Here is a 57,123-nt window from a genome sequence, read left to right as displayed (position 1 = left end):
ACCAGCAACCGATAGGCTGGATGCGCCGCCAGTGCAGAAAGAATCGGCCCGACGACCTGAGTATCGAACCGCTCAATGGCCCGCACCTTCTCCTGGACATCCGTCGCATGCAACACGTCGTCGGAAAGCCCGGCATGCAGATAGACGAAATCCTTCCTGCCCAATTCCTGCACCGCCGTTTGGACGCAACCCGTGAACTCATTCGCATCGTTTCCGTCGGCAAGCGGAAGCTCGACCGCATCCAACCCGGCGCACACCCCAACTCCACGATGGACATCACTGGATGACACCACCACACCGGCGATCTGGTATCGCTCCGGCAAGGGCGGCCACACGGCGGCACGGCCCTGGCCCCACAACCACAGGCAATTGGCGGGCTTCAACCCCTCCTGCTCACGTTCCTCATTCACCGGATGGTCGCGCAGGATGAAAAACGCCGCATCCATGATCTTGCGCAGCACGTCGGCGCCGTCACCGCTCGGTAACGCATCGGCGATCGACCGGCCGACCAACGGTTGCGGATCGAGACACGTCGCGCGGGATTTCCCTCCGACCCAGACCATAAGGTGCCGATGCCCGGAACCGGGGTAAAACTGAATCGACTCCGAGCCAAGCTGTTCATTCACCGCTTCGAGCAACTCACGAGCCTGCTCCGTGTCAATGAGACCGGCGGTCGCGTCCTCCATGAGGACATGCGGCCCGAGTTTCTTGATGTCGGTTGCTCGATCTTTGCTACCGGAGGCAGACTCCCCCCGCACCGTCACCATGGTGCACCGGAACACCACGTCCTGCTCACCCACCGTGACGCCGAGACCGGCCGCCTCCAGTGGGCCTGGGCCCGGATAATACTTTTTCGGATCATATCCCAGCACAGCCACACTGGTGACATCACTTCCAGCGGCTCCGGCTTCCGAGGGAAGGCTCAACAACCCCACCTCGCCACGCTGGGCGATCTGGTCAAGGTTCGGAGTTGCGGCCGCTTGAAGCGGGGTTTTTCCACCGAGTTCCGGACACGCGAGATCTGCCATCCCGTCGGCATGCAGGATCAAATATTTCATGCAATGTTCCTGAGGTAATCAGACATGAAGGAGGCGGGCCACATCATCGCGGGTGGCTCTCACTGTTTGAGGCTGTCGTGAAATGCCGATCGCCGTATCGGCATCCTTCAAACCATGCCCGGTCAACGTACACACAACCGTGGTACCTTCTTTTAATTGTCCGGCCTGACTCAACTTAATGACACCGGCCACGGACGTAGCGGATGCTGGTTCACAAAAGACGCCTTCCTCACTGGCCACCAGGGCATAGGCATGCAGAATTTCTTCATCGGAGACCATATCGATGGCACCGGACGACTCCTTCACCGCCGTGAGGGCCGATTGCCAACTGGCCGGATTGCCGATTCGGATCGCCGTAGCCACCGTCTGTGGCTCTTCGACGATATGGCCTAAGACAATCGGCGCCGCACCGGCGGCCTGAAATCCCATCATCCGAGGCAACCGCGTCGTCTGATTGGCCGCACGATACTCCCGATAGCCGTTCCAATAGGCGGTGATATTACCTGCATTCCCTACAGGAAGTACATGCATAGCCGGTGCATCGCCGAGATCGTCGCAAATCTCCATGGCCGCCGTTTTCTGCCCCTCGATCCGGAAGGGGTTCAGAGAATTGACCAACTCAACGGGATACGTGGCCGACAGCTCTTTGACGATGGTCAACGCCTGGTCAAAATTCCCTTCGACTTGAATGACCGTGGCCTGGTGCATCATCGCCTGCGACAATTTCCCCAGGGCGATCTTACCGGCCGGAATGAGCACGTACACGGCAATACCCGCCCTGGCCCCGTACGCGGCAGCGGAGGCAGACGTATTTCCGGTGGAGGCGCAAATGACCGCCCGCGCGCCCCCTTCGACAGCCTTGGAAATCGCCATAGTCATGCCGCGATCCTTGAAGGATCCGGTGGGGTTCATGCCTTCATACTTCAGATACAGATCAATCCCCGGAGCGATCTTCTTCGCAAGCCGCGCCGCGCGGATGAGTGGAGTATGGCCTTCGCCCAGCGTGATCACGGGTGTCTGGGCCGTGACCGGCAGGAACTTCCGGTATTCTTCGATGATCCCACGCCAACGAATCATAAGAGTCTACTCAACCATCCTCTCAGCAAGCCGGAGAGCCCCCTTCATTCATCCCGCCCTTCGACCCTGATCAGCGTCGTGGGCTCGGAGATGTAGGACATGGGGTTGATTTCACGGAGCGCGTTCTGAATGTCCCGCTCCTTTGCCATATGTGTCATGATGACGACCGGCACCGTCTGCCCCTCTTTGCGTCCCTGCTGCAACACCGACGAAATGCTGATCCCATAACGACCCAGGACTCCGGCAATCTGCGACAAGACGCCCGGCCGATCGACCACCATAAAGCGAATGTAGTAGAGCGAGGTTATTTCTTCCATCGGCCGCATGCGCAACGGCCGACGCTGATCGGGCTGATAGGATGCAGGCGGGACACGCCCGGCGGCATCTTTGAGGAGATTGCGCGCGATGGCCATGACATCGCTCACGACCGCACTTCCCGTCGGCATCGACCCCGCGCCCCGACCATACAGCACCACATCTTCGACGGCATCGCCCACCAGCTGGATCGCATTGTAGACACCGTCGACCTTGGCGATTTGGGAAGCCGACGGCACCATCGTCGGATGCACGCGTGCCTCGATCTCGCCCTCGGAGTATTTTGCGATCGCCAGCAGCTTGATGGTAAACCCGAACTCCTTCGCGTAGGCAATGTCGAGCGGCGTGAGCCCGGTGATACCTTCTGTGTAGATCTCTTTGAAATTGACAGGCGTGCCGTAAGCCAGACTGACCATGATGGTCAGTTTGTGCGCCGAATCAATGCCCGCCACATCGAACGTGGGGTCGGCCTCTGCGTAGCCGGCACGTTTCGCCTCCTCCAACACCACGTCAAAACGCTGCCCTTCACTGGTCATCCGGCTGAGAATATAGTTCGAGGTGCCGTTGATGATGCCATAGATCGACTGAATATTATTCGCAGCCAATCCTTCCATCAATGCGCGGATGACTGGAATTCCGCCGCCCACGCTCGCCTCGAAGCCGAGGTCGATGCCTTGACGCGACGCCGCGGCAAAGATCTCTTCACCATGCACGGCCAGCAAGGCCTTGTTGGCCGTGACTACATGTTTACCACGCTGAATGGCATCCAGAATCACGCGCTTGGCGAAGTCATAGCCGCCGATCAATTCGATGACGATATCCACCCGTGGATCCGTGACGACTTGCTGAATATCCGTCGTGAGCACGCCCGGAGGAATCGCAGTGCCGCGATCGCGCGTGATGTCGAGGTCCGCGATGCGAACCAGCTTGACGGGCACGCCCACCCGCCGACGAATCAGCTCAGCATTTTCGATCAGCACCCGAGCCACACCGGTGCCGACCGTTCCAAATCCGATTAACCCGACGCCGATCTCACTCTTCATGATTCCTGGTCATCCAAATTCAGCACTTTGCGGATCCCGCGCAAAGCCTGCCGCGTGCGATGTTCATTTTCCACCAGCGCAAACCGCACGAATTCATCTCCACCCTCTCCGAACCCGATTCCTGGCGACACCGCGACCTTGGCTTCCCGAAGAAGCAGCTTCGAAAACTCCAGCGATCCCATATGCCGGAACGGGTCCGGAATACGAGCCCAGACGAACATGGTCGCGCGGGGTAGTGCCACCGGCCAGCCGATACGATTCAGCCCGTTCACAAGCACATTGCGACGGTTTTGATACCGCTGCACGACTTCCTTGACGCAGTCCTGTGGGCCATTCAACGCCACCGTACTGGCAATCTGAATCGGCTGAAAAATTCCGTAGTCGAGATAGCTCTTCAGCTTCGCGAGCGCGCCGACTACTTCGCGGTTACCGACGCAGAATCCGACTCTCCAGCCGGGCATGTTGTAGGCCTTGGAGAGGGTATAAAACTCCACGCCCACATCCTTCGCTTCCGGCACCTGTAGAAAACTCGGCGCCTTATAGCCGTCGAACGCGATATCGGCATAGGCCAGGTCATGAATCACAATCACGTCGTGTTCCTTGGCAAACGCGACGATCTTCTTGAAAAACTCAAGATCGACCACGGCGGTCGTCGGATTGTGCGGGAAATTGATCACGAGAATACGCGGACGCGGGAGGGTTTGGCGATAGACACGCAACAGGTCGTCGAAAAAATCGCTGTCCTGCCGCAGTTCAATCCCGCGCACTTCCCCGCCGGCGATGATAAAACTGTACATATGGATGGGATAGGTGGGCGTGGGCGTCAGCACCACATCGCCTGGCCCGATCGTGGCCAGCGCCAAGTGGGCAATGCCTTCCTTGGAACCGATCGTCACGATCGCTTCGGTCTCGGGATCCAAATCCACATCGTAATTGCGCTTATACCAACCGGTAATCGCATGACGCAGCTTCGTGATCCCGCGAGAGGCCGAATAACGGTGATTCTTGGCCTTCTTCGACGCCTCGATCAACTTGTCGACGATATGAGGCGGCGTCGGCTGATCGGGATTGCCCATGCCGAAGTCGATGATATCCTCGCCCCGCTGACGCGCCTCAAGTTTCAGGGTTTGTACTTGTGCAAATACGTAGGGGGGAAGTCGTTTAATGCGGTAAAATCCGTCGCCGATCGCCATGAATTTGTCAGACTCCTACAGGCGGGTCCTCTGCCGAACAGATTCGGTCGCCATGCCTCTGAAAGGGGCGTATTTTAATGGAGGCCTCAAAACGAGTCAATTTCGCTACGATTGTCAGGACTTGGGCACGAACGCCCTACCGTGGTCACACTCAAAACAGTGAGGCTTCCCACAACCTGGCTCCTTGCTCCCCCATACCGTCTTCTGTTAATAATGCCTCAGTAACGAGAGAATTGTCTATGAATTTCGACCAGTTCCGAAATCTTTCTCCTATGATATGCAGGGAAATCGCGGAGGCGTAATGGCTCGACTGGGTGTAAATATCGATCATGTAGCGACACTCCGGCAGGCGCGCGGAGGGACCGATCCTGACCCGCTGACCGCAGCCCTTCTTGTGGAATTAGCCGGGGCGGATGGCCTGGTCGTGCATCTGCGGGAAGACCGCCGGCATATTCAAGATCGAGACCTCACCATGCTGCGGGAAATCGTGCGAACCAAACTGGACCTGGAGATGGCCGCCGACGACGCCATGGCCAAGATCGCCCTGAGCGTGAAACCGGATCTGGTGACACTCGTCCCGGAACGCCGCCAAGAACTGACCACCGAAGGCGGCCTCGATGTCGCCAACCACCGCGATCGCATTCAGAAAATCGTCGATCTGCTCCGGGACGGAGGCATCCCAACAAGCCTGTTTGTCGAACCGAGCCTCGACCAAATCAAGGCGGCGCACAAAATCGGCGCAGCCTATGTCGAGTTACATACCGGCCGCTACTCCAACGCCAAGCGGTCGAAGGAGGAAGACGAGGAATTCGAAGCCATTACCCAGGCAGCCAAACTGGCCTACAAGCTCGGCCTCGGCGTGAACGCCGGGCATGGCTTGACCTACAAAAATGTGAAACGACTCGCCAAGTTGCCCGAGATTGTGGAATTCAACATCGGCCACAGCATCATCGCCCGATCCGTCATGGTCGGATTGGTCCAGGCGGTGCGCGAAATGAAAGAATTAATAGCCTAATTCGAACAGCACCACGGCACGGGCTCTCAGCCTCGCCGCGAGAAACCGACCGGGAGTCACAGAACATATGATACCGATCGTAACCGCCGAGCAAATGCGAGCCCTGGATCAGCGGACCATCACGGAAGCCTCAGTGCCGTCCCTGACGCTGATGGAACGAGCCGGAGCGGGGGTCGTCACCCAACTCGAAGCCCGGTACGCCCCACTCGCCGAAAAATCGGTCATCATCCTCTGCGGCAAGGGGAATAACGGGGGAGACGGTTTTGTCGTCGGGCGGCTGTTACGACGAAAACAAGCCCGCGTCCACATCCTGCTGCTCGCGTCCCCCGACGATCTCAGTCGCGATGCAAAGACGATGTACCAGCGCTTTCTCCGGTCGGCAGGGAAATCGGCCGTCACAAGCCCTACTGACGTCGAGGCCATACAACGGCGGTTGGCGAGCGGCGATATTCTCGTCGATGCGATTCTAGGCACCGGCCTCTCCACCCCCGTCACCGGACTCTATCGTGATGCGATCGAGGCCATGACCGCCTCAGGCCGCCCGACCGTGGCCGTCGATCTTCCATCAGGCCTGCATGCCGATACCGGAGCGGTGCTGGGAGCCGCCGTACGCGCCGATCTCACGGTGACCTTCGGGTTACCGAAAGCAGGACTCTATAGTGGATCCGGCATCGATTGCGCCGGAACGGTTCGACTCGTGGATATTGGGATTCCCGCCTCGTTTGTCGACTCCGTCGGAAGTCGGCTGATGCTGCTGACCGATAGGGCCATGCGCGCGGCACTCCCCCCACGACGCCCCTCGGCACACAAAGGCACCTACGGCCACCTCGGCGTCATCGCCGGCTCGGTCGGCAAGACAGGCGCCGCGGCCATGGCAGCGCTCTCAGCCCTGCGCATCGGAACCGGCCTGGTGACGGCCGCGATCCCGTCGAGCGCCAATGATATTCTGGAAGCCAAACTCCTCGAAGTGATGACCCTCCCGATGCCGGAGACCAAAGCCCGGACCTTCGCGCGTTCCGGCTTGGAACGCTTGCTCGCGTTCGGCGGCGCCAGGGATGCCGTCGCGATCGGACCGGGCCTGACCACCCATCCTGAGACCGTCGAACTGGTGCAGGAATTCGTGAAGCGAATCGACAAGCCTTGCGTACTCGATGCCGATGCATTGAATGCATTGGCAGGAAAGTCCTCGCTACTGACCGAGTGCAAACGACCACCGATTATCACCCCTCATCCCGGCGAGATGGCCAGATTGGAAGCCGAGGCGACCACACAATCAGTCAATGAAGATCGTCTTGGCACGGCAACGAGATTTGCGCGGGAACGCGGCGTCTTTGTCATTCTCAAAGGGGCCCGCACGGTGATTGCGCGCCCGGATGGCCTGGCAGCCATCTGCCCGACCGGCAATCCCGGCATGGCCACCGCGGGAACCGGTGATGTCTTGACGGGCATGGTCGGCGGACTGCTCGCTCAAGGCTTGGCCCCTTGGGACGCTGCCTGTGCCGCAACCTACTTTCATGGTCTGGCCGGAGATTTGGCCGCCCAGCATCTCGGCCAAGCCGGCATGATTGCGAGTGATCTCATTCAGCACATCCCCCATGCCCTCGCGCAGACCACACACACCTAAGCCGTTGCCATCGTCTGCGGCACCTGTCGGCCCGCTACAGGCGGGGCGTCCCCCTGTCGGCAAACCGTGCCGTATGGTGCTTCGATCTCCACAACAGACACACCGCCTGGGCCGCTGCCTGGGCGCACTCCTCCAGGGCGGCGAAGTCCTCGCCCTGTTCGGTGAACTGGGAGCAGGCAAGACCTCGCTGGTCAAAGGCATCGCAGACGGACTGCTCGCCGAACCAACGGACGTGAGCAGCCCCACATTTACACTGATCCACGAATACCAAGGACGCCTTCCACTGGTCCACACCGATCTTTACCGGCTGACCGCCGCTCAACTCGAAGACACCGGTCTCAACGACTACTTAGACGGCCATACCGTCACGGCCATCGAATGGGCCGACCGATGGGGCGACGACCTTCCGGCGGACCGGCTCGATGTCCACTTGTCGCACCGCCCTCCGGCAACCCGCCGCGCAATTCTCACCGCCAGAGGCCCTGCGGCACGGCGTCTGCTGGACGCACTCCGCGCGCGCCTCTCCTCGGATCGCCCCACTAGAGCGGCTCGGCAAACCCGTGTACAATTGAGCCGGCCAAGGAGGGCCCCGCATTGATCCGATTGATATTGGTGGGAACGCTGCTGCTACTCGCGCTGTCGTTTTTTTTGCAGAACCAGGAGCAGGAAGTCACTCTGCGGTATTTTTTCGGTCTTCGATCCGCCTCAATCCTGATCTATAAACCGATTCTGGCGGCCTTCGGCGTCGGGTTGTTAGTGTCCGGAATTCTGCTGTTTCCGGCCTGGGTGCGCGGCCGCATCGAACTTCGGCGAAAAACCAAGGCGCTGCAGGAGGCCGAGGTAGATCTGGAACGCCTCCGGCAGGCCCTCGACAAAGCCGCCCGTCGCGTGGGGACGTCTTCGGACATTCCGGCGGAGGGAGAGCCTTCCGATGGGTGACGCCGACGGCACACCATTGATGCGGCAATACCGCGACATCAAGCAGGCCTATCGCGATGCCATCCTCTTTTTCCGTGTCGGCGATTTCTATGAAATGTTCCAGGAAGACGCGGTGGAGGCGAGCAAGCTTCTCTCCATTGCGCTGACATCTCGCGATAAATCCAGCGAGACCCCCATCCCGCTCTGCGGTGTCCCCTATCACGCCGCCACCAATTACATCGCGAAACTCCTCCGTGCGGGACGAACCGTCGCCCTGTGCGAGCAGGTCGAAGATCCCAAACTCGCCAAGGGTCTGGTACGCAGGGAGGTCGTCCGGCTCTATACCCCCGGCACACTCATCGACAGCGAATTCCTTCCCTCCACGGAATCCAACGTGCTGGCCGCGGTATCCGTGCGCCTTCGTTCCGCAGGGACTGGACTCAAAGAATGTTCCTACGGCCTTGCTACGCTTGAAGTCTCAACGGGAGACTACTGGCTCAGTGAGTTTCATGGGCCACAAGCAGAGGCCGCGTTGCGGGACGAACTGGCGCGCCTTGAACCGAAAGAATTGCTGTTTCCAGAGGATCTCTCCCCGGGCAAACTACAGTGGACTGCCGATCTGACCGGTCCCCGATGCTGCACGCAACCTGCAACCTGGTTCGACCAGGAGCAAGGTCGCATCGCGTTACAGGAACAGTTTCACGTACATTCCCTGGAAGCCTTCGGCTGCCACCTCCTCACACTGGGCATTCAGGCCGGGGCAGCGGTGTTGCGCTACGTCAGGGAGACCCAACCGTCGGCTCCGCTCGACCATATCCGTCCGCCACGCGTGAGACAGGATCGTGACGCCATGCACCTGGACAGCGTCACCATCCGTAACCTGGAACTCGTCAGGCCTGCCGGTCGCGCGGAAGAATCGTCGAACCAGTCCGCCTATACATTATTGGGCGTTCTGGATCGTACCGTCACCGCCATGGGAAGCCGGTTGCTCCGTGAGTGGCTCCTGCGGCCATTGGTCAACAGTTCGGCAATCGAGGTCCGACTGACAGCAGTTGACGAACTCAAACGACAGATCGACGCACGAGTTCGCCTCCGAACAGCCTTGCGAACCGTCCAGGACATTTCCCGTCTCTGTAGCCGCATGTCCCTCGGAGTTGCCAATCCGCGAGACGTCCTCGCGCTGAAGATTTCGGTCTCTTCGCTCCCCGCCATTCAGTCCGAATTATCCGCGCTCGATTCTCCACTCATCGCCGACCTGAGGTCGTCATGGGACAACGCTCAGGATCTCTACGAATTGATCGAAGGAGCCATTGAACAGGAGGCGCCCGTATCAATTCGCGACGGCAGCATCCTGAAGAGCGGCTTCCACCCCGAGGTCGATGAGCTTCGAAAGGCAAGCCGGGAGGGCAAAGGCTGGATTGCCGGCCTGGAAGCCAAAGAGCGTGAACGGACCGGCGTTGAGTCGCTTAAAATCAGATACAACCAAGTCTTTGGGTACTATATAGAAGTCACAAAGGCCAATCTCGGGAACGTACCGCCCGACTACATCCGCAAGCAAACTCTGGTCAATGCCGAGCGCTTCATGACTGCCGAGTTGAAGGAACTCGAAGAGCGGGTCACGGGAGCCGACACAAAACTGACCGCCCTGGAGCAAGCACTGTTCGAACAAATCCGGACACGACTCGCTGCGGAAACATCCCGTCTTCAGGAGATCAGCCGCCGATTGGCCACCCTTGATGTAATCGCCGCCCTCGCGGAAACCGCCGCGCTCAATCGCTACGCGCGACCAACCGTCGACGAAGGTGATGGACTTCATATTATTCAAGGACGACACCCGGTCGTCGAACGCCTTGAACTTTCCGGTGGATTTATCCCGAACGATACCCATCTGGATCTGGCTACCAGCCGGCTGCACATTCTGACCGGCCCCAACATGGCCGGGAAGAGCACCTACCTCAGACAGGTCGCTCTGATTGCCTTGATGGCGCAGATGGGGAGCTTTGTCCCCGCCACGGAAGCCCACATCGGACTGACTGATCGCATTTTCACCAGAGTCGGCGCCTCCGACAACCTCGCAGGTGGCCAGAGTACCTTCATGGTTGAGATGACGGAATCAGCCCATATCCTCAACTGCGCCACACCTCGCAGCTTGATCCTCCTGGATGAAATCGGACGCGGCACGAGCACCTACGACGGGCTGAGCATTGCCTGGGCAATTGCAGAATACATCCAGGATCCTCAGCGTCTCGGCGCGCGCACGCTCTTCGCGACCCATTATCACGAAATGACCCAATTGGAGAGTCTACGAGAAGGGATCACGAACTATTGCGTTGCAGTTCAGGAGCGTGATGGGAAGGTACTATTTCTGCGTAAGATTATTCGTGGAGGCGCCGATCGCAGCTATGGAATCCATGTTGCTCAACTGGCAGGTCTTCCTGAACAGGTGATACATAGGGCCAAGACCGTCCTTGCTCAACTTGAGTCCTCTTCGTCATCCGGACGGCCAGTGCAGGAGAACCAGCAGTCGCTTCAATTTGATGCCACGCTCCCGGCGCCTCATCCTATGCTTGAGGAGGTTCGCCAAATGGATCTCTTCTCCATGACCCCCCTTGATGCACTCAATCGGCTCGCTGAGCTGCAACAACGGCTGCTGAAGGAATAGTCTTTCCCGCGGCTTAGACCGTTCTTCCTTTGATATCCCAAATAAAAAGGCGGCATCCCTTCCGGAATGCCGCCTTCTCACTTCAGGCCAATGGCCTTTTACTACTCAGTGATGTCCACCACCCTGATTGTACTTCGCTGTCCAGGGAATCAGGTTGGCAAGCGGCTTGCCATTGGGCAATAACACATCATACTGCATCAATACCTTATCTCCATCAGGAGACTTCGGGGACGTGTTCAGCAGCGTCTTCGCGGCGTGGCAAGGAGCATCCACTTCCGTCTTCCCTTCACATTCCTTCAAACGAAGGGACGAGATGCTCTTTGGCTTACCCATTTCGCCGGCATTCTCGGGCAACTTCTTGACCGATGAAATCACGCGGCGATTCTGCTCGACTTCCTGGGCCACAAATTCCACGAGAGTGGTCGGGGATCCAGGAGGAACTTCCTTCGCTGCAGCCGGCCCGGAATGCGCACGCGCCATGGACTTCAACTGTTCCCACACATTCTTGTCAGCCGGATAAAATTTGAGGTTCTTGCCTGGGTGCACTCTCTGCCACCACAGACCGCTCTCGGCGTTGCCGCCGAACACAGCGATGTTGAGCCAGACCGCTTCATCGTACGGATCAAGAATGATGACACGCCCCTGCAGCGTGGTGGGCTTGCTCAGATCTCCCCACTCGAATCGTTCCTGGAACGCCTCAATGGCCAGCGCAGTGGAGGTAAATCCTACCACCAAAGCCACGGCAGCCATAAAGGTCCACCCCTGCTTTTGAAGCTTCATAATCACATCCTCCTTAAAGAAGACAAAAATGTCTCAAGAATGTCGCCTCGCGTATAAATTCTATTTCAAGACCTTAAATCCGGTAATGGTCCGACCGTCAAGGGTCACTTCCATCGCGACGAGTTCCTGCGATGCCTTGATGATTTGATCCATCAAACTCTTATCCTTCACAGACAAACGGACTGTGGTCGCTGCATGATACCAGCCGGCGTAAGGATTGTTCTTGTCCGTACCACCGGTGAATCCCCAGCCGCAGCAGGTAAACAAAGGATCCGGCGGCTTGACGTCCATTTGCGTTGAAGAGCGGCCACCGCCCTCACCAGAAGCTGGATCACCAGTATTCCAGTACTGGATGCCGAAGAGCAATTCGGTATCAGGATTGTCTGCCCATTGCGACCACACCCGACCTTTCAAAGTATTGGTGGGCTCACCCTTAAAAAACTTTCCGCTGCCCGTGGTGACTTCGCTCGGTCCGCCCCCGGCTGGAGCATCGGCCGCCAACGTAACACCGGCGGTCAACAAGCCGACAACGGAGGAGACTGCAAGTGCGGCTAGAATTCCGACCCTATTCATAACCCTACCCTCCTTGGAAAAATGATGACCAGAGAACCGTTGAATCACAGTATCCAAAAAAAGAGTTCAGAAAAAAACAAAAATCCAGAGAACGCGCTAGGAGGAGGAAGTGCGACGCACACCCCCTTTCTCTCTGCTTACCTTCCCCTGTAATGCAGCCGAAATAAATTCAGACTTATATGATGAAAACGCGGCCATGGTACTTAAATCCACCAAACGTGTCAAGAAAATGTTTTACCGAAATCCAACCATCATTACCACTTGAAATTAAGCGGCGTTTCAACTAGTTAGCCCTGTGATCGCGCTCAAATCACCGCAATTCACGGCTTGACCAGCGCGTGCACCCGCCTACAGATACCCCGCACCTGACCGGTTATGACGCAAACGACTGCAGACTCTTCGTCGGAATCGGGCCAAGTGCGGTAATTGAAAGACAGCGCTGATCGAGTAACGTTTGCGCCACCCGATACACTTGATCGGTGGTCACACGATCGATTTCCGCAATCATCTGCTCGAGCGACACGTGATTGCCCTGCGTCAATTCGTCCTTTGCCAACTTGCTCATGCGGCTGTGCGAACTCTCCAGGCTGAGCATCAGACTGCCCTTCATTTGATTTTTGACCCGGGCTAAATCTTTCGCATCGATTCCATGGGTCCGGAGCTTCTTCAACTCCCGGCAGACAACTTCCACGACACGCTCAACCTCTTTCGGGCGCGTACCCGCATACACCGTGGTCATTCCGCCATCGGAATAGGTGGACAAGAACGAATAGATCGAGTACACGAGCCCACGCTTTTCCCGCACCTCCTGAAAGAGGCGCGAACTCACACTCCCGCCCAACACCCCGTTGAGCGCATGCGCCGCATATCGATCCTTATGCCCGGCACTCAGACCCTGAAGGCCCAAGCACAGATGGACCTGCTCAAGAGCTTTGCGCTTAACCAGCACCCCACCTTTCACCTCAGGCGGACGACGGCTTGGCTGGGCGGCCACACCTTTGTGGGAGTCGGAAAAATACCGCGCCAACAACTGCTCTAAACGGCGCCAGGTAAAGTTGCCGGCCACCGCAACGACCGTGCGCTCCGGATCGTAGTGCGAACCAACGTACGACACCAGATCGTTCCGTCCCAGAGCTTGAATTCTCGGTGCCTGCCCCAGGATCGGCCGGCCCAAGGGATGGCTTCCCAGCGTATGCTTCATGTGAAGCTCTTGAACCAGATCCTCCGGATCATCCTGAACCATCCTGATCTCTTCGAGCACCACCTGCTTTTCTTTTTCGACCTCTTTCGACTCAAACCGGGACCGATAGAACAGATCCGAGAGCAGCTCCAACGCTGCCTCCAACTGTTGATCCAGCACCTTCACGTAAAAGGTCGTCGTTTCTCGGGTGGTGAACGCATTCATCTCACCCCCCAGCGCATCGATCTCGCGGGAAATCTGCGTCGCCGTGCGGCTGCGCGTTCCCTTGAAAAACATATGTTCCAGGAAGTGAGACAGCCCCTCTTCCCCCGGTTGCTCATCGCGCGATCCGACGTTGACCCATATACCGATCGTGACGGACTTCAACGTCGGCAACAGCTCGGCCACAATGCGCAACCGGTTATCGAGAACGATCTTGCGATACACGATCGATTATCCCGCGGGTGTTGGTTCGGTGGCAGGTGAACCAGCCGGTGCCGGCATGGCTTCCTTCCGGCTCAAGCGAATCTTTCCCTGCTTATCGATTTCCAGCACCTTCACCATCACCTGATCGCCTTCGGACACCTCGTCGGTGACCGCCTTGACGCGATGATGGGCCAGCTGGGAAATGTGCACCAAGCCGTCCGTACCGGGAAGCACTTCGACGAATGCGCCGAAGTCCATAATCTTGCGGACCGTTCCGAGATAGATTTTGCCGACCTCGACTTCCTCGGTCAGGCGCTTGATCATATCGATAGCCTTCTGTGCCGATGCTTCATCGGAAGAGGCAATCGTCACATCGCCGGTGTCTTCGACATTGATCTTCACACCGGTCTCCGCGATGATGCTGCGGATCATCTTTCCACCCGGGCCGATGACATCGCGGATCTTGTCTTGCTTGATCTTCATCGGGAATATGCGCGGAGCGAACGCTGACAGCTTGGTACGCGGTTCGGTCAACGCCTGGGCCATACACCCGAGAATGTGTAACCGACCCGCCTTCGCTTGAGCCAGCGCTTCACGCATCAATTCGGAGGTAATGCCGCCGATCTTGATATCCATCTGAAGCGCCGTCACGCCGTTTTTGGTTCCCGTGACCTTAAAGTCCATATCGCCCAGGTGATCCTCCAATCCGAGAATATCGGACAGAACCAGCACCTGATTGCCTTCCTTGATCAACCCCATCGCGATCCCCGCCACCGGCTCCTTAATCGGAACGCCCGCATCCAAAAGCGCCAACGTACCGCCGCACACCGTCGCCATGGAAGAAGATCCGTTCGACTCCAGGATTTCCGAAACAATCCGCACGGTATAGGGGAACTTGTCCTTGCCGGGAATAATCGACTTGAGCGCGCGCTCGGCAAGGGCCCCATGGCCGACCTCGCGGCGGCCGGGCGACCGCAACGGCCGTGCCTCACCCACACTGAAAGGCGGGAAATTATAATGCAGCATGAAGGTGCGCATGTATTCGCCCTCCAAGGCATCGATGCGCTGCTCATCGTCGGTTGTACCCAGCGTCACCACCGCCAAACTCTGGGTTTCTCCGCGGGTGAAGACTGCGGAACCGTGTGCACGCGGCAGGACTCCGACTTCGCAGGTAATCGGTCGAATGTCCGCCGGACCACGCCCGTCGGCACGCACCCGCTTTTCGAGAATCATGTTACGAACTTCTGTGTACTCCAGACCATGGAAAATAATCTTCACGTGCCGGTCCCGATTCGGCTCGTCCGACTTGAGCTTCGCAACCGTCTCGGCCAACACCTGATCCAGGCGTTCCTGCCGTGCACTCTTATTGGGGATGAGGATGGCTTCGCGAATCGGCCCGGCCACCAACGCCCGCACCTGCTCGGTCAATGCGGCGTCGATCGCCTCCTGCACCACGACCCGCTTCGCCTTGCCGACCAACTTGCGCAGTTCTTCGATCTTCGCGACGATTTTCTTAATTTCGCTGTGCGCCAGTTCGATAGCTTCGAGCATGGTCGCTTCCGGCAATTCATTGGCGCCGGCTTCGACCATCATGACCGCGTCGGCAGTGCCCGCCACGACGAGATGAAGATCACTGGTTTCCAGGGTTTCCAGATCGGGGTTCACCACGAACTGCCCGTTCACCCGACCGATCTTCACACCGGCGATCGGCCCGTTGAAAGGAATCGACGAGACCGCCAAGGCCGCGGAGGCTGCGATAATGCCGATGACATCCGACACGCCTGTCTTATCCGCAGACAAGACCGAGGCGATGACTTGCGTTTCGAAGTAATAGCCTTCAGGAAAGAGCGGGCGGAGCGGCCGGTCAATCAACCGGCTGGTGAGCACTTCCCGCTCGGAAGGCCGACCTTCCCGCTTAAAATAGCCGCCCGGAATCTTACCGGCCGCATACGTCTTTTCCTGGTAATCCACGGTCAGCGGAAGAAAATCCACTCCCGGTTTGGCATTTTGTGACGCAACGGCCGTTGCGAGCACAACAGTATCACCGTACGTGGCCCAGATAGCACCGTCCGCCTGCTTCGCGATGCGTCCGGTCTCCAGCGTCAACCGGCGCCCGGCCAGCTCAATGTCTACAACATGTTTCATCTATGGTCTCCTCCGTTTAAATCCCACAGATGCCCACAGAGATAAGTTCAACCGGCTACCTGCACATTCAACGATAGCCCCTGCCCTCGTCTGAATGTCGACCCGTGTCGTTGAACTTGTTTCAGTGTTCACCTGCGGGGGCAACACATGGTTCGGCCGCCACCCACGCAGGTGGCAGCCGATTCGCTCACACGACTACTTACGAATACCCAGGCGCTCCAGAATGGCGCGATACCGGGCTTCTTCAACTTTTCGGAGATAGTCCAACAACCGACGACGACGTCCGACCAACGTCAACAGCCCGCGCCGGGAATGGTGGTCTTTCTTGTGTAGCTTGAAATGTTCCGTCAAATACGTAATCCGGTTCGTCAGGATCGCAATCTGCACTTCCGGAGATCCGGTGTCCTTGTCATGCTTCTGGAAACCCTTGACCAATTCCGTTTTCACTTCTTTTACCAGTGCCATACGTCTCTACTCCTCTATTGAGTTCGCGATACTACCACCCTGTGATTCTTCTGTGACCAATACCTTCGATACAGCAATCGATTGCGCATTCGCCGCCGGCGCCTCGACATTCATGCCCTCCGGCATCGTGCCGATGGCTAATAACCGCCCCGCTCCGTCCTTGATGCGAATGGCCCGATTCGCCCCCTCAGAGAGAGGCGAGGACAGACCATGCCAGGCCAGCACTTCTGAGTTAGGAACCGGCATGCCGTGCAGGACCCGTCCGGCCGTCGCCGCTCCCACGATGCACGCCGGAAGTCCGAGCAGCGCTTGATCCAACGTCAGCATCGACGCCGCCAGCGTGCCTTGCTCCAACCGTGATTCGACTTCGTCCACCGTCAACGCCTGGTCCACAGTCAGCGGTCCCACGCGTTCACGAACCAACGTCGCCATATGACCGCCAACCCCTAACTTGTCCCCGATATCCGCGCAGAGCGTTCTGATATAGGTCCCTTTGGAGCAGGCCACCCGGAGTGTTACATCGGGAATCTGAATATCCACGATATCGAGGCGAAAGACGGTGACTTCACGAGGCTGTCGAGACACTTCTCGCCCGGCTCGCGCCGCTTTGTATAAAGGAACTCCCCCGACTTTCACTGCAGAGTACATGGGGGGAAGCTGGTGAATACGCCCCTCGAACTGTGCTACCACTTCACGGATACGGGCTCCCGTCAACGACTCAATCGGTGAGCGCAGGAGCACTGTCCCGGTGGCATCTTGCGTGTCGGTGGTTTCACCAAGTCGCAATCCGGCGAGATAGGTTTTGTCCCACTCCAGCAAATACTCGGCGATGCGCGTTCCACGCCCGACGAGCAACGGCAGGACACCGGTCGCCGCCGGATCCAGCGTTCCGGCATGGCCCAACTTCATGCCGCGCAACTTCCCACGAATGCGAGCCACCACATCGTGCGACGTCCACCCGGCTTCCTTGCGGACGTTCAACACTCCGTCCTGAAGCACAGTAGTCGCGCGTGGCTCCATCGAGGCGATCATGGTCATTTGCTAGACATCGGTGTGGGGGGTCTCTGCCAACATCTCTTCGTGGGATTGATCGCGGTGCAGTCCATCCAACAGCTCCAGGACTCGGTCAGCTCTAGGGCCACTGATGTCTTTCATAAAGATCAGCTCCGGCAGGTATCGTAATGCCAGACGCCGTCCCAACTCCGCCCGAACGAAACCGCTGGCCTTCGCCAGCCCGTCGAACACCAACCGCTCATCTTTATTCTGCTCCATGGTCGTCACAAAGACGCGCGCGATGCGAAGATCTTTGGTCAACTCCACATCCGTCACGGTAACCGAGCGGACGCGGGGATCTTTGATCTTCCGCATCAGGATGTCGGCCACTTCCATGCGAATCTGGTCTGCCACACGATCGGCCCGGCTGTACGTCGATTTGGTCATGACGCCGCCTTACAGCATCTCGATTCGCGAGCGCAATAGTTGGATCGCCGGCACGGACTGAATCAAATTCACCGCTTGATCCAACACCTGGTTCACATGCGCGGATTCATTTGCCACGCAGACCAACCCCAAAATTGCCTTCTGCCACAAATCCTGGTCTCCGACTTCCGCGACCGATAGATTAAACTTGTCTCGCAACCGGGTCTTCAGGCTCTGCAGGACCTGGCGTTTCTCTTTCAATGAATGCCCGTCGGGAATAAACAGCTCAACCGTGCAAAGCCCGACGATCATGCCCGATGACTTTGGGGAGACGCACCACGGTTCGCCGGCTCAAGCTTCGCAGCAATCTTATCGACGACGTAGGCCTCGATAATGTCCCCGGCTTTGAGGTCATTGAAGTTTTCGACCGTGATACCGCACTCATACCCCTGCTGCACTTCACGCACATCGTCCTTAAATCGACGGAGCGAGCCCAGCTTGCCCTCATACACCACCACACTGTCGCGAAGCACGCGCACACCGACGCTGGCCCTGGAGATGACGCCGTCCACCACGTAACAACCGGCCACCAGACCGGCCTTGGGGATGGTAAACATCTGCCGCACCTCGGCCCGCCCAAGCACACGCTCCTTGAGAGTGGGTTCGAGCAGGCCCTCCATCGCGGCCCGGATATCGTTGAGGGCATCGTAAATGATGCTGTACAGGCGTACATCGACACCCTCTCGTTCGGCCAATGCCGCCGCTTTCGGCTCCGGACGGATGTTAAATCCGATCACAATGGCCTTGGAAGCGGCCGCCAGGAGAATGTCGGTTTCCGTGATCCCGCCCACACCGGTATGCATCACCCGTAACTTGACCGCGCCGACCGGCATTTTTTCCACCGCAGCGGCCAGAGCTTCGGCCGACCCCTGCACATCGGCCTTGATGACGATGGGCAATTCTTTGACATTGCCCTCTTGTATCTTGGCAAACAGATCGTCCAGGCTCACCTTGGCCGGCCCGGCCAGATCTGCCGCCCGCTGCTTCATCGCCCGCTCCTGCGCAATCTCACGGGCAACTCGTTCGTCCTTCACAATGGTAAATAAGTCGCCTGCCGACGGCACGCCCGGCAGACCAATCACCTCGACAGGAACAGACGGGCCAGCCTCAGTCGTCTTGCTCCCCGTGTCGGTGATGAGCGCCCGCACGCGGCCGCTGAAATTGCCGACTACAAACGCATCCCCGACATGGAGCGTCCCGCTCTGCACCAGCACCGTCGCGATCGGTCCACGCCCGCGATCCAACTTTGCTTCGATCACCAGGCCCTTGGCCATGCGCGAGGGGTCCGCCTTCAGCTCCAACACTTCCGCCTGCAGAAGAATCATCTCCAGCAACTGGTCCAGACCCGTCCGCTGCTTGGCGGACACTTCGACCATAATCGTATCGCCGCCCCACGGCTCAGGAACCAGCCCATGTTCGGTCAAAGCATTCTTGACACGATCGATATTGGCGCCCGGTTTATCGACCTTATTGATGGCCACGATCAATGGCACTCCGGCAGCCTTGGCATGGTGAATGGCTTCCACCGTCTGGGGCATGACGCCATCATCGGCAGCCACAACCAGAATCACGATGTCCGTGGCCTTCGCGCCTCTGGCGCGCATGGCCGTAAAGGCTTCGTGGCCCGGGGTATCGAGGAAGGTCACCTGCTTGCCGCGAACTCCGACGATATAGGCGCCGATATGCTGCGTAATCCCTCCGGCCTCACCTTCCGCCACCTTTGTCAGGCGAATCGCATCGAGCAGGGACGTTTTTCCATGATCGACATGCCCCATGATCGTGACGACCGGAGGCCGCAAGACCGCATGCTCCTCACCCGATGATTGGGCGGCTTCTTCCAGCAACGCTTCCCCGACCTTTTCCGTCGACACTTCCACCCTGGTGCCGTACTCTTCGGCGATCAAGGAGGCCGCCTCCAGATTGATCGACTGATTGAAGGTCACCATTTGCCCCATCTCCATCAGCTTCCGGACCACGTCCGCAGGCCGCTGACCGATGAGTTCCGCGAATTCCTTGACGCTCACTCCTGCGCTTAATTTCACGCTTTTCTTTCTCGGTTTCGTGACTTCCGTTGGCGAGGCATGGTGAATATGCTTGGACCGGTCTTCACGCCGCTGCACCGGGATCGCCCGCAGATCTCCCCATCGAGTAGCGTCGTTCTTAAACTTGGCTTCATCTTCCTCACGGGTCCGCGGAGCCTTCTTGGCCTTTTTCAATTTTTCCCGCGCTGCCGCTTCGCTTTCCATGGCCTCCGTAGCTGCGCTTTTCTTCTTCGCCGTCGCCAGCGCATCCAGCGGAGGAGTCGTGACCGGAGGAACCTGGACCGGCTTGACCGGCAATTCCTCTGAAACCGTGACGACAGGCGGCTGGGGTACTGCCTCCTCGGGCGGGGCCGACTCAACCGGGGCAGCCTCAATCGCTTCTGCCTCATGGCTGGTCGCAGACGCTGCGACCGCCGCATCGGGCCCTGCAGGGACAACAGGCGCAAACGCCGCTTCTGCCGCCGCTAGGGACGCAGCGGCATCCTCAGCACCTTCTTCCCTCTTCTTCTTGATGAGGATCCGTTTCTTGTCCGGCTTTGGAGGCTCTTCATGCGCCGCCGCGTGCCCCCTCTCGTGAGACGTACCGGATTCTTTCGACGAACGAACCACCTTCTTCGCTTCATGCCCGCCGGACGCAGCCTCACCACTCCGCGCCTTCGAGCTCAGCTTCTCCAAGACAACGCGAACCGAATCGTCATCCAAGGCGCTGCTGTGGGACGCCACCGGAATCCCGAGCCGTTTCAATTCAGGAATCAGCTCCCGATTTTCCATCCCCAGCTGCTTTGCTAATTCGTACACGCGCATACAGTACCGCTCAGCTCCACCCGCTTAAATAATTGCCATTCAGCCCGTGCATGCCGAGCCGCTTCACTCCGCCTGTTGCGCGGCAGCCCGCGCTTCATCTTGCTGGCGCTGCGCCTCGGTTTCTTCGGCCAGGGCCGCCTTGATATCCCGATCCCGCTCCGCCTTCTCCTTCTCGTATTCGGTCGCGCTGATGATATCGATCTTCCAACCGGTCAAGCGTGCGGCGAGCCGCACATTTTGCCCGTTCTTCCCGATTGCCAGAGACAGCTGGGAATCGGCCACCACCACCAGGGCCGACTTCTTTTCTTCGTCGATTCCGACCTTCTCGATCGTAGCCGGATTCAATGCTTCGGCGATAAAAACACGCGGATCCTGAGTCCACGTAATGATGTCGATCTTTTCCCCGCGTAACTCGCGAACCACGGCCTGCACACGCGAGCCCTTGATGCCGACACAGGCCCCGACCGGGTCCACAGCCTTGTCCCGTGACGAGACAGCAATTTTGGTACGATCGCCGGGCTCGCGCACGATCGACTTGATTTCAACGATCTTTTCGCCGACTTCCGGCACTTCGAGCTCGAACATCTTCGCTACAAACTGCGGGTGGCTCCGGGAAAGAATGACCTGCACGTCTTTGGGGGTGCGACGCACCTCCAAGAGCAGGGCCTTCACCCGATCTCCACGCCGATAGGTTTCACGCGGGATCTGCTCCTGAATGGGAAGAATGGCTTCGGTCTTGCCGAGATCGACCAGAAAGTTTCGGCGCTCCATGCCTAGAATGATTCCGTTCACCAGATCGCCCTGACGAGTTGAATATTCCTTCTGAACAGCTTCCCACTCTGCCTCGCGCACCTTCTGAAAGATCACCTGCTTGGCCGTCTGTGCCGCAATCCGGCCCAACTCGTCCATCTCGATCAGAGAACCGATCTCATCGCCAACCTCCGCGCCCTCGTCATACTCGCGCGCTTCCTTCAATGAGATTTCCGCTTTTGGATTGGCGACCGTATCGACAATGATTTTCTTTGAAACGACCGAGATTTCGCCGGTCTTCGGGTCGATTTCCACCTGGATGTTTTCGGCCTGACCGAATCGTTTTTTGGCAGCGGTTTGCAATGCTGACTCGATCGCGCCAATGACCCTGGCCTTATCGATCCCTTTTTGCCGGCCGATTTCATCAATGACGGCGATCAACTCTCGGTTCATAGCTCACACCTCATGGTTAACGCACCACCCTGGCACCATCTGCCACTACGAGAACTCCACCTTCCGCCGCGCCAGAGCGATCTGATCAAACTCAACTCGGATTGTCTCCGTGACTTTTTTCTGCTGAATGGCAAGGGCGACCCCGCGGTCATCAACCTCAACCACAGTGCCCGCCAACCGCCACTGCGCCTGAATCGGTTCGCGCAACTTGAGCGTCACCGGCTTCCCGATCAGACGCCGGTAATCCTGCACACTCCGCAAGGGACGATCCAGTCCTGGCGATGAAATCTCCAGCGTGTAGGCATGCGGGAACGGATCAATGACATCAAGCGCCGGACTCAAGGAGCGGTGCGCCTGCTCACAGTCAGTCAGCGTGATCCCTCCGGGCTTGTCGATGAAGACACGGATTACGGTCCGGGGCCCCTGGCCGACACAAACGGCCTCAACCAACTCAAGGCCATGAGACTGCAAAATAGGAGTCGCGACTTCTTGGACACGAAGGTTCAGCGCCTCAGCGCGTTTCACCGACGGCTTCCCTGCCGACACTGCTCCCGCGTCACTCATAGAAAAAAGTTGCTCAAACAAAAAAGTGGGCCTTGGCCCACTTACAGCGCGAGAACCTTACCATGCCATAGGAGTGAAAGCAAGGGGCCGCTAGCCGACCAGCGCCTCGAAACGGCGAGACAATAACTGCGAAACAGGGCCAGGAGATCCGACCCCAATCGCATGTCCGTCGACACGCACCACGGACAATACCTCCACGGTCGTTCCTGTCAAAAAGACCTCCGACGCCGCGTGTAATTCTTCCCGAGTGACGAACGATTCCGTCACCGGGATACCTTCTTTACGCGCCAGTTCCAGGACGATCGCGCGCGTCACGCCGGATAGAATCCTGTGCCCTTCCGGCGCCGTCTGAACGACGCCGTTCCGCACCACCATCACATTACTGACCGACCCCTCCGTGACCATCCCCTCCCGAACCAGGATCGCTTCAAACACGTCCGCCTCCTTGGCTCGCTGCCGCGCCAGGACGTTGGCCAGCAGGTTGACGCTCTTGATGTCACAGCGTCCCCATCGAATGTCCTCGAACGACATAGCCTGAACCCCGGCGTTGCGGACGGAGGCATCCAGCGGGTGGAGTTCGCGAAAGGTCAGAACGGTGGTGGGGGCGGACGAGACAGGAAATGGATGATCGCGAGGAGCCTGCCCGCGGGTGATCTGGAGATAAATTTTGGTTTCAGGGAATTGGCTCAGCCGCAGGCCTTCTTGAATCAAGGACATCCACTGAGCCCTCGTATGCCCAATTGGAAGTTGCAACGCCTGGGCACTTCGTTCCAATCGAGCAAGGTGCGCTTCAATGGCGAAGGGCTGTCCGCGATAGGTGCGAATGACTTCATACACACCGTCACCGAACTGAAAGCCTCGATCTTCAATACTGACGACCGCATCAGCCAGCGGACCAAAGCGACCATTCACATACGCGATGTCAGGCATGACTCATTTCTCAGCACCGTTCGAACCTCAGGATACGGTCACGTAAAAAATCTGCCGGTCCTCTGCCGTGAATTTCCACCCCATCCGCTTTTCAAACACCAACCGGTGAGCTCCTGCGGCCATAGGCCTAAATTCAAACGTACGCTGCCCCGCGTCGACCGCATTGTTACTGGCAGTGCGAAGAAAATCGTCTTCGACCAGAGGCATGACGGTCGCGTCGTAGGACGGAACCCACAATTCGCCGCGGGTGCGATCCTCCCACAGCCGAATGTGAACCGATGCCCCCACTCTAGCCTTGATCGCCTTAGCACCCGGCTCCTGCTCTGCACCGGTGGGAACTGCCTTGCTTAATGGACTCATAATATTCTCATGCCGCTCCGCGGTAATCACTCACCCGGCTATACCTTGCGCCGCCCCCCGACAAACACCTGCCCGTCTTCCACCCGCACGTCATAGCTCCCGACACAGTAGCCGCCGCCATCCGTGCCTTGTCCGTTCCGGACATCGAACGCCAGGTCATGCCAGGGACAAGAGACCACATGCCCCTTCACTCGGCCCTTATTCAAGGGGCCGCCCTCGTGAGGGCAGGAATTATAGATCGCGTGAAATTGGCCGTCGATATTGAATACGGCAATGGCCCGCTCGTTGACCTTCACAACCTTGACCTGCCCAGGAGGAATCTCTTCGACCTTGGCCACGCACTGAAACCCTTCCATACACAACTCCGATTCCTTACATACGAAGCGTAAACTTGAGCTCCATTCCTGTCGTGATACCTGTGCGCCGGACGGAGCCCGCCTCGGCCTCGATGAGATAACGAACCGGTTCGGGCGGAGGCCCGTAGAGCGGACATGGATCCTTCTCGCAGGGCGGCACTTGCTCCAGGATGTGGACCACATGGTGACTCTCATCAATCCACACCATATCGACAGCGATGCGAAACTGCCGAGTCTGAACGCGATGCAAACCCGTCGACTCAAAGATATAAAGCATCCCCGTATCGACTGGCAATCCTTCCCGAAACGCCAGCCCGAACAGCAATTTCTCAGGGGTACTGGCCACTTCCGTTTCCATCGTCTTTCCATTGGGAAATTCCACGATGATAAGCTCGGACTCCTTCGGCCCCCCGAGAAACAGGCTCACGCTGACTAACAAAATAACCAACAGCACGAACGTCACAATTTTCTTGCGACGCTGCTCCGACTCAGCCGCACTCACGCGCTTCACCATAACCAAATGCTGCTGGACATGGATGCATCCTCATGTGATCGCACACGCGCAGAGCCGCATGTACATTGGGCCCAAAGCCCCATGACTTTCCGAGTGCTAGGCCTTCTTCCCGAGTCTCACTCTGTTGACTTGCCGAAGAACGGCGGCATAGAATGCGGACCTGTTTCGCCGCGAACTATGGTCGCGGCGGCACGAAATTGTCAACATCTTATCCGTCATTAAAGGAACTGAGAAGGAGGCACAGGCCATGGCGCTTCTGATCACCGATGAGTGTATTTCCTGCGGGGCATGCCTGCCAGAATGTCCCAACGAAGCGATCTTTGAAACCCGCAGCGACGCTGAAGGCAAGGGTAATCATGTCGGCGACGGCCAGGGAGTCGGTGACAACATTTATGTCATCACTCATGATCGTTGCACAGAATGCGTTGGACACTTTGACGAACCCCAATGCGCGGCGGTCTGCCCGGTAGACAATTGCTGCATTGCCGACCCGGCCTATCCGGAAACAACCGACGTGTTGCTGGAGAAAGCGAAGACCTTGAATCCAGACAAGGAAATTGATCCGGCTAAGGTATGGAGCGGGGTTCGAAACTAGTCAGTATACGTCATTCTTCTAATAGGTGACACCACGAAGGCTCCTCCGGGAGCCTTCGGCGTTTCTGCGCTGCACAAACAGCTAACTCCCTGGCTTTCACCGGCCGACGGCTGTAGACTTTAAGAGAGATGCGGCCTGCGCAGGCCGCCCATCTTCAAGGCGTTGCTGCATCCGCCTAATCGTCACCCTCTCAACGGGAGGTGCTCATGACACGCGCAAACCGCCTGATCTTATTCGCCGGCCTTGCCCTTGCCTTGCTCCCCCTCCACACCATGGCCGACACCGGAGACATCGGAGCCATCATCGAGAGCTTCGTCACGAAACAGTTTCCGAATGCAGCCAATCACTTCTGGATCGTCAATGACACGCAATGGGACGGAGACGAAATGATCGTGGACATGAACGCAATCGTCACCGAGCGGCGGAAGGATGCCCCAACAGCAAGCCGCTTCTTGCTCCTCATCGTAGACGGGAGACTCAGAGGCGTTCAGAATATTCCGCTGGACGCCGAAGCCGAATGCCAAAAGGAGCAGGAAGCCTAGGAAGGAAACATTGTATCGATACCAGCCGGCGATGCGCCTGATACAACAACGCCCCATCTGCATTGCTGCAGATGGGGCGTTGCACTATGCGTAGCTGAAAGGTCGACTACTTAATCATCAAGATCTTGCCACCGACGTGGGCCGGGTGCAAATGGCAGCGATAGCTCAGCGTATTTCCCTGGGTCGCATTGAACAAATCACTGGTTGGAACACCGATGTATTTTGTTTCACCAGGCTTCAACACCACTTCCGCCTTCAGCACAAACGGAGAAGCCGCATTCACAGGATCGGTCATCTGGAATCCATGCTCCGCGGCAGAGTTGTTCGTAACTTTCAAAACGACCGGACGGCCCGGACGCACCTTAAAATCGATCACGGTGACAGGCGGATACCACGCTTTCATATTACCGATTTCAACGGCGAACAATTCCGCATCCACAACCAATTCCTTAAACGGCTGACCGACGACGGAACCGGTATCCAAATCACCGATTTCGACACCGCCGGCTTGATGCGCATATGCGCCTGATGCCCCAGCCATCAGCATGACCAGGCCAAAAAACACTGCTACCATCGTCTTACCCATGACCTACCTCCTTAAAGAGATTAAGAAGAGATGCGATTAGGTTGGTGAATAATGACCACCGCGCGCTTGACCCTCTGTGCTAGATGCTCCGCCCAGGAGCCTAGCCGCTACTACTCGAAAATGTCCTAAATAATAGGCTGACGAGGGACACCTTATAGCATAGGGATTAAAAAGGAAGCAAGAAAGTTCTTGGGCGTCAAGCGGACCTCGCTCTCCATGACATCGCGGGACGGCCAAGAACTCGACTCCCTTATATAATTTGCCATTTCAGACAGTTACGGAAATCACTTCACGTCAGGCGACGTTTCTACCGCATGCGATCCGATCAGCAAATCGTAGGGCGTATAGTCGTCGGTCAAGGTCAGGCCCGGGGACCATGGCTGGGTGCGTCGCGCCGCCAACAAGGCAGTCGCTTCGGGTGGCAGCCGGCGGGCTTCTACTTGCGATTGGATACGCTTCACGACTTCATCATACGGGGTCGTGTCGATCGGAGCGCCGCCGAAAAAAATCAAATTCTCCGCCGTGGTTTGATGCGCCCGCCAAGGCCCTTTCACTCCAAAGGACTCGAGTGTGGGAAACGCCGTCTTCAATGTCTGCACCACCGCCCTCGCTCGCTGAAGATCTCCGCCACCTCCCGAGGAAGCAAGATTGACTGACACCACGCCATTGGGACTCAGTTTGCGTCTGAGTTCGGCAAAAAATTCGACCGTAGTCAGATGAAAGGGAACCAGATGGCGGGCAAACGCATCGACCCAGATCACGTCATAAGTCGCTGTCGTATCCCGCAAAAATACTCGGGCATCTTTGACGAACACATGATGATTGGCGGGAGGGTGATACTCGAAATACTCCTCGGCCATCCGAACGACGACCGGGTCAAACTCGACGACATCCAGCTCCAACTCCGGCCACACATGGGCCAGCCACTTGGCGATCGACCCGCCTCCATGCCCTAAAATGAGTCCCCGTTTGGGCGCCGGAGTCAGCGCGACCGCAGCAACCATGAGCTGACTATAGGGCAGAAAGAGCGTAGTCGGGTCAGACCGCCACATGACGGCATGCCAAGTTCGATCCAGTACCAGGTATCGGAACAGATCGTCGTCGCGGACGCGAACCTGCTGGTATGGACTATCCTCCTGGTGCAAGACTCCGGCGACAACCGGAGTCTGGCCAAACACATACCAGACCACGATGAGCAGACCAGTCAGGAAGAGGCCCGCCAGTTTCGTGATCCGTCCGCTGCCTCGCTGCAGCCACAAGAGGCCGAGCAGGACTTGAATCACTCCCAAGGATGCGACGAGCGTCTGAGTTCCTAACCACGAAAGAAGGAAAAAAGCGGTGCCCCAGGTCCCGGCCAGACTCCCAACGGTGGACAGCGCAATCATGCTGCCCGCATGACGACCCAGATACCCCATATCGACCACCGCTAACCGAAGCAATGCCGGCATGACACCGCTCAATCCGAATGCAGGAGGGGCCAGCAGCACACAAGCAGCGAGGCTTGGTCCCCATCGCGGGTCTTCAACAACTCTCGCCACCTTCAGAATCGTCACCTGTCCCATCCAGGACATCAGCAACGTCCAGGCGCCGGAACCGAGCAGGAGCCAGGCCAACACCGCCGCGACACGATACCGATCCGAGGCCCAACCGCCGAACGCATATCCTGAACTCATGGCCGCCAGGATGATCCCGATCAACGCTCCCCAGACAAAGAGCGAGTTGCCGAATATGGGGGCCAATAACCGACTCCCCAAAATTTCCAGGGCCATAACAATCGCGCCGGTCACCAGCGCGGTCACGAGCAAAAAGAGACGCGGAGTGGGATGTATCGCAGGACTCTGACCAGTCATTGAGGAAGAACCGTTGGATGCGTGGTGATACGGCGGCAGTATTGGACATAGTACGGCATCATGTTAGAGCGTTCCCCAATTCTTGAAGTAGCGAAGCAGGTCGCGTACGGAAATCATCCCCACCACTCGGCCCTCTTCTGTAATCACGAGATGCCGGATTCCCCGCTCGGCCATTACATCGCTCGCCTCATGCGCGGATTGGGCAATATCGATCGTCATGACCGGGGTGCTCATCACAGACCGGGCCATGACCTGTTCCGCGGCTGCGCCGCTGGCCATGGCTTTTCGGACGAGATCGGCCTCACTGACAATCCCCACATAGCCACCCTGATCGGCTACCAGCATCGCTCCAACACGGGCGTCGCGCAGTTGCCTGGCCACGGCCAACAAAGTGTCATCGGGATGGACAGTCCTCGTGATAGGACGCATCATCATCGCTAATGGTCGTTGGATGGGCCCGCCTGAACCTGCCATTCGCCAGCCTCTGCTTCGAAGAGGGCCGAATTCTACTGGATGTGCGCGGCAATCTGCAATTCGCCTCTTCCGCACCCCTGCCAAAACCTGCGTTATGTTTGCTCACTTTCGTACGCGTTGCTATACTACCGACTCTACACACGTACTTACCCACAGTTTCGACGGCTTATCTTCAGGAGGAGATGCTTCCATGCATATCAGCGTGATTGGAACGGGCTATGTCGGCTTAGTCACCGGTGCCTGCTTCGCGGAATTCGGCGTGAACGTCACCTGTATGGACACGGATGCGCGCCGCATCGCCAGACTCGAGAAGGGTGAAGTCCCGTTTTTCGAACCCGGTATCACCGAACTCGTCGCCAAAGGCATCAAAGAAGACCGCCTTCATTTCACCACCGATGTCGCCAAGGCCGTCGACAAAGCGCTGGTCATCTTCATTGCCGTCGGCACGCCCCCGAAATCGGACGGCTCAGCCGATCTGTCCTATGTCGAAGAAGTGGGCCGCGGCATCGCCAAAAACATGACCGGCTACAAGGTCATTGTCACGAAGTCCACCGTCCCTGTCGGCACCGGCGAAAAATTGCGTGAAGTCATCAAGGCCAACCAAACCGGCCGTTTCCGTTTTGACATCGTCTCCAATCCGGAGTTCCTCCGCGAAGGATCCGCCATTGAAGACTTTATGCGTCCCAACCGCGTCGTGATCGGCGCGGACAGTGAGCAGGCGGTCGCAATTATGAAAGACCTCTATCGTCCGCTGTACCTGTTGGAAACCCCGATTGTCGTAACCGACATCCCAACTGCTGAGATGATCAAGTACGCCTCCAATGCGTTTCTCGCCGTCAAGATTTCCTTCATCAACGAAATCGCCACCGTCTGCGAAAAGGTGGGCGCCGACGTGCAAATGGTCTCCAAAGGAATGGGCCTCGACAATCGCATCGGGAACAAATTCCTGCATGCCGGGCCGGGATTCGGAGGTTCGTGTTTCCCGAAGGACTTGGCTGCACTGGTCCAGACCGGCGAGCGCGTGGGGTACCCGTTCCAGATTGCGGGCGCCGCGGCCAAGGTGAACTACGAACAACACCTGCGCATGGTCGAGAAGGTGAAAGAGGCCTGTGGCGGCGTGAAGGGAAAAACGCTCGGCGTGTTGGGTCTGTCGTTCAAACCCAACACTAATGATATGCGGGAAGCCCCGTCACTGACCATCTTGAGCGAACTGATGAAGGAAGGGGCGACGATTCGCGCCTACGACCCGGCCTCGATGGAGGAGTCGACGAAACTGCTGCCGGGAATGGTGCCCTGCCAGGATACCTACGACGTCGCAGAAGGCGCCGACGGCCTGATCATCATGACCGAGTGGAACCAGTTCAGGAATCTTGATTTCGATCGGCTGAAGAAATCCATGCGTCAACCGCTTCTGCTGGATCTCCGCAATACCTATGAATCAGACCGCGTGGTCGGCTTCGGATTCCGCCACGTCTCGGTCGGTCGCCCCACCAAGAATCCGGCCGCCTAACCGGCGGCCGGACGGCTCACACTAACTAAGCAGCTTTGCAGGCTCGGCCTGGGCACCCTCTTTGGCCTTCGGCTTATAGCCCATCCGATCGAGCACTTTCATGATTCTCGTCTTTAGACGGTCATCGGCTTCGGCAAGTGCCGTGGCGAGAGGCTCGACAGCCGGCTTCCCGATCTTCCGGATGATCTCCGTGGCCGACTGGCGCACATCATCCTCCTCGGAAACCAGCAACGGCACCAGCGACGAAACCGCCGATCCGCCGATCTTAATCAGCGAATCGTAAGCCCGCTGCCGAACATCGCCGACCTCATCGCTCAGAGCTTCCACCAGCGGCACAACGGCGCGTGGATCTTTCAATTCGCCCAGCACTTCCGCTGCATACTTGCGATTGAGCCAATGGGAATCCTTGAGGTCGATCAACATGGCATCGGCTTTGGCCGCATTCGGGTCTTTGGCGCGAATCCGGAAGCTCTTCGCAATGCGCTTGCCGCCCTCCTCAACCACACGGATCGTCGCCCCATCGCCGGGCTTGATCTTGAGGAAATCTTCCAGGGCCTCATCGCCGACATCCAACACGACGGTCTTCCCGTCGTAGGCTAGCAGTTCCACCTCCAACTGCTTGGCTTCGGGATTGACGGCCACCACGCGTTCCGTCACCAGGTTGAACCCGTCCTTCTTGGTCCCGCCCTTTGGTCCGATCTGAATCAGTTTTACCGGTGCTTCTTCTGCCATAGTAGAGTTCCTTTATCGGGTTATGACGAGGTCGCCTGCTTCCATCCCAAACTCGCAAGGACACCTTCGACGGTCTCCTGCACCATTGTGTTTTCATCTTCCAGGAGAGGGAGCAGCGGCTCGATGGCCTGCTTCGCCCCCAAGCGCGCCAACGATTCGGCCGCATTCCGCCGCACGAGCCAATCCTCATCTTGCAGAGACTGGATCAACGCATCGGCGCTGCGTGGATCGCCGATCTTGCCGAGCGCTTCCGCGGCATGGCGCCGCACCATCCAGTTGGGGCCCAGTAGTCCGCCGATCAACGCATCGACGGCCCTGGTATCACCGATCTTTTTCAAGACCCGAGCGACGTCCTCTCGCACCGTCCCGTCGCCGAGCGCCTCGATCAATCCCGGCGTCGCGCGCGAGTCGCCGATCCGTTCCAGCGCCCAGACAGCCGCCGTCCGGACGGCCCCGTCCTTATCTTTCAGGGCCACCATCAAAGGATCCACCGCGCGCGGATCGCGGAAACGTCCCAGCGCATTCGCCGCCTGTTCGCGAATCGCCCATTCATCGTCGGTCAGTGCCTCCAGCATCTGATCGAACGCCACGGGTCCGATCCGCACCACAGCCGTCGCGGCCGCCTCGCGAATCACCACGTCTTCATCGGCCATCAGGCCGATCAACTGTGGAACGGCCTCGACCCCCATCTGCCCGAGGCTTGCCATCGCATGGTCCCGCAACGCCTCGTTGTCATCGCGTAGCGCGGAGATTAATTGTGCAATTCGCTCGGCATCACTCATGATCGTCCGATTCCTCCTGTCCGACCGGCTGTTCGCCTTCAAGCGCGGCCAGTTTGTCCGCGATGAGGCCCGCACTATAGGAAACGATGCCGTCCCGGTCGGTCCGCAACCGGTTGAACAACTCGTTATACGGACGCAACACCTCGACGTCCTTGATTTTCGCCAAGGCTTCGATCGCCATCACCCGCAGCGGCCTGATCGGAATCGCCTCGATATACAATTGCGCCGGACGCGGGTCTCCGATGAGCCCCAGCGACTTCACGGCATACTCTTTCACTCCGGTATCCTTATCCAACTGCAGCCGCTTCATCAACGGCTCGACCGCGCGCACATCCCCGATCTTCCCCAGCAAGTCCGCGGCCGCTTCCCGCACCACCCAATCGTCATCTTCCAGATACTCGATTAAAATTTCGACCGCAGGTCGCCCGATCCCCAGCAAATCCATGACCGTGGACATGCGGGCTTCCTCACGTTCGCTCGCCCCCTCCACATCGCGCAAGGCATTAAACGTCGCATCGATCCGGTCACGTATCGCCCCCAGCTTCTTCAGCGTGCGCACGGCGGTATCACGAACCGCGGGAGAGGACATGGCATCGATCAATCCGTTTGCCGAGCGCGGATCAAGCAAGTGTTCGAGGATTGTCGCCGCGGTCGTCTGCGCTTCGACCTCCGGATGGGTCAACATTTCGCACAAGGGAGTGATTGCGTTGGGGATCACGCCCAAGAGCTGACGGACCCGGTTCCGCACATCCTCATCGGAAGACTCGTGAAGATTGCGCACCAAACCCGCGGCGGTCTCGTCATCCAGATTGCCGGCCATCTGTTCCAGAGCTGAAAAAGCGGCTTGCCGGACGGTTTCCTCGGAATCCCGAAGCAAACCGACCAACGAAAGTCCGGCTGCCGGATCTTTGATCCGCGACAACATCGCCGCCGCTTCAACCCGGAGCGCCACATCGCCCGATCCTAACGCCTGCGTCAACGCCTGCACTGCCCGAGGCCCACCGGCTAAGCAGGCCGCTGTGGCCCGCATACGCCGCCACTCTTCCTCGTGGGTCAGTTCAGAAACGAGTGTCTCGATAGTTTCTTTGGACATCCTACAACCGGCGAGCACGTAATCCGTTGATTCGTGAATACGCGAGGCAAGCGCCACCCCAGCTCATCACTCCATCACTGCTGCTATGCTTTTACACTCGTCCCGGCCGCCAGCCGACAGCCGTCAACGTCTCTCGAACGTGATACCGAATATTCTCGTCCTGTTCCTTTGCCAACATCGGGAGCAGGGACGGAATCACCGCCGGGCCAAACTTGGCCAAAGCCGCAGCCGCCTCAGACCGGGTAATAGTATTCCGCAAGGCCACAATCAGAGAGGGAATAGCCACACCGTCGGCGATCATCCCCAACGCGCGAGCCGCCATCCCCATGATCGCCATCTCGTCCGTCCAGCCATCGGCACAAGGAGTAGCCGTATCACGAGGCTCACCCAGCGGCACCCCCTCGACAACGCGCCGAAGAAGCGGCACGGCACGAGAGTCGCCGATATGGCCGAGCGCCTCGACGGCCAGCAGCCGCAACCCCGGCTCCTTCATCACCGTCACCAGATAATCTACCGCGCGCACATCCCGGATCGCACCTAGGGCCCGCACCACATCTTCGCGAATCGCCGAGTCCCGCTCATTGAACAGCGCGCGCAGCAACGGATCGACAGACTCCGGAGACTTCAGCTTCCCCAACGCCTCCACGGCATGAAGGCGAACCAACCAGTCATCGTGCTCCAGGGCTTGGATCAACCCCAACACAGCGGCAGCGCCGATCGCGGCCAGTGCGCTGGAGGCCTCCTCACGAACTGCCTTGACCTTGTCCTGCAAGAGCGGCATCAAGACGCTGACGGCTTCGGGATCCCCGATCCGTCCCAGCCCCTTCGCCGCATGCATGCGTACGATCCAATCGCGACTCCCCAGGGCCTCGACCAGCGGGCGGAAGACCCGTGCATCGGCAATCGAGGCCAAAATGGACGAGGCCGCTTCCTGGACCTGCAACGCCGGATCCGCCAAGCAGCCGGCAAGAGCGGGAACCGACGCGGACCCGAGCGCGGAGAGCGACCCGATCGCCGCCTCACGGACAGCCCGGTCGGTGTCGCGGAGCAACTTCGTCAGCGGCAGAACCGCCCGGGCGTCGTTGAGCGCGCCCAGCAGGGTCGCAGCCTCTTCCCGAATCGCCCAATCTTCGTCCGACAGCGCTGCGATCTGTTCACTGACAGTGTCGGCCATGGTACCTCGGCCCCTGGTGAGGCCATCGACCTTAACACAGGATTTTTTGAGGGGTCAACGCAGGGTCGGCCATGCGACCTGGCATCGAACCGTCCCCGCGCATCTGGTCTAGACAGAGGAGAGTAGCCGGTAGGAGCGCCGGATCTGTTCATCCCGGGGAACGAATCCCAAGAGGAGGAAGCCCAGTGATTACCGCACCGATCCTTTTGCAAAATCTCCGCTCGGACCGAATCGGCCGATGTCGCCCAGCGGTCGATCGACACGAAGATTGTCGGCCTGGCTGGAGTCCACCGACGTCTCTTCATCCGGAGGCGTCCACCCAAGATGTTCCAGTGTCTCAACAACGAGTAACCGCAGAGAATCTTTAGCCGTCAGCCGCACGGAGGCGTAGGACAGGACGCGTTCGCCCTCGGCTTCAACTTCCGACGCTTTGGGATCATAGAGAAAGGAGATCAGCGGTTCGATGGCCGAGTCGCCGATCAGCACCAGCGCGGCTGCTGCCTTCTCACGCAAGACCCCGTCCTTCAGCAGCATGATGAGGTCGGGAATGACGCGCGGATCGCGGAAATGACCGAGCGCAGTGGCCGCCGCCTCCTTGATAAAGGCGTCTTCACTGACGATGCACCCTGGGGTCGGAGTGCCGTCCTGACGCACACCTTTTCCCTTGAGCGCCGCCAAGACGGCAGGAAGGGCTCGCGGATCGCCGATCATACCCAGCGAGGCGATGGCATGGCGCTTCACGGCACCGTCTTTCATTGCTTCCAATAGCCCGTCGATGGCGCGTGGATCGCCGATCATACCCAATGCAATCGTGGCATCTTCCCGCACGGCCCGGTCCGGATCTTTCAACGCCTCGATCAAGGCATCGACGACACGCGGCTCCCGCACCCAGCTCCGGCCGATTTGATAGTCTGTCGTCATCCCTCCCAATGCACGAGCCGCATGACAACGCACGACGAAATCTTTGTCCTTCAACGTCTCGAGCAACAAATCGACGGAGGGCTGTCCGATCGCCACCAGGGCAATACCGGCGGTTTCACGGACGATCTTGGATGAATCACGGAATAATTTCACCAACGCGGGAATGGCTTTCGGATCGCCGATTTTTCCCAGCGCTTCCGCGGCGGCACTCTTCACGGCACCGTCGCGATCCCGACAGGCAAAGATCAGCGCATCGACGGCGCGCGAATCATGGAGATCCCCGCAGGCCTTGGCCGCATGCTCCCGAACCCGCCACCGCTCATCCTTCATCGCGGCAAGCAGCCGATCCAGCTGGCCCGCGCCAAGCGAGACCACGGCCGCAACTGCTTCATTGCGAACTTCCATGATCGGGTCGTTGAAGAGCACGATCAGCGCTTCGATCGCCTTCGGGCCGCCGATCCTAGCCACGCCCCATCCGGCACGAGTCCGCACAGACCAAAACTCATCGCTACAGGCGCCGATGAGCGCATCCAGCGTGGCCGGGTTCGCTAACTCGGCGAGGGCTTTCGCCGCCTCTTCACGTGTTGCGTCGTCCGCATCTTCGAGGGAATCCAGCAGATCATCGAGTGCCTGTGCCATCACCCACCTCACTATTCCCGTAATAGGCATCACGTTGACCGCCATGGGGATAGGTGCGTTTGCACCGTACCACCAGGGTCTGAGTCCCGCGGCCCTCCACACATTGATCGAGTGACTTGGAGTATTCCAGTTTCCCGTCCAAACTCACCGTGAAGGGGAAGTCGAAGGTAAAACTGATGAACTTGTATTGTCCCGGCTTGAGCTTCAGCTCGCGCGTTTCGGTTGTCCGGTAGGCATCCGAGGTCTCCGGGTCTAAAACCCAGAGCGGGGGCGTCACACCGGGCACCTGCCACCAGGATTGCGGCACCAATGGAGTCGGATCGATCGTAATCGTATGTTCTTTGCCGTAGGCAGGGGGCGGACCGGCCGCCTGGAGCCGCCCGGATGGCCCCAGAACCAATCCACACGTCACGGCTACGATCCAGAAAAACACCTGCGGCCCGGCGAATGCTGTGTGCGATGATGAACGCATCGGTCCTCTATTGCAGGAGTGGGCTGACGGGAGCAGCAGCGAATGCGGTCTTGAAGATTTCTTCGACCGGGTGGCTCTCCCATTCGGTATACGTCGTGAGTCCGAGCGCGCGCATCACCGTCGCGCCCGTATCGATAATCGACACCGGCTGGCGAATCGAATGCCCAGCCTTGATGCCGACGCCTGAGGCAATCCATGGCACCACCGGAACATTGCCGGCCTGCTCACCGGAGACCTCACCGGCCGAGAATTGCGTCTCCCCGAAGGCACTCAGCGAGGTGGCAAACACGGTGGTCCGCTTGATCAAACCATGTTCCCGATACAGATCGAGTACAGTCCCCATTGCCTTATCGACCGCCTTCAACGCGTCTTTGTAGGCAACAGATTTCCAGCCCTGCGCCTCTCCGACACGCCCGGGAGCCGGCAGATGGACCACCAGGAGATGCGGCAAGGCCGGAATGGCATGACCGTACCCGGAACCACTCGTCGCCTTTTTGAAATAATCGCGAACGTAGCCGACGAGACGATCAGGATTACATTCGGCCCGCAACGGACCACACATTTGATAATCCGTATAGGGCTCCGGCTTCGCGAGCTGATACAACGACTCATCCATATAGAAAATGGCACTGTCCCGGCCGCCGCTCAGATCCAGATAATCAAACACCGTCGGCGCGCGAGGATAGCCACGACTGAATTCAAAGACGTTCCAGGTGATCCCATGTTTGGCGACCGGCATGCCCGTCACGAGCGAGGCCATCGTCGGCAACCGGCGCGCAGGGGCCACTGCAGTAGCAGACCAGGTCACGGCCCCGTCCTTCACAAGGGACGACAACACCGGCATCGCGCCACTCTTGAGCGATTCCTGGCCAAATCCTTCCAATACGAAGAGAATCACATGTTCTGTGACACCTGTCTGAGCGGGAGTAGCCGCTTCGCCCCCGCCGCGTGCCGCAAAGGCAACGGATTGGGACGAGGGCGCCACGAGTGCCAGCCCCAGACCGACGACCATGCAGAGGGCCGCCGCGACTGTCATCATGCTGCGAATACGACTCATAACCTGCCCCACCATACGATCTTTTGAGAAGCGAAGAGAAAGTACCTTAGCATGCTGTTTTCCGCGAAGGCAAGGCGCGAACCCCGCCTCTCATAGCGTCTTATCGGGATCGATGGTATCCTGATCCGGTCAGGTCCACTCGCTCGACAACCACGCTCAATCAGGCGCTCCGCGGTGGTGAGGCGATGCCCCCAAACCGGTTCAACAGCGGCTCCCGCTTCATCCCCCACACGTCCCCGCGGGCTCGATCGATCCACCGTTTTATCGGCCTGCTTTCTATCGCCCTGTCCCTGCTCCTCACCTGCCCGAGTCCAAGCCAAGCTGAGGTTCGAGCCGTCACCGGAACCGGCGAACATCGAATGAACGATCACGAATCCAAAACAGACGGGATCAGATTCGCCACCGAGCAGGCGAAGAAGCAGGCGTTGGAACAGGTCGCCTCGTATCTTGAAAGCGTTACGGTTGTGAAGAATCTAGATGTCACCCGGGATGAACTCCGCAGTTACACCGCCGGGATGGTGCTCGTCCTCGATCACCAAGTGACGACCACCTTGGACGGAGAATTCGTTGTGGTCCGCGTCGAGCTCACTGCACAAGTAGACACCGACGAAGTCGCCCAGGCCATTGCCGCCTTACGGCGGAACGAGGACGCGCGCGAGCAGTTGCTTGCGCTCCGACGGGATGTGGAATCGTTGCATCAGGAACTCGACGCAGCCAACGACGCCCTCGCCGCAGCCCCTTCGCCCGAACAGGTCCAAAAACTGAGCCACGAACGGAACGAGTTGCTCAATCGCGCGGAGTCCGACGCAATGGTCGCCCAAGCCTGGACCGACTGGGTGCTACTCGCTCCGTTCGCACAACCCGCTCCATCCGCCGGCCTCGCGCAAATTCACGCCCTCCTTGGGCTAGCGAGTCGGCTGAATCCCGACAATCCCCACCTGGCCATCGCGCAGCAGACCGTGGGAACGAACGCGCCCCCGGCGCCGCCGCAACCCCGGCGGCCGCCCGTGCCACATACCGTTCCGTTTTTGCCGGGCTACGCGGTCGTCCCGCAACAACCGGCTCAACCAGGCGCAATTCAAGTACCGGCGCAGCCTGGAGCACCGCTGCCGCAGGGGAGCCGCGGCACGATGCCGACCTATCGACAAGTCCCTCCGCCAACCGGCCGACCGGCAGCGCGCACGCTCCATACCTATCGATCGGGAGTCGACCAGGCCGCTCCTGCTGCGGAACAACCATCGATCAATGCACCTCGCGGAACCCCGCCGGCGATTATCTATCAGGTACCGAAGAAACCGGTGCCCATCCCGATGCCCCCTTCGCAACAGGTCCACGGGAACGAAACCCATCAGGGAGGAACGCAGTAATGAGGTTGACGGCTGGACCCATTCGAGCGGGATGGTGGCCTCTCTACGCGCTGCTGGTCGCATCGCCCGCACCGGCTGCAGACCTGACACCACCGGCCGTGCGCGATCACGCAGACCGGACCTTCCAGCATCTCCACCTGCAAGGGCGAGCGGAATCGCCGACCAATGTAGCCCAACCAACACCCGCGCAGGCGGCATCCAGCTCAGAGGAGTTGCTGACCGGCCAGGGGCAGGGCGACCTGGGCAAAGGGAAACTCGTCTGTCAGCGGGTCTCTGAACTGGCAGCCAGGGCCGACATTGCCAAACAAATCCGCGTGCTGGTGAAGGAACATGCCACCGACCGCCTGCGGGAACGCACCGGTCGTGAGGCCGAGCAGGACATTGAAGTCGTGCGAGAGGAAATCGTTCAGGAATATTTGCAGGGTGTCCGAATCGTCGAACGCCACACGGACGAAGAAGCCAAGACCTGCTCAGCGACGGCCGTCATGCCGAAGCCTCGCCTGTCCGCACCAGCATCCACGGAATCGAACGGCCGCGAGTCGGCAGCGCATCGCTGAACCACCTTCCAGGTCGAATCCGAGGTTCCTCCATTGAACTTCGCGCTCCGTTTCGGGTAAGACAATCTTCCCATGCCGATCGAAAACAATTTTCAGCACGACGAGCTCTCCCGCAAAAATCCGGGCGACCGGCTGACCTACGCGGACTGGACGACGCCGCCCGACGCCGACTCTCCGGCCTGGCAGGAGGCGATGAGCCAGCTCGGCCAGAAACTGTCACAAGCCGGTGTGCGGCTGATCATGTTCCTGCATGGTGCCATCCCCGGAACCGATGTCTTCGGCTTAGGACGGCTCGATGAAGTGGGCGGGCTCAAGCGAGGCTATTCACGCGGCATCTCAGGCCTGGATTCGCTCCTCTCCTTCATGCGGGAAGGCACGAATGGCATCACCCCGCTGCCGGGCGGCATGAAGCCACCGCTGTCCAACGATGAGACCACGAAGACCCTGCTCGACAGTCAGATCGGCGACGCGGGAAACTTTACGACCACCACGGTCGAACATTGCCGGAAAGCCCTGAATCAGAAACTGACTACACCCATCACCTGCATCCGGGAGCTCTGGTCCGGCGAACACCATCACCTGGGCCGCGCTCTGGCTGCCTGCCGACTGTTGGACCGCCTGCGCGTGCTCGTCGGCGAGCAGCATCTGGGCCCCGGCGACCGCATCCTGATTCAAGCCCATGGCCAGGCCGGACTCGTCCTTGCGCTGGCATCAAATCTCCTCTGCCCTTCGCCGATCACGGGACGAAAGACCCTCTTCGATCTTCTCCTCGCCGCGAACCCACAAGGTCAAGATGCGCAGGCCATTCAGCGCATCGACCCGTTATTGACCAATGGCACCTTGCTCAATGGCGTGGCCCTCGACATCGTCACCTTCGGCACACCGGTGCGGTACGGCTGGGATCCGTCCGGCATCGGCAAACTGCTCCACGTCGTGAACCATCGCAATCTGCGCACCGACGGAAAAACCTGGCTCTCCAAAATGGATCTACCGCAGATCACCGTTGAAATGCCGATCGCCTGGGGCGGCGACTATGTGCAGGAACTGGCCGTGGCAGGCAGCGATGCCCTGCCCGCTGAGAATGCCAAAGCCGCCAATAAAGCCGTGTGGGAATTGCTGGAACCCTACGATGGATTCGAACGCTGGGTGGAATGCGCCAGACGCGCCGGACGGTTCCCGAGCGAAGGTCAGTGCCTGCTCGTGGACTACAAAGACTGCACCAGCTCAACCAATGTCCGCGACCACTACTACGGCCACGCCGCTTACACCCGCACCAACGCGATGCTCTTCAACTTCACTCAGATCGTCAGTCGGCTGTACCCATAAGCCTGAACGCTGACCTCGCCTGTCCGTGGTAACTTCACATCGATGCCTGGTGCCACCCTTTCGATGAGAGAGAACCGCGGCAGAGCGCGCCTTCCTGCTTGCTCCCCACCAAGTCGTCAAGTAGACTCTCCTTCAGAGTCCGTTTTTGCTCGGAGCCCCGGTTATGTCACCATCACCTCCATTCCCTGACAGCATACGTATTGCCGATAATTTGCGCCGCACGGTCGAACTGACGGAGTTGGGGCTGGCCTTGCGTCAAGCCGTGATCGAGCAGCGGAATGTGCCGGGCGCGAGTGAGGGAATCGCACAGGTCATGCACGAAATTCGACTGGCCAAAGAGCAAGCATGGCAGCAGAGCCAATCCTAGTCCGAGCGTTCTCAGACCTCATCAACGACCTACCGACCCGCCCACGGTCTGGGTTTTATTCTCGAAAGACTGCGTGCGCCATGAACTACGGCGAGAACCTGAATGTTCCCTCGCCTGACGCGATAAATCAGGCGATAGCCTTCCACTAATAATTCACGGATCTTGGATCGCTGGCTTCAGGCACACGACGCCCGCTGGTTGGGAATGGGGCAAGTTGTTCGACGGACATGATGAGACGGTCTATCAAGGCCTGGGCGTACTCGGGAGAGTCTCGAGCAACGTACGCCTGAATATTTTCCAAATCTGCAACGGCAGGATCGGTCCATTCAAGTCGGATCATCTTTGCAGGAAGCGCTTTTTCACATCCTCATGACTCATGACCTTGCCCTCCTCGGCGGCCACCACCCCTGCCTCGATTTTTTCCTGACATAGATCTCATACATGATGTCATCCCAGGTGGCCTTCTCCGGTAAACTCTTGATCATTTGAAGGGCCTGTTTCTTGGTTGTCGGCATAACACTCTCTCCCTACCCAAAGGTTCTGATTCGAGTCTAGGCGCGGCGTTTTTAGCTGTCAAGGATATGACCTAGGACAGAACATCGGAAATTTCAAACATGATGGTCAAAAAGGCTGTCCAGCAACGCCGCAGGGGAGGCGTGCGAACGAGAACGATGCCGAGGAGAAGCGCATCTTGGTGCGCTGGGGTCGGGCGGGTAAGATTGTCGTCTTTTCACCATCCTGCTAATACGGCATCTCGTCGTCATCGAACCCGAAATGATGCCCGATTTCGTGCACGACCGTATCGCGCACTTCCTGCACGACTTCTTCCTTGGTTCGACAGAGGCGGAGGATCGGTCCGCGATAGATGGAGATTTTGGCCGGCAGTTGCCCGCCCGCCTGGAAGAAGGATTCCTTGTCGAGAGAGAGCCCTTGATAGAGGCCGAGGAGATCTTCGTCCTCCTCCATCTCCAGGTCGGCGCGCACTTCGGGAGAGGGTTCTTCCTCCACCACCACGGCGACGTTGGTGATGAGCTTGGCATATTCGTCGGGCAGGCCGTCCAGCGCTTCCTGCACTAAGGTCTGGAACTCAGGCTCAGTGACTGACAGCGATGCTCGCCTCCGTCCCATAATGATGCGCTCTGGAACTCCCCACTCGACTCCCGCTTTACGGGTGGGCGACTCGCCAGTTTAACCCCACTCCCAGATCGACCTTCAGCGGAACCGAGAGACCCAACGTCGCGCCGGTGGCTTCCATTTCGGCTTTCACAAGCTGTTTCGCCTGTTCCAATTCCTGGTCCGGCACTTCGAAGATCAACTCATCATGGACCTGGAGGATCATCTTGCAGCGAGGCAGTTCGTGTTGCAGGCGTTGATGGACCTTGATCATGGCCACTTTGATCAGATCGGCGGCCGATCCTTGAATCGGACTATTGACCGCCATGCGCTCACCGATGCCGCGCTGCGAGGGATCGCCGCCCTGCAATTCCGGAATCGGACGGCGGCGGCCGAGAATCGTCGTCGTATAGCCCTTGGTCTTGCCGTCATCGATGTTGCGGTCCATCAGCGCCCGCACCGCGGCGAATTTCTCAAAGAACGTTTCGATGTATTTCTTGGCATCGGCTTGGGAGACCCCGATGTTCGACGCAAGACCGAACGGGCTGATGCCATAGACAATCCCGAACACCACGCTCTTCGCCGCGCGCCGCATGTCACGCGTGACCTCTCCGGCAGGCAGGTTAAAAATCTCCATGGCCGTGGCCATGTGAATATCTTCGCCCTTCTCGAAGACCTGCAGCAGGCGAGGGTCTTGCGAGAGGTGCGCCAGAATACGGGGCTCGACCTGACTGTAATCGGCGCAGAGCAGTTGATGACCCGGCGGAGCGATAAAGGCTTCGCGGATACGCAAACCGTAGTCACCTTTCACCGGAATGTTCTGCAGGTTGGGATCGGTCGAGGATAGCCGCCCCGTGGCCGCCACTGTTTGGTTCAGCGAGGTGTGGAGCCGCTTGGTCTCGGGGTTGATCAGTTGCGGCAAGGCATCCACATAGGTCGATTTGAGTTTCGTCAACGTTCGATAGTTCAAAATTTGCGCCGGCAGGTCATGCTGCGAAGCGAGTTGCGTGAGGGTGTCTTCATCCGTGGAGTAGCCGGTTTTTGTTTTTCGCAGCGGCTTCAGGCCGAGCGTTTCGAAGAGCACGGTCGCCAGCTGCTTCGGTGAGCCGATGTTGAACTCACCGCCGGCCAGACGGTAAATGCTGCCCACCATCTGCTCCAGCTCACGCTCTAGCTCTTTGCTCAAAGCCTCCAGGCCCTCGACATCGAGCAGGAAGCCATTGCGTTCGATTTCGGCCAGTACCGGCACCAGCGGCATCTCCACATCTTGAAAGAGTGACAGGCTTCCCTGCTCTCGCAGCCGCTCGCGGAGCATCGGAGCCACCTTGGCGGTCACGGCTGCCGCCTCCCCGGTTCGACGAACCAGATTCTCATCCACATCGAACAGGGATTGCGGGCCCTTGCCTGAATCTTTATGTTCACCCGCACCCAGCTGATAACTCAGCAGGTCCATGGAAATCGCTTCCAAGGTATGGGCCCGGCGATTCGGGTTCAACAGATAGTCTGCCACCATCGTGTCGAAATAGGGCCCCGGCATCTCGACACCCTGCCGATGAAGCGCGAGCAACAGCGGTTTGAGATCCTGAACGGCTTTCAGTTTGTTCCCGTCTCGCAGATACTCAACGAGTGGCTGCGGCCAGTCACGCGCCTCGCCCTGCACGAAGGCCGCGTTTCCATCAGACCGACCCAACGCGCAGCCTTGAATATCGGCGCGCACCCCCGGCTCACCGGTCAGGACGCAGGCTATGCCCAACATCGCAACTGCCGGCTGCTCCTTCAGAAACGCGTCTGCCGCGACAGCATCATGAATCTGTTCGACATCAGCCCCCAATCGATTGTGCTCAGGCGTCTCTCCCTGAAAGGCCTTCGCCAGCGTCATGAACTCCAGCTCGCGCAACAGGCTCACCAGCGTCTCAGTCTGCGGCGCCTTCGCCTGAAAATGGGCCGGGACAAATTCCAGCGGGCAGTCCAGCTGAATCGTCGCGAGCTGCTTGCTCATCCGGGCCTGCTCGCCCTGCTCCAATAACAAATTCTTGGTTTTTGCCGGCGTGACTTCTTCGACTCGCCTCAGTAGTTCTTCGATCGTGCCGAACTGCGTAATCAATTTGACCGCAGTCTTTTCGCCGATCCCTTTGACGCCGGGAATGTTGTCGCTGGTGTCACCCATGAGGCCCATAATTTCGACCACACGTGCCGGCTCCACGCCGAAGCGCACCTGCGAATCCGCTTCACCGAACCATTTGTCTTTCACCGGATCGTAAATACGCGTCTTGGGGGTGAGCAGTTGGAACATGTCTTTGTCGCTGGTGACGATCACGACGTCGAGGCCTTCGACTTCGCCTTTTCTCGCCAGGGTGCCGATCAGATCGTCGGCCTCGTACCCCGCTTGCCTGATGACCGGTAGAGACAGGGCCTCCACCACACGATGGATGTAGGGAATCTGCGCGCTCATGCCTTGCGGCATAGGTGGCCGTTGCGCCTTATAGTCTTTGAACGCTTCATGGCGGTGGGTCGGGCCCTTTTCATCGAACACCACAGCCACATAGTCCGGCCGATGGTCCCGCAAGACCTTCAGCAACATCGTCGTGAAGCCATACACCGCATTGGTCTGCAGACCCTTGGAATTGGCCAGGGGCGGCAGGGCAAAAAACGCCCGATAGATGTAGGCGCTGCCGTCGATGAGATAGAGTGTGGGCATAGCTGAGATACTGTAACCGGTGGAGCAACACGCAGGAGTCGAACTTACCGCAGCGCTCTCAATCCGGTGCAATGATGAGCGGCGGTTTGTCGAACTTGGCCCGCATGGCGTTGATGGTGCTGAGAACGGTGGACTGCCCCACGATCTTGGCCTCCACCCGCCGCTTGCCTGGGAATTCAATCAAGGAGAGGCCGATCAACATCGTCAGGACGCCCTGTCCGGGCAGAAACAGCATGAGAAAACCGGCGAACAGAAAAATCGCGCCCACGACATTCTTCACCACATGACCAATCACGCGAAGGATCGGATGATGGTTCTCCATCCAGGGGCGCGGAGTGCGGACATCAAAATAGTCCGCCGGCAATCGCATCAAAATGATGGGAATCGCGATCAAGGTCCCCACGAACATGAACACGGAGGAAACGGCAAACCAGATCAGCACATTCGCCGGCACGTAGGATTCGATCTGCGTCAGGAGTTCGCTTATCACCGGCGCATCCTAGCATGGGGCTTTGCATGGCGGAAAGGGTGACGAAGCCAAGCCGGTTTACCTTGCCTGCTCCGCCGGTTATAATTCCGCACCATGCCGCCGATGCGACCCTGCAGCGCACGACCGTTGAGAGCCTGGCTTCAGGCCTCCGGCTTAGCCGTTCTCGGATTCGCCCTCTCCTTGTGCCCCGTTGCGCTCAGCAGCCACGCAGCTTGGGCAGCTGATGGCACCACTGAGTCGGAACTTCAGATCGACATCACCCGGATCGGACTCGGCAAAGAAGTGGTGATTACCAAGGGCCGGAAAGAATGGTTTATGCGGGTCGAGGTCACACCGGAAAACTCCGTGGTGGTGCGACAGGAAAAAGAAGGGGAGCGCTATCTCCTCGACGAGAGCGAGATGCACGATCGCGCCATGACACCCGCCGAAGTGGATGCGGCCATCACCGACTTTGTGAATAGCGTCAAAACCAGACAGAAGGTTCAGTAGCCGCCATGTCGGGTAAACCCAAGTTCGTCATCTTTGCCCACAACGCCACCTACGACAAACTGCACCAGGTCGCGACCCTCGGCCTCACCGCCGCCGCCATGGGTAAGGACGTCATTGTGGTGTTGCTGTTCTGGACGATTAAGAAACTCTCAGAAGGAAAGATCGACGAGATCGACTTTCCACCCGAATATGCCGCCTCGGCAGAACAGGTCGCCCGGCTTCTGAAGGAGAAGAAGGTCCCGAAGATCTCCGAGATGTTCCAGGAAGCACGTCTGGTCGGGCACTTCCGCCTCATTGCCTGCAGCGCGGGTCTCGAATATATGGGAGTGGAAGCGGGCGCGGTGGAACGCAACGTGGACGAAGTGCTCGGTCTCCCCTCCATCCTGTCGCTCACTGCGCAGGCGGAAACCAAACTGTTCATTTGACCAGGTCCTTCGTATCCCGTTGTTCGTATCTCGCTGAGAAAGTGGTGGCTTGGGGCGTATCGGCGCTCCACGCTTAACGACTTTTCGTCACGCCGACACGATCGCAATACGTCGCAATCTTGCACTGGCTACACAACGGCGAGACCGGCTGGCAGAGGTGCTGTCCGTAGGGCACAAGCAGATCGTTGAATGTGATCCAATACTTGCGCGGAAGTTTCTCGCGGAGGGCCGTTTCCGTTTCATCGGGACTCTTGGTCCTGACGTACCCCCATCGATTGCTGATCCGGTGGACGTGAATATCGACGCAAATCCCCGGCTTTTCATACCCGACCGTCACCACCAGATTGGCCGTCTTTCTCCCGACTCCCGGCAACGTCAGCAATTCATCGATCATGTCCGGCACCCGACCATGGTACCGCTCAAGGAGCTGGGCACAGATCTGCTGAATCTGTTTGGCTTTTGTCCGATAGAACCCGACGGGATAGATGGCGCGCTCGATGACCGGAATGGTCAGCGCCTGCATGGTCGCCGGTGTGGACGCCAAGGCGAAGAGCCGCTCGCTGGCTTCGGCTGTGGTCTTGTCTTTCGTGCGCAGACTCAGGAGGCAGGAGATCAACACCAGGAACGGATCACGGCCTGACTGTCTGGCGACGACGCCGACAACCGGATCGGGCCAGCGGGCGATTTCCCGCTTGACCGTTCGGATGGCGGCGTGGATCTCTTGCGCCTGCATGAATCTGCCGGAGCGGGGAATTTAACTGGGAATGGTCGAACTAGTCGTCGGAGGGAACGAACGCCTGACGTCTATTCGGGCCGTCTCTTCGCGAGCCACTTCTGCCGGCGGCGCTGAGCTTCTCGCTCCTTCGCCTTCTTCCGAACGCTCGGCTTTTCATAGTAGCGGCGGCGCTTCAGTTCGCGGAACAATCCTTCGCCCGCCAATTTCTTCTTGGCGACCTTCAGGGCTTTTTCGACGTTGTTATTGAAAACCTTAATTTCCATTGTCAGCTACCTTCGACTCTCTTTCACCGAAGTTTCAGAATATTCAACATGTTTTGGGCCCACGAATCGAAGGGCGGAGTGTAGCATAGCGATTTCGCATCCACAAGCATTTGTTCCGCAACGGAGAATCGCTCCCGAATCGAGGCAATAAGTAGCTGATTTGGTTGAATTTTCATGTTCTCCTCCACCATTCCGAGGCACCCGTCGATGACGGCATCGGCGAGACGAAGGCCCATCTTCAGATCCGGTTGAAGCTCCGGTTTCGTGTGCGTCAGGAGGCCCCGCAGCAATGGAATGAGTTCACAGGACAACTTCACAATTTCCAACGGCGTCTCTATCGCCCCCAGCAAGTTCGATGAGAGTTGGAGCGGACGGTCAGGATGGGTGATCGGAAGCTTTCTCGCCTGGAGTACCCGTGCGTAGGCATCTCGATCCGCTTGCGCCAACTCATGAAAGCGGGTGCAAATTTCGGATAAACGCGTTTCAACCGCACGCGCGCGAGTCAGCTTTGCCACCATCATCCCCAACCCGGCCGCAAACGCCGCCGACTGGGCCCCCGCGCTGCCGCCGGTTTGTCCCTGATGCTCCGGCATCTTCCCGTCCGGCGCCCCGACCTTCGTGGGCGACGGCGTCTGCTCCTTCATCGGCTGCGACGCCGCCATCCGCCCGATTGCCTCCCGCGATTCGGGACGGTCCAATCGCGATTCCAGCACCTGCCGTCCATCGAATTGGTTGAGACAGAGGGCCTGCTGCGCCGTCTCCATGAGCGCCTGTTCGGGCACCAACCCGACGATCTCTGTGCCCGCCACCTCCACACCACGAGCCGCCGCTTCCCGCTGCACCGCCGCAAACACGACATGGAGCGGGGTCTCTTCATGGTTCGTCAGGTTCATCGACACCTGTACGAGTTGTTGGCTTTTCAGTTCCACGCCGATCGCTTTGACGAACGGGAGCCCGCCGCTAGACTGGCGCACCACCTTGGCGATGGCCTTGGCAACCGACAGATCGCGGCTCTTCAGATTCACGTTGAAGGCGATCAGCGGCCATCGCGCTCCCACCACCGTGGCCCCGGCCGTCTGGTGCAGTTGCTTCGGGCCGAAGTCCGGCACCCACGCAGGGTCGCTTGCCATCCGATCCGCCAGTCCCTTCAAGCCACCCTTACGAATCCACTCCAGCTGTCTCCGTTCAGGCTTGGTCGCCGCCTGTTCGTATAGAAACACCGGGATTTTCAACTCATTTCCGATACGCTGGCCGACCATGCGAGCCAGTTGCACACAATCCTGCATACTGACGCCACGAATCGGCACAAACGGCATCACATCCGTCGCCCCGACGCGCGGATGTTCGCCGTGATGGTTTTGGAGATCGATCAACTGGGAGGCCATCCGCGCCATCTGATAAGCCACCTCGGCCACCGCGTAGGGCCGGCCGGCGAAGGTCACGACGGCCCGGTGGTGGTCCGGATCCTTCGTTTCATCCAACAGGACGACACCGGGCACTGAGCGGACCACTCCGGCTAACGCATCGACGACCTCGGAGTTCCGTCCCTCGCTGAAATTCGGGACGCATTCAACAACCTGGCTCACGACGTTCCCTCTCTCACTCAACCCGGTCCGCCCCGCTTACCCTGAAAGTCCGAGACAACAAAAAAGCCGGAGGCTGGTAATCATGCCCTCCGGCTTTACTGAACTGGACGGCCCCGCGTTCGCGCGCCTGTCGCTGCCCCTACTTGGTTTTCTTGACGAAGGCCTTATAGATCCGCTTGGAAGCACTCTGCTCCTCTTCGAGCCCCACCATTTCGTGGCCGGTCGTCTCGCACCAGGCCGGCATATCCTTCTTGATGCCTTCATCGTCCGACACGATTTCCAGCACCTGACCGGTCGTCAGTTCCTTGATTTTCTTGGACGTCAGAATAATCGGCATCGGGCAAAAATACCCGAGCGTATCGAGTTTCACATCAGCCTGCATCGTGCCGCTCCTCAGCCCCTCGCTTAAATAAACAGATTGACGCTGCCCTGCTTGGCCTCGGCCAAGTAGGTGGTCACACCGGCAAATTGGTCGATCCCGTCGATCAACGTATCTTTCGTGATGCCCATCAGACCCATCGTCGTCGTGCAGGCGATGAACCGGACACCGAGGTCCAGCGCCATCTGCATGAGCTCCGGCACGCCCGGCATACGATTCTGCTTCATCACCACTTGCATCATCTTCGTGCCCAACCCCCAGAAATGAAAACGCGAGAGGGGCAACGTATCGGCTCCGCCCTTGTTGAGGAACCCGAACATCCGACGCAGCCAGTCAGACGCGGAGCTGCTCGCGCCTTTCTTACGGATCGTATTGAGGCCCCAGAACGTAAAGAACACCGTGACCTGCATGCCCATCGCTGCCGCGCCGGTGGCGATGATGAAGGCGGCCATGGCTTTATCGAGGTCTCCGCTGAGGAGCACGATCGTGACACGATCCGCCTTCGACTCGCGGAGTTCCGCCAGCGCAGCCGTGGGCTCGATTTGTGCGGTTGTCATGCGGGTACCTCGCCTCTCGGAGTCTGGAAATGGAGTCGCGTGCAATGGAAATTGACTATAGTCTCCGCTTCTTTTTCTTGTCAAGAAACGCGGGATCAGAAGCGCGGCTTGGCCGTCAGGATCGTGCCGCCTTCGCCCTAGACTGCCGATTGCTTGACCTGTTGCGGGCCCGCCGTTATAGTCCATTCGGCGGCGAACATCTCACGCACCGCGCCAAACCCGGCGACTGCATCACTCATGAGCACAGACCTCATCACCGAACTCAAACCGAGTAAGAGCGCCCCGCTCTTCGGCTTCTGGTATCCAGCCACCACAAGCACGGCTCTGTCAGTCGGCCAGATGCAAACCCAGGTCATGTTAGGACAACCGATTCTCGTCTGCCGTGACAAGCAGGGCCAGGTGGCGGCCATGCGCGACATTTGCCCGCATCGCGGCATGCCGCTTTCGTTCGGACAGTTTGATGGAGAGCGCGTCGAATGCGCCTACCACGGATGGCAGTTCGATACCTGCGGCCGCTGCCGCCATATTCCGGCACTCGTGGAAGGGTCCCCGCTTCAACCGGAAAAGATCGGCATCACCTCGTATCCCTGCCAGGATCAGGACGGATATGTCTGGGTGTTTCTCCCTGATCCGCAACAGCCGAAACAACCGGTTCCGGAACTCCCGCGTCTCCCGCTCCCGTCCGAACCCTATCGCATGATCCAGATCTCGACGATTCTGGACTGCACGATCGACGACGGCATCGTCGGACTCATGGACCCGGCCCACGGTCCCTTTGTGCACCAGAGCTCCTGGTGGCGAACCAAAGCCAGCATGCACGATAAAGCGAAAACCTTCGAGCCCATCCCGAACGGGTTTCGCATGGTTCCCCATGCGCCGTCGAAGAACAGCGGACCCTATAAGCTCCTCAACCGGCTCTACGGCGGGCCCTTGACGACGACCATCGACTTTGTGCTCCCCAATCAACGCTTCGAGTTCGTACAATGCGGTTCGATGTACGTCTCTTCGCGCGCCACGGTCACGCCCGTGGGCGAGCAACAATGCCGGATCGATTTTGCCGCGGCCTGGAACATCCTTCCCTGGCTGCCCTTTGCCAAGCCGCTGTTTCGTTATTTCGCCAACATCTTCATGAAGCAGGACAAGCAGGCGATGGAGCGGCAAGCCGTGGGGCTGAAATATAAACCGGCGCTCATGCTGATCGATGACGCCGATACGCCCGCCAAGTGGTACTACAAACTGAAAGCCGCCCATCTCACCGCCGTCCAAACCGGACGTCCCTTAGACCATCCGCTGAAAGACCGCGTGACGCTTCGCTGGAGAAGTTAACCGACCGGGTTATGTGAGTTGGTGACTCGTGCCGTGGTTAGGCTCGTTCAAGAGCGCCATGGCCCGACGAATCTGGTCGCGGGAGCCGAGCAATGTGACGACGTCGCCGGCCTGCAGGCGCACGGTTTCAGACGGATTTGATTGGGTGACCTGGCTGCGAGTCCAGGCGATCACCGATGCGCCGGTCCGTGGGCGAATGGAGAGTTCTGTCAGCGACTTTCCTACTGCCGGAGCCTCGTCATCGATCCGGCAGGTTTCCACTTCGACATCGGTCAACGTCCCCCCGCGGAGATGATGAGCCAGCTCCGGCATCTCGCTCCGCCGCAACAACGCATACCCTTCTCGCCTGATTTGCTCCGCTTTTCGTGCCACGAATTCCTGCGGCAAACTGTAGGTGCGCAGCACCAGGGCAAAGATTTCGATCGACGTTTCGAACTCTTCCGGCACCACATCGTCCGCACCCAGTTGATGCAACTCTTCCAACTCTCTCAAATAGCGCGTCCGCACGACGATGTGGAGCTTCGGATTTAATCCTTTGGCCACCTTCACCGTTCTCCGGGCCGTGAACGGATCGGACAAGGCCACGACCAGCACTTTGGCGTCATCGATCTTCATATGCCGAAGCACGTTGGCATTCGAGCCGTCGCCGTAGTAGATCGGCACGCCATGACGCGCCTCGCGGCGCACCGTTTCGCCGTCCAGGTCCAGGGCCACATGCGGGATTTCGGTTTCGCTCAATACGCGGGCGAGGTTTCGACCGTTGAGCCCGTAGCCCACAATAATGACATGGTCTTTGATCCGGATCTGGGAACCTTCCAGCTGCTCGACATGCGCGGCGGTACGGGTCGGCATCCAGCCCCGGACGCGCTGCATCGCTTCGATCCGTCGCCCCAGATCGGGCGACCATTGCATCAAGAACGGCGTCACCACCATGGTCAACACCGACACCGCCAGAAATAACTGATACTGATCGCCGGTGAACAAACCGGCATCCTGCCCCTGTTGCGCCAGGATGAAACTGAATTCGCCGACCTGCGCGAGCGCCACCCCGACCAACACCGACGATCTGGGCGGAGCCCCGGCCGCCACCATCGCCCCGCTCCCGGTGATCAGTTTTCCGACAAGGACCGCCAGCAAGAGGCCCAGCACAATGAAGGGATGCTCCAGCACCACCCGCATGTCCATCAAGACGCCGATCGACACGAAGAACAGGCTATTGAAACTGTCACGGAAGGGCAGGACCTCGGCAAGCGCCTGATGGCTGTACTCGGATTCAGAAATGACCAACCCGGCGATAAACGCACCGAGCGCGAGGGAAAGTCCGCCCAGCGACGTCAGCCAGGCAATCCCGAGGCAGAGCACGATGATCGAGAGCAGAAACAGCTCACGGCTTCGACTCCGCACGATATGACGCAGGAGCCGCGGCACGAGATACCAAGCGGCCGCAACGATCAACCCGACCACAATCGCCGCCTTGACCAAAGTCATCAGTACCGTCCCCATCGCACTCCCGCTCGGAGTACCCAGGATCGGCGTGACCAGCATCATCGGAACGACGGCAAGGTCCTGAAAGATCAGAATCGCAACGGTGGCGCGACCGTGAAACGAATCACTCTCCCCCTGTTCTGAAAGGGCTTTCAGCACGATGGCCGTGCTGCTTAATGAGAGGAGAAAGCCCCAGAAAATCCCCTGTTGATACGAGAGACCCACCGCCAGAGCTCCGAGCAATGCCAGGACCAGGACGCCCCCCGTTTGAACCGGCGCGGCAACCATGAGAATGCGCCGGGCAGCCGCAAAGTGCGCGGAGGAAAATTCCATCCCGATCGTAAACAGCAGCAACACGATCCCGATCTCAGCCAGGACCTGCACCTGCGACACATCGGGAATCAGATGCAACCCATGGGGACCGATCAGGGCACCGGCCACCAGGAATCCGGCGATCGACGGCAGGCGAAATTGATGAAACACGAAGACCACCGCAGTGGACACCGCATAGATCACCAAGAGATCGCCGAGAACTGCGTAGTCACTCATTGTGTCATGTGAATGGGATTGTGGTTGCGAACGGGTCTCGACACGTTGTCGTGACGCAGCATACCGTAGGGACCTCGGCGGGACAAGGAGTTCCGCTTGTCCGACCACCCGCGCTCGGGTAGAGTAGCGCGCACCGCGTAGGACAACATGAACCAGGGAGGCCGCTCTGCGCGCCATCATGTTCGACTTCAACGGCGTGATCGCCGACGATGAAACGCCCCACCTGCGTTGCTTTCAGCAGGCGTTGGCCGAAGCGGGACTCAGCCTGAGCAAGGAGGAATACTACGGGACCTACCTGGGGATGGATGAACGAACCTGTGCAGCCGCATTACTCGAAAAACGGGACGGAATGTGCGACCCGGCGATTCACGCCGGGATTATCGAACGAAAGGCCGGCTTGTTCCGCCAACATACCGCCCTGCATAAACCGGCATTGTTTCCCTGGGTCACCGGGTTCGTGCAGCGCGCAGCCACAGCGTACCGTCTGGCAGTGGCATCCGGCGGCCGACGAGAGCAGATCCTTGCCGCGCTCACCGGCACACCCATCGAACAGGCGTTTGAGGTGATTGTGTCCGCGGATGACTGCGCCGTCGGCAAACCGGACCCGGCGATCTATGAGTTCACCCTCAGGCAGCTGAACGCACGCATGCCCCGCCCACCCTTGCTCAAGGCGAGCGAATGTCTGGTGATCGAAGATTCTCGGGCGGGAGTTCTGGCAGGCCTGAAGGCGGGCATGCGCGTCCTCGCCGTTGCGACGACCTACCCGGCATCCCAACTAGCGGAGGCGCACCTGGTCTTTTCAACGCTGGATGGAGTCGACCCGGCAGACCTCGCCCGTCGGCTCTTTTAGTCACTTAAACCGGAATGGATGATTCAGGCTGTAGTGCAGCGACGCAACCGGCAGGACTTAAAACGGAATGCGAATACCCATCTGAAACTCGTTCGGCATCATGCCCTTGCCCAAGCCTAACGAATCGCCCAAGAGGTTTTGCTGTGGAACTCCCGGCATGGGACCGAGGGCTCGATCCCGCTCCGTCACGTATCCCCCGCCGAATCCGGCCCCCACATACGGGATCAGGGTCTGTTCGCTGACCTGCACACGACCACTCAAGGTGGGCGTCTGCCGAAAGAGATCGACTTGCCTCTCGCCCGTTGCAGGGGCCTGGGACAAGACGTTCGATGATTGGCTGCGCAACTCACTCCAGGCCGCTGTCTCAGTCGAAGGCGCTTCAGCCAGTGCAAGACCTTGCCCGGCCAGCACCAGCCATCCTGCTGCGACTAACGACAGAATCATTCCATTTCTGCTCATGTCCACTGACGCCCTTTGCATAGAGAGGGGAGCTTTATTTCCAATTTACTCCATACTCTCAGCCACAACAAGTCCCGACTCAGCATCCCGGACAAGTCGGCTCGCAACGGCTCGAGACGCCGCGCCGCGCGACTCATCTTAATTGGCCGGGACGGATTGATTGCGCCTATCGACAGCAGAATGGAACCGCGTCGCAGAACTGCAAGGAGGAGGAACGATCCGCCACTGGCGGGAACCCCGGAACATCACATTCACACGACCGAGTAACCAGAGGCCATTGCACCCGTCGTCACGCATCCCTCTGCATGGATAGCGTCAAACGCGTGCACGGGTTCAAGGAACTCTACTGGCTGTTGTCGCAATACGCGATCAGGTGGGTGTCGGAGGTGGCCGAGTGGGCCTGACGAGTTCCTCAACCACCTCCCTGGAGAACCGCTGCAGGAGCACGCGCTCCGCATGCCATCACACTTTGTAGTACTCCCGATACCACTGGACGAAGCGGGCGATGCCGGTCTCGATAGAGGTCGCGGGCTTGAAGCCCGTATCACGCATGAGATCCGCGACATCGGCATAGGTCGCAGGCACGTCGCCGGCCTGGAGAGGGAGGAAGTTCTTTTGGGCTTTCATGCCCAGCGTCTGTTCCAGAACCTCGATAAATCGCAGCAGTTCGACCGGCTGGTGATTGCCGATGTTGTACAGCCGATAGGGTGCGGAGCTGCTGCCGGGGTCGGGGTTGTCACTCGCCCAGGCCGGGTCGGCTTGAGCGGGCCGATCAAGCGTGCGCAACACTCCTTCGGCGATATCGTCGACATAGGTAAAGTCACGCTGCATCTTCCCGTGGTTGAACACGTCGATGGGCTTTCCTTCCAGAATCGCCTTCGTAAAGAGAAACAATGCCATATCCGGACGGCCCCAGGGCCCGTAGACAGTAAAGAACCGTAATCCCGTAATCGGGAAGCGATACAGGTGCGCATAACAATGCGCCATGAGTTCGTTCGCCTTCTTGGTCGCGGCGTAGAGCGACACGGGATGATCGACATTGTCGTGCACTGAGAACGGCATCTTCGTGTGGCCGCCGTACACCGAACTCGTGGAGGCATAGACCAAGTGCTCGGCCTTGTGATGCCGACAGCCTTCGAGAATGTTCAGAAACCCGTCAATGTTACTGGCGGTGTAGGCATGCGGATTGACCAGGGAGTACCGGACGCCGGCCTGCGCCGCCAGATGCACCACGCGCCGAATGGCATGCTGCTCAAAAAGCGCCGCCATCCCCGCACGATCGGACAGATCCAGTTTGACGAACTGAAATTGGGGATGAGAACTCAGGCGCGCGAGCCGCGCCTCTTTGAGGCGCACGTCGTAGTAGTCATTCAGATTGTCCAGACCGAGCACGGTGTCGCCACGATCGAGCAATCGCCGGCTCACATGAGACCCGATAAATCCGGCGGCGCCGGTGACAAGCACTAATCCTTTCCCAGACCCCATATCGCTCCCTTCCTTTCCCAACAGGCTGCTCAAAAAGCTCGCCAGCATCGTTCCGGCAAGACACGGCCGCCTCACCGTCTCGGCGGCGTTCACAAACGTGACGCGCTGTATTCAGCGTCGTGAACCTCAGAAGCTCACCGTACTGCACGAGTACGATGAGCCTCTTCGCTTGCTGTGGCCTGGCTGGACGACTTTTTTGAACAGCCTGTTAACCGATTACCGTCCGCTGCGCTTCATGAATGCCGGATCCCCGTGATCCAGTCGATAGAGCGACAAGGGCGCCAGGGCCTCGGCCGCAGATGACACCTGCACCGTCCCGTCACCGCTGCTCCGGAACAGATCCAACGCATGAGCGCGATGATACCCGCACCCTCGCACTCCGAGAAGATCTTTCAATTTTTCCGGCTGCTCCCAGTTCGCCGTGAGAAGCGCCGTGCGCGCCGGATTGCGCTGGCTGAACATAAAGGACAAGTGATCGGGATACCAGTCGGCGCCGCCGGTGGCATACGACACAAACAGCTTCGCCCGGGCGACGGCGCAGAGCTCGTCCAGATACCCGTTCGTGAGGTACCCGTTCTCTCCGACTTCGAGCCAAAGGCCCGGGTGGGACAGGGGCGCATGGGCGGCATAACTCCGGATTTCCTGTAGCTGCTGCTGCGAGGCCAGTACCAGCGCGATGGGACCATATTTCTGGACGAGCTGCTGAAGCACCCCTTCCTTGATGGCCGACCGGCCGCTGTTGGTCGGACCGCTGTCCGCATGCACCAGCACATTCTGCCCGCGATCGGTCACGAGGTAGCAGTTTCTCGGCATCTCCAAATCGCAAGGATCTTCGCCGTAAAACGGGACGGAGACCACGGCGCCGCCGTCGAAGTTCCAAGTCTCCCCGTGCGCCAGTTCGACGATGTGAGTAAATCCCAGCTCCCGAAGCAGCGGTAGGTAGTCGTAGAAAAACTTCTTCCTATTGCGCCGGCTGGGAATCACGATCGGCACGTCTTTCGGCACATGCAGCAGGGTCCGGGGATCCACGTGGTCATCGTGGTCATGGGTCAAAAAGATCGCGGCCGGTTTCGGCAACATCGAGACCCAGAGGCTCGGCACATTCGACTCTGCGAACCAGGGCAACAGCCAAGGATCAAACAACAGGAACCGGTCCTGCTGCCGGTACATCAACGCGGCATGGCCCAGATGAATCGTGTCCCGATCCTTGGTATTGGCCAACCACTGGTCTCGAATCGAGGCGTGCTTCGTCGTCGTGAGGCATTCGTATTGGACCAACAACTCCATCAACTTGGTCAACAGCCGCTCGCCGTCCCGACCGGCCGTCGCCACGATCGTCTGAATCGCCCCGGCCTGCTGCGTGCCATCTAACATCCCCAGCAGTTTTCCGACCACCGGTCCCATAGGACGCTCAAACGGCACAGGAATCGCCTGACGTTTCACGGCATTGAAGATGCGCAGGC

The 57,123-nt window shown here is 58.9% G+C and carries 57 protein-coding genes and 1 pseudogene (2 of these 58 cut by a window edge); 16 read left to right on the top strand and 42 right to left on the bottom strand.

Going from position 1 to position 57,123, the window contains the following annotated elements:
- The 4 genes in view from H8K11_03465 to alaC are tightly spaced (at most 44 nt apart) and all read right to left on the bottom strand, a layout consistent with a single transcriptional unit that may run on beyond the window.
- Positions 1–1,058, bottom strand: the 5' portion of a protein-coding gene (locus H8K11_03465; protein MCS6262791.1) for a phosphoglycerate mutase. It extends 193 nt beyond the left edge of the window; 1,058 of the gene's 1,251 nt are visible here — the first part of the coding sequence; its start codon is at positions 1,056–1,058; the stop codon falls past the left edge of the window.
- Positions 1,059–1,076: 18 nt separating this feature from the next.
- Complete coding sequence (locus tag H8K11_03460; protein ID MCS6262790.1) at positions 1,077–2,135, bottom strand: threonine synthase; 1,059 nt, start codon at positions 2,133–2,135, stop codon at positions 1,077–1,079.
- 44 nt (positions 2,136–2,179) lie between these two features.
- Positions 2,180–3,493, bottom strand: a complete 1,314-nt coding sequence (locus H8K11_03455; GenBank protein MCS6262789.1) for a homoserine dehydrogenase — start codon at positions 3,491–3,493, stop codon at positions 2,180–2,182.
- Positions 3,490–4,686, bottom strand: a complete 1,197-nt coding sequence (gene alaC, locus H8K11_03450; protein ID MCS6262788.1) for an alanine transaminase — start codon at positions 4,684–4,686, stop codon at positions 3,490–3,492. Before alaC ends, H8K11_03455 begins: the two co-directional genes overlap by 4 nt.
- Before the next feature lie 301 nt (positions 4,687–4,987).
- On the opposite strand from alaC, the gene H8K11_03445 reads away from it, so the two are divergent.
- The 5 genes from H8K11_03445 to mutS all read left to right on the top strand — a co-directional run bounded on the left by H8K11_03445 (position 4,988) and on the right by mutS (position 10,905).
- Positions 4,988–5,701 (top strand): pyridoxine 5'-phosphate synthase, encoded by a 714-nt coding sequence (locus tag H8K11_03445; protein ID MCS6262787.1) that lies wholly within the window; start codon positions 4,988–4,990, stop codon positions 5,699–5,701.
- A 67-nt stretch (positions 5,702–5,768) separates the two neighbouring features.
- Positions 5,769–7,325, top strand: coding sequence for an NAD(P)H-hydrate dehydratase (locus H8K11_03440; protein MCS6262786.1), 1,557 nt, complete (start codon positions 5,769–5,771; stop codon positions 7,323–7,325).
- A gap of 73 nt (positions 7,326–7,398) precedes the next feature.
- Positions 7,399–7,923 carry a tRNA (adenosine(37)-N6)-threonylcarbamoyltransferase complex ATPase subunit type 1 TsaE gene (tsaE, locus tag H8K11_03435; GenBank protein MCS6262785.1) on the top strand — a complete coding sequence of 175 codons (525 nt, stop codon included), beginning with the start codon at positions 7,399–7,401 and terminating at the stop codon, positions 7,921–7,923.
- Positions 7,920–8,264 (top strand): LapA family protein, encoded by a 345-nt coding sequence (locus tag H8K11_03430; protein MCS6262784.1) that lies wholly within the window; start codon positions 7,920–7,922, stop codon positions 8,262–8,264. Before tsaE ends, H8K11_03430 begins: the two co-directional genes overlap by 4 nt.
- Entirely contained in the window at positions 8,257–10,905 is a 2,649-nt protein-coding gene (gene mutS / locus H8K11_03425) for a DNA mismatch repair protein MutS (GenBank protein MCS6262783.1), read from the top strand. The genes H8K11_03430 and mutS overlap by 8 nt, the downstream gene beginning before the upstream one ends.
- A gap of 105 nt (positions 10,906–11,010) precedes the next feature.
- Here the strand turns inward: mutS and H8K11_03420 are convergent, their stop codons facing one another.
- From H8K11_03420 to H8K11_03350, 15 genes are all read right to left on the bottom strand, one after another.
- A complete protein-coding gene (locus H8K11_03420) occupies positions 11,011–11,685 on the bottom strand; it encodes a hypothetical protein (protein ID MCS6262782.1) in 675 nt (224 codons plus the stop codon).
- 60 nt (positions 11,686–11,745) lie between these two features.
- Positions 11,746–12,258, bottom strand: a complete 513-nt coding sequence (locus H8K11_03415; protein ID MCS6262781.1) for a hypothetical protein — start codon at positions 12,256–12,258, stop codon at positions 11,746–11,748.
- Positions 12,259–12,631: 373 nt separating this feature from the next.
- The gene (locus H8K11_03410; protein MCS6262780.1) at positions 12,632–13,885 is read right to left on the bottom strand and encodes an insulinase family protein; all 1,254 of its coding nucleotides are present in this window, start codon (positions 13,883–13,885) and stop codon (positions 12,632–12,634) included.
- Between the two features lie 6 nt (positions 13,886–13,891).
- Positions 13,892–16,009 (bottom strand): polyribonucleotide nucleotidyltransferase, encoded by a 2,118-nt coding sequence (pnp, locus tag H8K11_03405; protein MCS6262779.1) that lies wholly within the window; start codon positions 16,007–16,009, stop codon positions 13,892–13,894.
- Positions 16,010–16,204: 195 nt separating this feature from the next.
- The gene (gene rpsO, locus H8K11_03400) at positions 16,205–16,474 is read right to left on the bottom strand and encodes a 30S ribosomal protein S15 (protein MCS6262778.1); all 270 of its coding nucleotides are present in this window, start codon (positions 16,472–16,474) and stop codon (positions 16,205–16,207) included.
- 6 nt (positions 16,475–16,480) lie between these two features.
- Entirely contained in the window at positions 16,481–17,512 is a 1,032-nt protein-coding gene (gene truB, locus H8K11_03395) for a tRNA pseudouridine(55) synthase TruB (GenBank protein ID MCS6262777.1), read from the bottom strand.
- Positions 17,513–17,515: 3 nt separating this feature from the next.
- Positions 17,516–17,914, bottom strand: a complete 399-nt coding sequence (gene rbfA, locus H8K11_03390) for a 30S ribosome-binding factor RbfA (protein ID MCS6262776.1) — start codon at positions 17,912–17,914, stop codon at positions 17,516–17,518.
- A 9-nt stretch (positions 17,915–17,923) separates the two neighbouring features.
- Positions 17,924–18,205 (bottom strand): DUF503 domain-containing protein, encoded by a 282-nt coding sequence (locus tag H8K11_03385; protein ID MCS6262775.1) that lies wholly within the window; start codon positions 18,203–18,205, stop codon positions 17,924–17,926.
- Positions 18,202–20,799 (bottom strand): translation initiation factor IF-2, encoded by a 2,598-nt coding sequence (infB, locus tag H8K11_03380; GenBank protein ID MCS6262774.1) that lies wholly within the window; start codon positions 20,797–20,799, stop codon positions 18,202–18,204. Before infB ends, H8K11_03385 begins: the two co-directional genes overlap by 4 nt.
- A gap of 63 nt (positions 20,800–20,862) precedes the next feature.
- Positions 20,863–22,002, bottom strand: a complete 1,140-nt coding sequence (nusA, locus tag H8K11_03375; protein ID MCS6262773.1) for a transcription termination/antitermination protein NusA — start codon at positions 22,000–22,002, stop codon at positions 20,863–20,865.
- A gap of 45 nt (positions 22,003–22,047) precedes the next feature.
- Positions 22,048–22,566, bottom strand: coding sequence for a ribosome maturation factor RimP (locus H8K11_03370; GenBank protein ID MCS6262772.1), 519 nt, complete (start codon positions 22,564–22,566; stop codon positions 22,048–22,050).
- Between the two features lie 90 nt (positions 22,567–22,656).
- The gene (dat, locus tag H8K11_03365) at positions 22,657–23,496 is read right to left on the bottom strand and encodes a D-amino-acid transaminase (protein MCS6262771.1); all 840 of its coding nucleotides are present in this window, start codon (positions 23,494–23,496) and stop codon (positions 22,657–22,659) included.
- Positions 23,497–23,523: 27 nt separating this feature from the next.
- The gene (locus H8K11_03360) at positions 23,524–23,856 is read right to left on the bottom strand and encodes a protease inhibitor I42 family protein (GenBank protein ID MCS6262770.1); all 333 of its coding nucleotides are present in this window, start codon (positions 23,854–23,856) and stop codon (positions 23,524–23,526) included.
- Between the two features lie 38 nt (positions 23,857–23,894).
- Positions 23,895–24,212: a Rieske 2Fe-2S domain-containing protein gene (locus tag H8K11_03355; protein ID MCS6262769.1), complete on the bottom strand. Its 318-nt coding sequence runs from the start codon at positions 24,210–24,212 to the stop codon at positions 23,895–23,897.
- A gap of 16 nt (positions 24,213–24,228) precedes the next feature.
- A complete protein-coding gene (locus tag H8K11_03350) occupies positions 24,229–24,726 on the bottom strand; it encodes a DUF192 domain-containing protein (GenBank protein ID MCS6262768.1) in 498 nt (165 codons plus the stop codon).
- 247 nt (positions 24,727–24,973) lie between these two features.
- Here H8K11_03350 and H8K11_03345 point away from each other — a divergent pair, with 247 nt between their 5' ends.
- Positions 24,974–25,321: a 4Fe-4S dicluster domain-containing protein gene (locus tag H8K11_03345; protein ID MCS6262767.1), complete on the top strand. Its 348-nt coding sequence runs from the start codon at positions 24,974–24,976 to the stop codon at positions 25,319–25,321.
- A gap of 206 nt (positions 25,322–25,527) precedes the next feature.
- Positions 25,528–25,863 (top strand): hypothetical protein, encoded by a 336-nt coding sequence (locus H8K11_03340; GenBank protein MCS6262766.1) that lies wholly within the window; start codon positions 25,528–25,530, stop codon positions 25,861–25,863.
- 106 nt (positions 25,864–25,969) lie between these two features.
- On the opposite strand, the gene H8K11_03335 is transcribed toward H8K11_03340, so the two are convergent.
- The 3 genes from H8K11_03335 to H8K11_03325 all read right to left on the bottom strand — a co-directional run bounded on the left by H8K11_03335 (position 25,970) and on the right by H8K11_03325 (position 28,734).
- Entirely contained in the window at positions 25,970–26,449 is a 480-nt protein-coding gene (locus H8K11_03335; GenBank protein ID MCS6262765.1) for a hypothetical protein, read from the bottom strand.
- A gap of 284 nt (positions 26,450–26,733) precedes the next feature.
- Positions 26,734–28,299 carry a fused MFS/spermidine synthase gene (locus H8K11_03330; GenBank protein ID MCS6262764.1) on the bottom strand — a complete coding sequence of 522 codons (1,566 nt, stop codon included), beginning with the start codon at positions 28,297–28,299 and terminating at the stop codon, positions 26,734–26,736.
- Positions 28,300–28,362: 63 nt separating this feature from the next.
- Entirely contained in the window at positions 28,363–28,734 is a 372-nt protein-coding gene (locus H8K11_03325; protein ID MCS6262763.1) for a CBS domain-containing protein, read from the bottom strand.
- A gap of 229 nt (positions 28,735–28,963) precedes the next feature.
- Here H8K11_03325 and H8K11_03320 point away from each other — a divergent pair, with 229 nt between their 5' ends.
- Positions 28,964–30,283, top strand: a complete 1,320-nt coding sequence (locus tag H8K11_03320; protein MCS6262762.1) for a UDP-glucose/GDP-mannose dehydrogenase family protein — start codon at positions 28,964–28,966, stop codon at positions 30,281–30,283.
- A 21-nt stretch (positions 30,284–30,304) separates the two neighbouring features.
- On the opposite strand, the gene H8K11_03315 is transcribed toward H8K11_03320, so the two are convergent.
- From H8K11_03315 to H8K11_03285, 7 genes are all read right to left on the bottom strand, one after another.
- Positions 30,305–31,015, bottom strand: a complete 711-nt coding sequence (locus tag H8K11_03315; GenBank protein MCS6262761.1) for a HEAT repeat domain-containing protein — start codon at positions 31,013–31,015, stop codon at positions 30,305–30,307.
- Between the two features lie 20 nt (positions 31,016–31,035).
- Positions 31,036–31,797, bottom strand: a complete 762-nt coding sequence (locus H8K11_03310; protein MCS6262760.1) for a HEAT repeat domain-containing protein — start codon at positions 31,795–31,797, stop codon at positions 31,036–31,038.
- A complete protein-coding gene (locus tag H8K11_03305) occupies positions 31,790–32,827 on the bottom strand; it encodes a HEAT repeat domain-containing protein (GenBank protein MCS6262759.1) in 1,038 nt (345 codons plus the stop codon). The genes H8K11_03310 and H8K11_03305 overlap by 8 nt, the downstream gene beginning before the upstream one ends.
- A 154-nt stretch (positions 32,828–32,981) precedes the next feature.
- On the bottom strand, positions 32,982–34,064 hold the full coding sequence (locus tag H8K11_03300) for a HEAT repeat domain-containing protein (protein MCS6262758.1): 1,083 nt from the start codon (positions 34,062–34,064) through the stop codon (positions 32,982–32,984).
- A 189-nt stretch (positions 34,065–34,253) separates the two neighbouring features.
- Positions 34,254–35,624 carry a HEAT repeat domain-containing protein gene (locus tag H8K11_03295; protein MCS6262757.1) on the bottom strand — a complete coding sequence of 457 codons (1,371 nt, stop codon included), beginning with the start codon at positions 35,622–35,624 and terminating at the stop codon, positions 34,254–34,256.
- A complete protein-coding gene (locus H8K11_03290; GenBank protein MCS6262756.1) occupies positions 35,605–36,096 on the bottom strand; it encodes a hypothetical protein in 492 nt (163 codons plus the stop codon). The genes H8K11_03295 and H8K11_03290 overlap by 20 nt, the downstream gene beginning before the upstream one ends.
- A gap of 7 nt (positions 36,097–36,103) precedes the next feature.
- A complete protein-coding gene (locus tag H8K11_03285) occupies positions 36,104–37,135 on the bottom strand; it encodes an alkaline phosphatase family protein (GenBank protein MCS6262755.1) in 1,032 nt (343 codons plus the stop codon).
- A gap of 203 nt (positions 37,136–37,338) precedes the next feature.
- Between H8K11_03285 and H8K11_03280 the strand changes: the two genes are divergently transcribed.
- From H8K11_03280 to H8K11_03265, 4 genes are all read left to right on the top strand, one after another.
- Positions 37,339–38,520 carry a hypothetical protein gene (locus tag H8K11_03280; GenBank protein MCS6262754.1) on the top strand — a complete coding sequence of 394 codons (1,182 nt, stop codon included), beginning with the start codon at positions 37,339–37,341 and terminating at the stop codon, positions 38,518–38,520.
- Positions 38,520–39,077, top strand: a complete 558-nt coding sequence (locus H8K11_03275; GenBank protein MCS6262753.1) for an LPP20 family lipoprotein — start codon at positions 38,520–38,522, stop codon at positions 39,075–39,077. Before H8K11_03280 ends, H8K11_03275 begins: the two co-directional genes overlap by 1 nt.
- 72 nt (positions 39,078–39,149) lie before the next feature.
- The gene (locus H8K11_03270) at positions 39,150–40,403 is read left to right on the top strand and encodes a hypothetical protein (GenBank protein ID MCS6262752.1); all 1,254 of its coding nucleotides are present in this window, start codon (positions 39,150–39,152) and stop codon (positions 40,401–40,403) included.
- A gap of 163 nt (positions 40,404–40,566) precedes the next feature.
- Positions 40,567–40,770, top strand: coding sequence for a hypothetical protein (locus tag H8K11_03265; protein MCS6262751.1), 204 nt, complete (start codon positions 40,567–40,569; stop codon positions 40,768–40,770).
- A gap of 29 nt (positions 40,771–40,799) precedes the next feature.
- Here H8K11_03265 and H8K11_03260 read toward each other — a convergent pair.
- The 4 genes and pseudogenes from H8K11_03260 to H8K11_03245 form a co-directional block, all read right to left on the bottom strand.
- Positions 40,800–41,107: pseudogene (locus H8K11_03260) on the bottom strand (type II toxin-antitoxin system RelE/ParE family toxin).
- Positions 41,108–41,511: 404 nt separating this feature from the next.
- Positions 41,512–41,898, bottom strand: a complete 387-nt coding sequence (locus tag H8K11_03255) for a metallopeptidase family protein (GenBank protein MCS6262750.1) — start codon at positions 41,896–41,898, stop codon at positions 41,512–41,514.
- Positions 41,899–41,935: 37 nt separating this feature from the next.
- Positions 41,936–44,581 carry a DNA polymerase I gene (gene polA / locus H8K11_03250; protein MCS6262749.1) on the bottom strand — a complete coding sequence of 882 codons (2,646 nt, stop codon included), beginning with the start codon at positions 44,579–44,581 and terminating at the stop codon, positions 41,936–41,938.
- 58 nt (positions 44,582–44,639) lie between these two features.
- Positions 44,640–45,071 carry a hypothetical protein gene (locus H8K11_03245; protein ID MCS6262748.1) on the bottom strand — a complete coding sequence of 144 codons (432 nt, stop codon included), beginning with the start codon at positions 45,069–45,071 and terminating at the stop codon, positions 44,640–44,642.
- A 93-nt stretch (positions 45,072–45,164) separates the two neighbouring features.
- Between H8K11_03245 and H8K11_03240 the strand changes: the two genes are divergently transcribed.
- Positions 45,165–45,560 carry a hypothetical protein gene (locus H8K11_03240; protein MCS6262747.1) on the top strand — a complete coding sequence of 132 codons (396 nt, stop codon included), beginning with the start codon at positions 45,165–45,167 and terminating at the stop codon, positions 45,558–45,560.
- Between the two features lie 5 nt (positions 45,561–45,565).
- Positions 45,566–45,985 (top strand): hypothetical protein, encoded by a 420-nt coding sequence (locus H8K11_03235; protein ID MCS6262746.1) that lies wholly within the window; start codon positions 45,566–45,568, stop codon positions 45,983–45,985.
- A gap of 73 nt (positions 45,986–46,058) precedes the next feature.
- Here H8K11_03235 and H8K11_03230 read toward each other — a convergent pair whose 3' ends face one another.
- From H8K11_03230 to H8K11_03210, 5 genes are all read right to left on the bottom strand, one after another.
- Positions 46,059–46,718, bottom strand: coding sequence for an endonuclease III (locus tag H8K11_03230; GenBank protein MCS6262745.1), 660 nt, complete (start codon positions 46,716–46,718; stop codon positions 46,059–46,061).
- A 71-nt stretch (positions 46,719–46,789) separates the two neighbouring features.
- A complete protein-coding gene (locus H8K11_03225; protein MCS6262744.1) occupies positions 46,790–46,984 on the bottom strand; it encodes a 30S ribosomal protein S21 in 195 nt (64 codons plus the stop codon).
- A gap of 23 nt (positions 46,985–47,007) precedes the next feature.
- The gene (gene ftcD, locus H8K11_03220) at positions 47,008–48,570 is read right to left on the bottom strand and encodes a glutamate formimidoyltransferase (protein MCS6262743.1); all 1,563 of its coding nucleotides are present in this window, start codon (positions 48,568–48,570) and stop codon (positions 47,008–47,010) included.
- A gap of 139 nt (positions 48,571–48,709) precedes the next feature.
- The gene (locus H8K11_03215) at positions 48,710–48,952 is read right to left on the bottom strand and encodes a sulfurtransferase TusA family protein (GenBank protein ID MCS6262742.1); all 243 of its coding nucleotides are present in this window, start codon (positions 48,950–48,952) and stop codon (positions 48,710–48,712) included.
- Positions 48,953–48,975: 23 nt separating this feature from the next.
- Positions 48,976–49,506, bottom strand: a complete 531-nt coding sequence (locus H8K11_03210) for a DsrE/DsrF/DrsH-like family protein (GenBank protein MCS6262741.1) — start codon at positions 49,504–49,506, stop codon at positions 48,976–48,978.
- A gap of 237 nt (positions 49,507–49,743) precedes the next feature.
- Between H8K11_03210 and H8K11_03205 the strand changes: the two genes are divergently transcribed.
- Positions 49,744–50,832, top strand: a complete 1,089-nt coding sequence (locus H8K11_03205; GenBank protein MCS6262740.1) for an aromatic ring-hydroxylating dioxygenase subunit alpha — start codon at positions 49,744–49,746, stop codon at positions 50,830–50,832.
- Between the two features lie 9 nt (positions 50,833–50,841).
- On the opposite strand, the gene H8K11_03200 is transcribed toward H8K11_03205, so the two are convergent.
- Complete coding sequence (locus H8K11_03200) at positions 50,842–52,866, bottom strand: cation:proton antiporter (GenBank protein ID MCS6262739.1); 2,025 nt, start codon at positions 52,864–52,866, stop codon at positions 50,842–50,844.
- Between the two features lie 178 nt (positions 52,867–53,044).
- Between H8K11_03200 and H8K11_03195 the strand changes: the two genes are divergently transcribed.
- Positions 53,045–53,716, top strand: coding sequence for an HAD family phosphatase (locus H8K11_03195; protein ID MCS6262738.1), 672 nt, complete (start codon positions 53,045–53,047; stop codon positions 53,714–53,716).
- A 57-nt stretch (positions 53,717–53,773) separates the two neighbouring features.
- Here the strand turns inward: H8K11_03195 and H8K11_03190 are convergent, their stop codons facing one another.
- From H8K11_03190 to H8K11_03180, 3 genes are all read right to left on the bottom strand, one after another.
- A complete protein-coding gene (locus H8K11_03190) occupies positions 53,774–54,160 on the bottom strand; it encodes a hypothetical protein (protein MCS6262737.1) in 387 nt (128 codons plus the stop codon).
- 477 nt (positions 54,161–54,637) lie between these two features.
- Positions 54,638–55,660, bottom strand: coding sequence for an NAD-dependent epimerase (locus tag H8K11_03185; GenBank protein MCS6262736.1), 1,023 nt, complete (start codon positions 55,658–55,660; stop codon positions 54,638–54,640).
- A 216-nt stretch (positions 55,661–55,876) separates the two neighbouring features.
- Positions 55,877–57,123, bottom strand: partial view of an MBL fold metallo-hydrolase gene (locus H8K11_03180; protein MCS6262735.1) — the 3' portion only. 376 nt of this gene lie beyond the right edge of the window; only the last 1,247 of its 1,623 coding nucleotides appear in the window; its start codon lies beyond the right edge, outside the window — the gene reads right to left on this strand; its stop codon occupies positions 55,877–55,879.

Origin of the sequence: Nitrospira sp. (genome assembly GCA_024998565.1) — a bacterium.
In the GTDB taxonomy this organism is placed as follows: Bacteria; Nitrospirota; Nitrospiria; order Nitrospirales; family Nitrospiraceae; genus Nitrospira_A.
Note: the sequence above shows the minus strand (reverse complement) of the source record. Positions and strands in the feature narration are given on the sequence as shown.

Bases quoted from the DNA above. Each gene is read 5' to 3' on its own strand.
- H8K11_03300 (MCS6262758.1), bottom strand. From the start codon at position 34,064: ATGGCCGACACTGTCAGTGAACAGATCGCAGCGCTGTCGGACGAAGAT.
- H8K11_03325 (MCS6262763.1), bottom strand. From the start codon at position 28,734: ATGATGATGCGTCCTATCACGAGGACTGTCCATCCCGATGACACTTTG.
- H8K11_03200 (MCS6262739.1), bottom strand. From the start codon at position 52,866: ATGAGTGACTACGCAGTTCTCGGCGATCTCTTGGTGATCTATGCGGTG.
- alaC (MCS6262788.1), bottom strand. From the start codon at position 4,686: ATGGCGATCGGCGACGGATTTTACCGCATTAAACGACTTCCCCCCTAC.
- H8K11_03225 (MCS6262744.1), bottom strand. From the start codon at position 46,984: ATGGAAATTAAGGTTTTCAATAACAACGTCGAAAAAGCCCTGAAGGTC.
- H8K11_03445 (MCS6262787.1), top strand. From the start codon at position 4,988: ATGGCTCGACTGGGTGTAAATATCGATCATGTAGCGACACTCCGGCAG.
- H8K11_03455 (MCS6262789.1), bottom strand. From the start codon at position 3,493: ATGAAGAGTGAGATCGGCGTCGGGTTAATCGGATTTGGAACGGTCGGC.
- H8K11_03215 (MCS6262742.1), bottom strand. From the start codon at position 48,952: ATGCAGGCTGATGTGAAACTCGATACGCTCGGGTATTTTTGCCCGATG.
- H8K11_03345 (MCS6262767.1), top strand. From the start codon at position 24,974: ATGGCGCTTCTGATCACCGATGAGTGTATTTCCTGCGGGGCATGCCTG.
- polA (MCS6262749.1), bottom strand. From the start codon at position 44,581: ATGCCCACACTCTATCTCATCGACGGCAGCGCCTACATCTATCGGGCG.
- dat (MCS6262771.1), bottom strand. From the start codon at position 23,496: ATGCCTGACATCGCGTATGTGAATGGTCGCTTTGGTCCGCTGGCTGAT.
- nusA (MCS6262773.1), bottom strand. From the start codon at position 22,002: ATGAACCGAGAGTTGATCGCCGTCATTGATGAAATCGGCCGGCAAAAA.
- truB (MCS6262777.1), bottom strand. From the start codon at position 17,512: ATGACCATGATCGCCTCGATGGAGCCACGCGCGACTACTGTGCTTCAG.
- H8K11_03315 (MCS6262761.1), bottom strand. From the start codon at position 31,015: ATGGCAGAAGAAGCACCGGTAAAACTGATTCAGATCGGACCAAAGGGC.
- H8K11_03330 (MCS6262764.1), bottom strand. From the start codon at position 28,299: ATGACTGGTCAGAGTCCTGCGATACATCCCACTCCGCGTCTCTTTTTG.
- H8K11_03190 (MCS6262737.1), bottom strand. From the start codon at position 54,160: ATGATTCTGTCGTTAGTCGCAGCAGGATGGCTGGTGCTGGCCGGGCAA.
- H8K11_03370 (MCS6262772.1), bottom strand. From the start codon at position 22,566: ATGAGTGACGCGGGAGCAGTGTCGGCAGGGAAGCCGTCGGTGAAACGC.
- H8K11_03350 (MCS6262768.1), bottom strand. From the start codon at position 24,726: ATGGTGAAGCGCGTGAGTGCGGCTGAGTCGGAGCAGCGTCGCAAGAAA.
- H8K11_03385 (MCS6262775.1), bottom strand. From the start codon at position 18,205: ATGATCGTCGGGCTTTGCACGGTTGAGCTGTTTATTCCCGACGGGCAT.
- H8K11_03305 (MCS6262759.1), bottom strand. From the start codon at position 32,827: ATGCGGGCCACAGCGGCCTGCTTAGCCGGTGGGCCTCGGGCAGTGCAG.
- H8K11_03310 (MCS6262760.1), bottom strand. From the start codon at position 31,797: ATGAGTGATGCCGAGCGAATTGCACAATTAATCTCCGCGCTACGCGAT.
- H8K11_03460 (MCS6262790.1), bottom strand. From the start codon at position 2,135: ATGATTCGTTGGCGTGGGATCATCGAAGAATACCGGAAGTTCCTGCCG.
- pnp (MCS6262779.1), bottom strand. From the start codon at position 16,009: ATGAAACATGTTGTAGACATTGAGCTGGCCGGGCGCCGGTTGACGCTG.
- H8K11_03195 (MCS6262738.1), top strand. From the start codon at position 53,045: ATGTTCGACTTCAACGGCGTGATCGCCGACGATGAAACGCCCCACCTG.
- H8K11_03275 (MCS6262753.1), top strand. From the start codon at position 38,520: ATGAGGTTGACGGCTGGACCCATTCGAGCGGGATGGTGGCCTCTCTAC.
- mutS (MCS6262783.1), top strand. From the start codon at position 8,257: ATGGGTGACGCCGACGGCACACCATTGATGCGGCAATACCGCGACATC.
- H8K11_03340 (MCS6262766.1), top strand. From the start codon at position 25,528: ATGACACGCGCAAACCGCCTGATCTTATTCGCCGGCCTTGCCCTTGCC.
- H8K11_03210 (MCS6262741.1), bottom strand. From the start codon at position 49,506: ATGACAACCGCACAAATCGAGCCCACGGCTGCGCTGGCGGAACTCCGC.
- H8K11_03235 (MCS6262746.1), top strand. From the start codon at position 45,566: ATGTCGGGTAAACCCAAGTTCGTCATCTTTGCCCACAACGCCACCTAC.
- H8K11_03265 (MCS6262751.1), top strand. From the start codon at position 40,567: ATGTCACCATCACCTCCATTCCCTGACAGCATACGTATTGCCGATAAT.
- H8K11_03280 (MCS6262754.1), top strand. From the start codon at position 37,339: ATGCCCCCAAACCGGTTCAACAGCGGCTCCCGCTTCATCCCCCACACG.
- H8K11_03230 (MCS6262745.1), bottom strand. From the start codon at position 46,718: ATGCAGGCGCAAGAGATCCACGCCGCCATCCGAACGGTCAAGCGGGAA.
- H8K11_03290 (MCS6262756.1), bottom strand. From the start codon at position 36,096: ATGCGTTCATCATCGCACACAGCATTCGCCGGGCCGCAGGTGTTTTTC.
- H8K11_03440 (MCS6262786.1), top strand. From the start codon at position 5,769: ATGATACCGATCGTAACCGCCGAGCAAATGCGAGCCCTGGATCAGCGG.
- H8K11_03420 (MCS6262782.1), bottom strand. From the start codon at position 11,685: ATGAAGCTTCAAAAGCAGGGGTGGACCTTTATGGCTGCCGTGGCTTTG.
- H8K11_03240 (MCS6262747.1), top strand. From the start codon at position 45,165: ATGCCGCCGATGCGACCCTGCAGCGCACGACCGTTGAGAGCCTGGCTT.
- H8K11_03335 (MCS6262765.1), bottom strand. From the start codon at position 26,449: ATGGGTAAGACGATGGTAGCAGTGTTTTTTGGCCTGGTCATGCTGATG.
- H8K11_03205 (MCS6262740.1), top strand. From the start codon at position 49,744: ATGAGCACAGACCTCATCACCGAACTCAAACCGAGTAAGAGCGCCCCG.
- H8K11_03270 (MCS6262752.1), top strand. From the start codon at position 39,150: ATGCCGATCGAAAACAATTTTCAGCACGACGAGCTCTCCCGCAAAAAT.
- H8K11_03355 (MCS6262769.1), bottom strand. From the start codon at position 24,212: ATGGAAGGGTTTCAGTGCGTGGCCAAGGTCGAAGAGATTCCTCCTGGG.
- H8K11_03185 (MCS6262736.1), bottom strand. From the start codon at position 55,660: ATGGGGTCTGGGAAAGGATTAGTGCTTGTCACCGGCGCCGCCGGATTT.
- H8K11_03360 (MCS6262770.1), bottom strand. From the start codon at position 23,856: ATGAGTCCATTAAGCAAGGCAGTTCCCACCGGTGCAGAGCAGGAGCCG.
- H8K11_03255 (MCS6262750.1), bottom strand. From the start codon at position 41,898: ATGGGACGGAGGCGAGCATCGCTGTCAGTCACTGAGCCTGAGTTCCAG.
- H8K11_03285 (MCS6262755.1), bottom strand. From the start codon at position 37,135: ATGATGACAGTCGCGGCGGCCCTCTGCATGGTCGTCGGTCTGGGGCTG.
- H8K11_03415 (MCS6262781.1), bottom strand. From the start codon at position 12,258: ATGAATAGGGTCGGAATTCTAGCCGCACTTGCAGTCTCCTCCGTTGTC.
- infB (MCS6262774.1), bottom strand. From the start codon at position 20,799: ATGCGCGTGTACGAATTAGCAAAGCAGCTGGGGATGGAAAATCGGGAG.
- tsaE (MCS6262785.1), top strand. From the start codon at position 7,399: ATGGTGCTTCGATCTCCACAACAGACACACCGCCTGGGCCGCTGCCTG.
- rbfA (MCS6262776.1), bottom strand. From the start codon at position 17,914: ATGACCAAATCGACGTACAGCCGGGCCGATCGTGTGGCAGACCAGATT.
- H8K11_03320 (MCS6262762.1), top strand. From the start codon at position 28,964: ATGCATATCAGCGTGATTGGAACGGGCTATGTCGGCTTAGTCACCGGT.
- H8K11_03295 (MCS6262757.1), bottom strand. From the start codon at position 35,624: ATGGCACAGGCACTCGATGATCTGCTGGATTCCCTCGAAGATGCGGAC.
- rpsO (MCS6262778.1), bottom strand. From the start codon at position 16,474: ATGGCACTGGTAAAAGAAGTGAAAACGGAATTGGTCAAGGGTTTCCAG.